The organism is Collimonas sp. OK307 (genome assembly GCF_900113705.1).
Classification (GTDB): domain Bacteria; phylum Pseudomonadota; class Gammaproteobacteria; order Burkholderiales; family Burkholderiaceae_D; genus Collimonas.
This window is the reverse complement of record NZ_FOQI01000001.1, coordinates 56,392-112,990: the sequence shown is the minus strand read 5'-3', so window position 1 is coordinate 112,990 and position 56,599 is coordinate 56,392. Positions and strand designations below refer to the sequence as shown.

Here is a 56,599-nt window from a genome sequence, read left to right as displayed (position 1 = left end):
TTAATAGCACGTGGATTAGGAAAAAACAATCATGCTAAAGTTCAAATTTTTACTGTGGGTCCTAACGAAGTTACTGCAGAGAGCTGTCAGAAATAACCCGGCGTGCGCCAAGTATGTACAGGGCAAGAAGCTGATATTCCAGATAAGAACTCTTGGAGGGATTGGTCGTTATTTCATCATAGAGAACGGCGCAGTGAGTTCTGTCGCCGGAATTACCAAGGCACCAAATTTCACCATGTCCTTCAGAGATGCTGCCAGGGGTTTTGCGACACTTTCCGCAAAGGATAGCAAAGAAGCCTTTTTGGCAGCGTTGCATAAAGAAGACCTCACAATCAGCGGCGACTTTGTTGAGGTGATGTGGTTCCAAGGATTGACGGAATACTTGCAGCCTAGCAAAAAGCAAGAGCACTAAAGAGATCATCGAAGATGATTTCTCGACTTGGGATATAAGTATCTGTTCTGATGGTGCCGGAAGCTGCAGGGCAGACCATGCCGGTTATCCTTGCCGCTGAGCGGTTCAATTTATTTTGGAAGAGTCAGATCGGCAAACCGCAGATCCCGACTAATTTGTCCAGTTGCTCGCTCAACAATTGAGAACACTCGCAAGCTCCACCAGATCCTTTGCATGAAGCGTGTTGCTGGCGTGCGGAGACACATCCTTGATTTGAGAAGGACCATATTCCAGCGGCCTTTCGATGTAGGCGGTCTTCAATCCGCACGCGCGGGCATGCGCCAAATCATCTTGATGGGCCGCGACCAACATCACCTCGCCTGGCTCGACATCGAATATATTCGCTACGCCCAGGTAAGTCGCCGGGTCTGGCTTGTACTTATGAAATACTTCGGCCGAAAGGATACAGTCCCATGGCAAGGAGGCATGTTTGGCCATATTGGCGAGTAATCCAATATTGCCGTTCGATAAGGTGCAAATCGTGTATTGCGATTTCAGCCGCCGCAGTCCCGTCACCGTGTCCGGCCAGGCCTCAAGTCGATGCCAGGCCTTATTCAAATGTCGCTTTTGATCCTCCCTTAAGTGCGTTACGTTGAATTTCGCAAGAAGATCATCCAGTATCATTCTGTGAAGATCGTCGATCGACGTCCAACCAAGCTCTCCGGACATCACCTGTTGCATGGCCGGCATATAGCCGGCCCGCCACGCCAGTGCGAATTTGTCGGGGTCGACATCCAGATTCATCAGGCAAATTTCCCGCATGATGCTCTTATGCCAATCAACCACCGTTCCAAATACATCGAAGGCGATGACCTTAATGTCTTCAGGCGTTTTTAGCTGCCCATTCTCTTGCATGAATCTGTTCCCCATAATGCGGTTGCCCGTAACGTTACTGCGCTCTTCGATGCAGCCTCCTGCTAAGCACACACCTTGATCACGACCTTGCCTTTGGCACGGCCCGTCTCAACATAGTCCAGCGCTTCCGGGGTGGAGGCGAACGGAAAGATCTTGTCCACCACGGCGCGGATGGTCCCGGCATCTATCAGTTCAGCGATTTGCTGCAGTTGCTCGCCATTGGCGCTCATAAACAAAAAGACATAGCTGACTTGATGGCGTTTTGCCAGTTTTCTGATCCGATAACTGAGCATGCCCATGGCCACTCTGACGAACCATGGCGCGCCGCTCGCTCTGGCAAAATCTGGATCCGGAGGGCCGGAAATCGAAATCAACTTACCACCAGGCTTGAGCACACTGATTGATTTCATCAGGGTTGCACCGCCCTGCGTGTCCAGCACGACGTCGTAGTCATGGAGCACGGCCTCAAAATCTGTATGTTTGTAGTCGATGACGACATCGGCGCCCAAGCGCTTGACCCAATCGCGGTTCGCGGCACTGGTAGTGGTAGCGATGTACGCCCCCAGATGTTTCGCTAGCTGAATGGCAAAAGTGCCGACGCCACCGGAGCCCGCGTGGATCAGCACTTTCTGCCCCTTCTTCAGGTTCGCCTTCTCGATCAGCGCCTGCCATCCCGTCAAGCCGACCAGCGGAATGGATGCGGCGTCTTCCATATTGAGTGTCGCCGGCTTGAGCGCCAGCGTATCCTCGCGAACTGCAATGTATTCGGCGAAAGCGCCGATTCGGTCCTGCCCCGGTCGCGTATACACTTCGTCACCCGGCTTGAAACTTCGCACGCGCGCGCCCACACGGACAACGACCCCGGCCAGATCATTCCCGAGTATCAGCGGCAAGCGGTAAGGCAGTACTAATTTGAGCGCGCCGCTGCGTATTTTCAGATCCAGCGGATTGACGCTGGCGGCATGAATTTGGACCAGCACATCATCGTCGCGCAGTTCCGGCTCCGGCATCTCGCTCGCGCGAACTACGTTGCTGCTGCCATATCGGTCAATTACGAATGCCTTCATTCTATTCTCCAGTGTTCGATTTCCATAGATGCGGATGTTGTCGAGCGCGGCGCCATGCTCCCAGTGTACTCGTACGCCGGGACGGGCCGTGATCTGTTCCCTAAAATGTCCCCTGCCCCACAGTCGGAATCTGCGCCATTGCATACTCTGCCAACGCGGTGATAGTCAGCGCCGGATTGACACCGGGGTTGGCCGGCATCGCGGCACCGTCGCAGACCAGCATGTTCTGGTAGCCAAATACCCGCAAATGCCGATCAATCACGCCGGCTGAGGCATCGAGCCCAATAACGGCACCGCCCAGCACATGGGCGGTGGTCGGAATGTCGGCCAGCGCCTCCAGCACGTTGCTTTGGGCAATACCACCTGTATGTCGGGCCAGCCACTGAGCAGCTTTGTTAGCCACTTCGATGTAAGTCGGGGTTGGTTTGTCGCGATTCTGCTGGGTAACGAGGCGGTAGCCCCGCCCCAACCAACGCTTCCTGGGACGCAGCGCGATCGCGTTGTCTAGCGTCTGCATCACCAGCAGTGTCACCATATGCCGACTCCAGCCCACCGGCCATACTGTCTTGAGCCAGTTCACAGGGTGCAATGCAATGTTGGTCAACCATTTTAATGGCCGGGTCAAGCGCCCTCCGTTGCCAACCAACACCGTGTACATCAGGCTCATGAAGTCGGCGTTGCGACCGTAGGTGAGAAACTCTATATGGGTGTTCTGATCGACATGCACACTGCTGCTGGCAGTGACATCGTTCCACGTCTTGATATCCTTGGGTAAACGCACGTTCAGAACCGACTCGCTGTTGGTACGCACCAATTCGCCGAGACGGTCACTGACGCGGGGTAGCGAGCCGCCCAGTTTGCAGTTGGCCAGCAATTCGTTGGTACCCAGCGCCCCACCCGCGAAAACCAATCCGTGCGCAGTATGGGTCTGGCGATTCCGGGCGAACCAAGCGCCGGGACGCTGCGTGGTCACGTGATAGCCTTCACTGCCATCGGGAGCTCCCAAGGGACGTACATCAACGACCTCACGCTCAGCCAGGATCCGTGCTCCGCGTTTTTCTGCAAACCACAGGTAGTTCTTCAACAGTGAATTCACAGCACCTACACGACAACCGACCATGCAGGCGCCACACCGCGTGCATCCGGTACGGTCAGGACCTTCACCTCCAAAATAGGGATCCTTGACCGTCTTGCCGGGCTCTCCGAAAAACACCCCGGTTGGAGAGCGGGAAAATCTCTCTTCGCTCCCGAAATGTCGCGCCATATCCCGCGCCAGTTGTTGATTGGTTGAGTCGAATGGGACAGTCTTGACGCCAAGCATGCGTTCGGCCGTATCGTAGTGCGGCTGCAATAACCCGTCCCAGTTACCGAGTTCACGCCATTGCGCGTTTGCGAAAAACTCTGGGCGGGCACGGTACAGTACACCGCCGTACACAGTGCTCCCACCGCCGACACCGGATTGACTTGGAAAAAAGACATGCCGGAAGACTTTCATGCGCATGACACCCCTTAAGCCTATAGCGGGAGCCCACAAAAACTTGTGCAGTTGCCACGTCGACTTAGGCAGATCTTCGTCTTGAAAGCGTCGGCCGCGCTCGAACACGCCGACGCGATAGCCCTTTTCCGCCAAACGCAACGCCGACACGCTACCGCCGAAGCCCGAGCCGATCACCAGCCAATCGAAGTCGAATGCAATCTTGGTCATGCTACTGTCCGGTTGAAGGTTTAAAAAAATAAACTGGCTATACGTCAGAATTTATAACCGATGGTTAAGCCGAATATGTGCGGAGAGTCCTTGATAGCGACTTGCCGGGCGATCGCACCAATACCCGGCGTCTGTGTGACAACAGTCGCCGAGGTTTTTAGGCGAAACGTGGAGTACTCCATATTGATGCACCATTGCTGGTCAATCGGATACTCAAAACCTACCCTTGCATAAGGTCCTAAAGCACTTTTCAAGTTGATAGCGCTGCTGCTACCTTGAAATGCGTTTGTATAGGCGGGGCTTGACCGCTGATCAGTGAAAAAAGTGTAGGTCATGCCCATCCCCACGTACGGTCGGATGACGGGAAAGTCGACGAAGGTGTAGCGCACCATAGCGGTCGGAAACCAGATACGCGCCTTCGCGACTGTTCCCACGGGCGTCGCAACTCCTGCACCAACGGCTGTAAGAATAGGAGGAATCCCTACCTGTAATTGAGCCGCCCAGTTACTGGACAGACGCCGCTCATAGCTAATAGCCAAGATGTCTAAGTCCTTAGCTCCGATCTTAAGACCAGGTGGCGTCGTTCCCGGTGGTCCAGTCAGATCCCCAGATTGAATATTGAACCGAACCTTGGCATATCCAATCCTGACCGAATTATTGTCAATATCGTCGGCATACGCTGCGCCACACAACGTCGAGGCAATTGGCAACACTGCGACAACAGAGGTAATGAGTTTTTTCGCTTGCATTTTATTTTGTCTCCTGATGTATCTGATGAATTTTTTTTATATTCAAAACGACCGGCAACCGATATCAACCATCAATGAATTGCTCATTGGTGTGCTGTTGAAAATCCTTTTCCCGGATGAATTGGTGGGTCACAGCGCCAATTTCTGGACGATCCATCGCGTGAGTGCAGTCGGCGCGAAACGCGTCCCGAGCGACAGCAATCCGGCCTGAAGACCGACTGTCCAATGGGTCTTATGAATGAGTCTCCGGGTCGTCGCACATCTCCATACAGTGGCGGCGACGTCGGCAGGCGTCAGCCGGATGCCTAGCGATTTAGCGCTGCCGATGTGATCGAAGCCATCAGCCATCGCTGTCCGGACAAAACTGGGCCAGATATCGCTGACCCGGATGCCGATCCGGCTCCATTCAAGGTCCAGTCCTTCGGTAAATCCGCGCACGGCGAATTTGCACGCCGAGTAGGTCACCAACTCCGGCTGGCCATAGATTGCCGTGGCGGAGGCCATGTTGATCACTCGCGCACTAGGGGTCTGCCGCAGATAGCCAAAGGCGCGGTGGCAGCCGGCGATCATGCCCTCCACGTTCACACCCAGCATGGCACGGTGCTTGGCCAGCGGCACGCTTGCGAACGCACCGACGGTCAAGATGCCGGCATTATTGAGCAATACGTCGAGTCGCTGGCCGCTGTGCGCCCAGAAATGGGCCAGCGCCCGCTCCCACGCATCGGAATCACTCACATCGAGTGCACCGTGGACGGTGTTGCCCAGCCCCAGCGTTGCGGCGACTGCGGCCGCGCCATCCACGTTCAGATCGTACAAGCCGACAAACCAGCCGCGCCGGGCGAACAGTTCGGCGCAGGCGCGACCTATCCCGGACGCGGCGCCCGTTACGAAGATTGTTGGGCGCTGTCCCGGAGCGATTGCGGCCAACGGCACAGCCGGAATCGCTCCGGACATCGCAGTGATGTGAGGTTTCATGTCAATGGTCTTCGGAGCGTGTCATGCGTTTTGCTGTTTCAACATGGCGCGCAATTGCCGCTTGTCGATCTTGCCCACCGCGTTTTTAGGCAGGCTAGCTATCACGTGAATGGCCGCGGGCAGCTTGTAGCGCGTGAGCCGCGCGGCGCAATGCTCGTTCAATTCCGCAAGCGTGCCGCCCTGTCCGGCACGATAAGAGACATAGGCCACCACGATTTCGCCCAGCGTTTCGTGGGGTGCACCGATCACCGCCGTTTCCATTACACCGGGGAAGGAGGACAGCACATCCTCGATTTCCTTGGGGTAGATATTCTCGCCTCCGCGGATGATCATTTCCTTTATGCGCCCGACGATGGACAGGTAGCCGTCGGCATCGATGCGTCCGAGGTCGCCGGTGTGCAGCCAACCGTCAATGATGGTCTTTGCCGTTTCCTCCGGCTTACCCAAGTATCCGCGCATGACGTTCGGACCTTGCACCAGCACCTCCCCCGTCTCACCCGGCGGCAGATGGTGGCCGCTGGCATCTGCAATCGCGATGCGTTGGCCGATGAACGGCAGGCCCACAGTGCCAGCTTTGCGTGTGCCGTTAAAAGGATTGATGGTGGATGCACAGGTGCCTTCGGACAGGCCATAGCCTTCGACCACCGGGAAACCGTAACGCGCTTCGAAGTTGGGGAGCAATTCGGCCGGCGCCGGCGCCGCGCCGCAAATACCGTAGCGCAAGCTGGACGTATCTGGTTTCACTTGCTCCGGCAAAGCATTGAGCAGCGCATAGATGGTAGGCACGGCGGAAAAATACGTCGGTCGCAGCAGCTCGACATCGGAGAAGAACGTCTCGATGTCGAAGCGGCTGCGGATCGTTACCCGGCCGCCGGCCAGGAGTGGCGTCAGGATACTGGCCACGATGCCGTTGACGTGAAATAACGGCAGTACCAGCAGACAGTGATCGGCCGCTCCGATCTGCATCTCTTGACACGACATGTCCGCCATTGCTGCAATATTTGTCTGATCTAACATCACTCCCTTTGGCAGGCCGGTGGTGCCGCTGGTATAAATCAGCAACGCCAGGGCAGCGGGATCATCAACAGGCGCGTCGGCACAATGTCCCCCGTCATGAAGCGCGGCCGATGGAATGGATTGCACATGACTGACCACTGCAGCGCCACTGACGTTGATCAGTAGTTTGGCGCCGGAATCGTTCATTTGATGGGTTGCCTCCTGGGTCGTGAGGTTCGGATTGATCGGGGTTATTGCTGCACCCAGCCGCCAGGCAGCAAACATAGCCACGACAAATTCGATCTGATTGGGCAGCATGACGGCCACCACGTCCCCTGCGCCTACGCCGACGTCCGCGAAGACGCCAGCTGCCACCAACACCTTGGAATAGAACTCACTGTTGGACAAGCTGATCGTGGCATCCGCTATGCACGTCCCCTCTGGCGCCTGCGCCGCGCGTAGGTCTGGAAGTTTGGAAAATCGCATAATTACTCTCTCAAAAAAATATTGAACAGTCGCGTCGCTCAAGGTGCCGACGGCGTAAACAGGTGTCGCGCCAAAAATTCCGTCTGATCCGACACGGCCCGTTCAAAGTGCTCGCCCAGATAGAAGTCGAAGTGGCCACAGTCATAGAGTTTGATTTCGCCGCGCGGCGCGCGCCCAGCCATGGCAACAGTGCGCTCCGGTGGAGTCACGGTGTCGGTTCGGCTGACGCAAAACAAAATAGGCAGCTTGACTCTTGCCGCACGACGCCCTGGACGGTAACTGGCGATTTCCGGTATCACCCGAGCCGCCACACGGTTGATGAATGCCATCCCCTTGGGCATCAGGGCCAGATAACCCGGCAAGGCGTCATGAGCGTTCATCAACGCCGGCTGGCCAGGCAAGGCCGCGATCGGAACCATCACTGGCGGTCGCCCAAACAGTCGCGCCGCGAAGTCGCGCATGACCACTGGCGTGATCTGCAGCGAGGCCCGTACCCCCAGCGCCGCAGCCGATTCAAGTCCGTCGGTGAACGGACACTGGCTGACGGCTGCCAACAGTTCCGGGTGGCGACTGGCCACCTGGATTGCATGGCCACCGCCGAAGGAACTGCCCCAGATCGCAACGCGGCTGCCATCGATCTCTGGGCAAGCCTTGACGAAATCGAGCGCAGCATCCCAGTCCGCCAACTGGCGCCGGACCGACATCAACTGGCGCGGCGTACCGCCACTGTCGCCGAAATATCGATAGGTGAATGCCAGCGTGGCGATGCCCGCCGCGGCGAACCGTTCGGAATAAGCATCCAGCCGCATTTCACGCACGGCACCGAGGCCGTGCCCAAGCACCACTACAGGCGGCCGCTTGACCCCGACCGGCAGATACAGCCACGCGGAGCAGAACGCTTCGCCGGAACTGAAACGAATGTCGCGGCGGGTGAATTTATAAGGAGTCTGTGCCATGACGGTTATTTGATCGTACGGTGGCTTGTGAAGGGAAAATGTCCACTCTTCAGGGCATCGTCGTAGATGGCCGGGTCGTACAACGGCAAGTCGCCATCGCGCTCGGTGCGCTCCATGTATTCGATCATCAGCGCTTGCGCGTTTTCGCCCGGGAGTATGGTAAGGAACTCGGTGCGCTCAACGTGCAGCCCCTCTTCCAGCGACATCGAGCCACCCAGATACACACTACGCTTAATGGTGCCGACCGCATCACGCGGCCGCGCACCCAGGTAAAGGCCCATCTCCACGGCGCGCTCCAGCAGTGCATCTGGTGCCACCACCTCGTCGACCAGTCCAATATCCAGCGCCTTGGCGGGCGATACCGGCCGCCCTTCAAGCATCATCATTAGCGCACGATGGGCGCCAACCAGCCGCGTCAGGCGCTGTGTGCCCCCACCGCCCGGATGGATGCCAAGTAAGACTTCAGGCTGGCCAATGAAGAAATCGCCATCGGCCATCAGCCGCACGTCGCAGGCCTGCGCCAATTCACTGCCCAGCCCCAGCGCTGAGCCATTCAGGGCAGCGATGAAGATCACGCCGCATCGATTCATCCGCAAGAAGGTATCGTGCAGCTTGTCGAGCTCCATGGCGCCGCCCAACGGCGTGACGGATGCCACTTGGGCCACACCCGGCACGCGACGCACAACGGCGGCAGTGCGGGCCACCGCCGAAGCAATGCCGTGACCAATGGGCGGTATCGTGGTTCCCCCTTCTTGCAACCAGCGCACGTCGGCATGACCGATGAAGCGGCCCGGATGGGTCCCGGTCAGCACTACTGCCCTGACCGCGCGATCGGATTCCACTTCGTCCACCAGCGCCGCCAGTGCATCTGCCATCGCCAGTCCCATCAGCCCGTGCGGACCACCGTCCAGCCGCACGATCAAAACCGGGCCGCGAACCTCCACGTTCAGCCCGCCGGAACGGATCTGCTTGTTCTTCATGCTGTGTCTCCTCTTGGTACCTAATTACCGTTATAAATAACATCGTTATGCTAAAGCATAACACTGTTATTTTCCAATTTCAAGGCTGGATCTGCGTTATTTCAACGCGGTAGTTGCTTATTGGGTGAGGGCTTTACTGGTCTTGCTACGTTGGGTGCTTGCCCACATTGCCTTGGCGTCAGCTGCGGAGATGTCGGCCCGGCCGCGTTTCGTGCCCAAGCCGACAACCAAATTGATGCACATCGGCAATAAGATGTCGGAAGAAGGATCGGCCACATTGTCAAAGTGGCCGGCAAGATCGAGCATGATGAAGCCGTGTAAGGTGCTCCAGAACTGCAAGGCAATAAGATCGGGATCAGCCTGGCGCACGCACCTGGTATTCACTAACCGCACACAGCCATCATGCAAATAGGCATAGGCCTCTTGAAACGACGCCGACTGCCCACTCAATATGGGTCCCGCCTCGCCGCGTGAAGGACTGTATCGACCGTGGATCGACAGCCCGAACATCAGGTCATACAAATGCGGATTACTTCGCGCAAAGTCGTGGCAGGCCAGTGCCATTGCGCACAGATCGGCCATGGGATCAGCAGTCTCCGGCAGCCTGCCGAAAACGGCGGCCTGCCGACTGAAACCTTCGTCGGCCACCGCTTGCAGCAATTCGGGCACGCCGCCGAAATGGGTGTAGACGCCCATGGTGGATAGTTCTGCCTCGCTCGACACCGAACGCGCCTTTACTTCAGACGGGCCGCTCCTCGTGAGCAAACGAATGGCGGCTTCGACAAGGCGCCTGCGGGGGTCTGGGAGTGAACTATCAATGGTCATCAGGATTTAGAGTAATGCTATAACACTGTTATCATAACATGCCTCCCCCTGGTCAACGTGGTCCACACCCTAAAGATATTGTGCCGCTGCGACCGATCAGGGTGCCTCGATATGGGTTCAGCTCAACCACCCTGGCAAGCAGTCGGCCAAAGGTCTGAATTAGAGCGTCCGGAATTCGTTTACCTCCTCGTGGCGCCGTTGCACACCGGCAAAAAAACGACGACTTACGTTGTCGTAATCTTCCTTGAGTTTTCGAGCTGGCTCCGCTTCGAGGTTCTCTTTGATAATTGCCCGCTTCTATCAAGTCCCTCTTCGCGCTGGCAGCACGAACCGCGGCTTGCCTAGCACTTGAGTCGCAACCCGCGACGCGAACCGCCGCGTCAAGAAGCGCACACCGAAGCACGACAGCTTATTGAACAGGCCGGGCACAACCGTACGCGATCCGCGCAGCATCGCGCGGATCGCGGCGTGCGCCACGAACTCCGCGCTTTTCGTCGACGCGTTCGCAATCCACGAGTAGTCGCCCCCGCCGGACGCGGCGTGGAACGCGGTTTCGGTGCCGCCAGGGCAGATGCAGGTCACCGATAGCGGCGTGCTGCGGTGCTCGTCATGGAGGCCCTCGCTGAAGTTGCGGACGAACGCCTTCGACGCGGCGTACAGCGCCATGTTCGGCACTGACTGGTACGCGCCGGTCGACGCGATGTTCACCATGTGCGCAGGCTCGGTGCTTGCCTTGCGCGCGTCGACGAAGTACCGCGCGAGCTGGACGAGCGAGGTCATGTTGAGTTGGACGAGCTCTGCGTCGCGCGCCCAGTCAACCTCGTCGAACCGGCGGAAATAGCCGAATCCGGCGTTATTGATCAGGATGTCGATCGGGCCACCGGCGATCGCGGCGTCCCACAGCGCGCGCGCCGCATCGGGCCTGCCGAGATCTGCGGTGACAATCTCGACTTTCACTCCCTTGCAGGTCGCGGCGACCGCATCAAGTGCGTCGCGGCGCCGCGCCGTCAGCACGAGATCAACGCCGAGCGCCGCGAGCTCACGCGCGATTGCCGCGCCAATGCCGCTGGATGCTCCGGTCACCAGCGCGCGTTTGCCAATGTTGGCGGTTGTGTATGTACTCAAATCGTTCTCCTTATCGTGTAAAAAATGACGCTAGCTAGGTTATTCGGGGACTTTGCGGTTGCTGATCGCCTCTATCACATCTTGATGACGACCTTGCCCCTGGAACGCCCCTGGGCAAGGTATCCAAGGGCGTCCTTTGCTTGCTCGAATGGAAACACCTTGTCGATCACCGGCCGGATGCTCTCTCTCTCGAGGAGTTCGCCGATTTTGGCGAGTTGATCGCCATCGGGACGCACGAACAAAAATGAGTAAGTGACTTCCCGCTTTTTCGCCAGGCGCATGATCTTGCGGCTCATCAAGCCGAACACGAACGTCAGGAAGAAGTTCAGCCGTCGAGCGCGAGCGAATGCCGCGTCCAGTGGCCCGACCAGAGATACTATCGTGCCCCGCGGCTTGAGGATATTGATGGCTTTCTCTAACGCGTCACCCCTGACCGTGCCAAGCACCGCGTCGTAGCCTCGTAGCACTTTCTCGAACTCCTGCTTCTTGTAGTCGACCACCTCGTCTGCGCCAAGGCTGCTCACCAGTTCGACGTTGCCCGTGCTGGTGGTCGTTCCCACCTTGGCGCCCAGGTGTTTTGCCAGCTGAATCGCAAACGTGCCAATACCGCCGGAGCCTGCCGGGATGAACACTTTTTGACCGGCCCGAAGATTGGCGCGTTCCTTCAGCGCTTGCCACGAGGTGAGCCCAACCATCGGGATCGATGCCGCCTGCACGAAGTCCAGGTTGGCCGGCTTCATCGCGGCAGCGCTCTCCGGTACCACCGCGAACTCGGCGATCGAGCCCGTACCCAGGTCGAAGATGCTGGCGAAGACTGCATCGCCGGGTCTGAAGCGAGTCACGCTGCTGCCGACCTCCGTCACCACGCCGGCCAGATCGCTGCCCAGCGTAGCCGGAAGCTGGAACCGAACGACGGGTTTGAAGACGCCGGTGGGGATTATGTTGTCGATCGGGTTCACGCCCGCAGCGTGGACCTGAACCAGCAGTTCGTTGGGCTTGAGCGTTGGGCGGGGAACGTCCGAGATCCCGATGCCGGGCGACTTGCCATAGCGTTTGAAGGTGAGTGCTTTCATGGTTTTCCTTGTTACTGACGTAGTTAGGTTTGTGAATAGCGTGGCATGGCACGCCGGTAGGTGCAGTCTTTTCTCAATGGCTGGATTGCCTGATATGCGTAACATGCAAGAGCGCCAGGGCAAAGAAAACAAGTGCGGACAGCCTCGCCACGCTGCGAATGCTCATGTTCACAGGAAGAGACCTCTGCGTACTCATGCGTTGACGTCAACAACGGTACGGCCCTGGACTTTTCCTGCGAACAATCGCTCAATGACTGCGTGCACCTCGGTAAGGCCGACCACATGTGTCGTTCGCGCGAGCTTGTCCAAATCCAGGTCCCGCGCCAACCGTGACCAAGCCTCGATGCGCACCTGTTGGGGTGCATTGACCGAATCGATGCCGGCCAGCGTCACATTGCGCAGGATGAAAGGCAGCACCGAGGCCGGAAGATCCATGCCCTGGGCCAGACCGCAAGCGGTGACCACGCCTCGATACTTTGTCTGTGCCAACACGTTGGCCAGCGTGTGGCTGCCGACCGAGTCGACGGCGCCGGCCCACCTTTCATTGGCGATCGGCGCCCCTGACTTCGAAAGCGTCCGGCGATCAATGATGTCGGCTGCCCCCAGGCTGCGCAGATAGTCGCTTTCCTCCATTCGCCCTGTGGAGGCAACGACCCGGTAACCGAGACCGGACAGGAGGGCGATGGCGATGGAACCGACGCCGCCATTGGCGCCCGTCACGAGAACGTCGCCATGCTGGGGCGTGAGCCCGCCATGCTCAAGCGCCAGCACCGACAGCATCGCCGTGTACCCCGCCGTTCCGATGGCCATCGCGTCTTTGGTGGACAAGGCTGCAGGGAGCTTGACCAGCCACTCACCTTTCACGCGCGCCTGCTGCGCATAGCCACCGTGATGGGTTTGGCTTAAGCCCCAGCCATTGGCGACGACGCGGTCGCCAGCAGCTATGCCGGGGTAGGAAGAAGTCTTGACTGTGCCGGCGAAGTCGATACCGGGAATCAACGGGAACTGGCGAATTACCTCCGCGCGGCCGGTGATGGCTATCGCGTCCTTGTAGTTCACTGTGGAGTAATCGACGTCGACCACGACGTCCCCGGGCATGAGGTCCGGTTCACTCAGCGAAACCACGCTGGTGGTGATCTTGTCACCTGTCTTGCTGGCGAGCAGTGCTTGGAATGTCATCGTCTTCTTTCAGATAGAGTGTTATTTAAAACGGAGTGCGAAACGGCTAGCCGCCTATGCGTCGAGCCGAAGGTCTTTGCGCACTCCGGCGTCCAGCACGCTGGCGGGCGCAAACCTGCGCAGCAGGCGCAGGCGGCTGGCCATGCCGGGGGCGTAGCGGGTCTTGGGCTGCGCGGCGGTGGCCGCCTTCAACACGATGTCGGCCACCACCTGAGGTCCGTCTGCGCCCGCGATTCCTTCCTTGAGCCGCTGCTCCATGCCCGCGCGAATTTCGCGGTACATGTCCAGCGGTGTATCGGGCTGCATTAGATTCGCTTCGAACGGCGTGTTGATATAGGGCGGCTCCACCACCGAGACGCGAATGCCCTGCGTGCGCAACTCATGGTCTAGCGATTCCGAATAGCCGGCGACGGCGTGCTTGGTGGCGGAGTACAGCGCCATATAAGGTGCGGGTAAGAACCCCACCACGGAGCCGATGTTGATGATGCGACCACTCCCCTGGCGACGCATATGCGGTACGAAGGACCGGATCATCCGTACCATGCCGAAGAAGTTGGTGTCGAAGATAGCCTGGGCCTGCGCAATCGAACTATCTTCCGCGCCGGCTGGAGCGACTCCGAAGCCGGCGTTGTTGACCAGCAGATCGATGCGGCCTTCCAGCTGCATCAGCTGCCGGACTACGGCGTCGACCGATTCGTCGCTGGTTACATCCAAGGCCAGCATTTGAAACGGTCGCTGGCCCGCCTGCCCGCCGCGCCGGCTGGTGCCGTATACCTTGTAGCCAGCGTTCGCCAGCCGTTGCGCAGTGGCTTCGCCTATGCCCGAGGAGGCCCCAGTTACGAGGGCCACTTTATTCTTGATGCTCATACTGTTTTTCCTTCAGTGCTTGACATTTGCATGATGATCATCATATTTTTGTGGGAGCGAAAAATCAATGGATTTAAGTGGCGTCAGGCGATGGGCAGGTGCTTCAAGGCAGCCGCGCGCAGGCTGTCGGATAACGCAGGCTCGTCGGCGACACGGGCCAACAGCAAGGTGCCGACCATGGTGGCGACGGTCACGAGGGAGCGTTCGTGGACATCTGGCCGCCCCCAATCTGGCAACTGGCGGGCAACAAGATCGACCATTTCCTTGATGTACCGGGTGTTCACGCGCCGGACTTCGGACGCTTGGCGCGCGGTTTCCGAGCCCAGCGCAACCAGGGGACATCCCCGCTCCACCTGCTCCAGATTTTCTCGCGAGAGGTAGGCGTGGAACATGTAGGTCAAAGCCTGTTCTGGGGGCACGCTGGCAACCCCGTCTGCCGCTGCGGCCGCCGACTCCGTACAGGCCCGCCCCGCTGCTTCCGCCAGCATGGCTTCGCGCGAGGCAAAGTGGGCGTAGAAGGCGCCATGGGTCAGGCCGGCCTCCTTCATGATGTCGGCGACTCCGGTTCCATCGTAGCCGCTGCGACGGATCGCCCGCGCAGCAGCGGACACGATACGCTCGTGTGAGGCTTCCTTGGCTGCCGTTCTGGTGGTGGGTTTCGTATTTCGCATGATGGTCATCATACACTGTTTCAAAAAAATGTGCAGTGATGTTTTGGGCGAAACCATCCGCTTGGGTGCGATTTTTTTGGTCAGATGCTTTGCGGATCATGCTCCGGCTCGCGTTAACCAGAAGTCCACGACTCGCTTAGGCTTGATATCAGGAATGATGAGGGGGCGTTCACAATACGAAATAACGGCGGGGTTGACCGGTACAGGGTTCATGTTGGACATCGCGCAAGGGGACAACTTGGAATTCGTCCAGCAGGGAGAAAAGCAATGAACACGCCCGAACCGACAGTTCGCAATGCCGCGCGCCTGGCCTACAAGGCGTTGCACACCTCGCTGCTCCCATTAACGATAGCGAGTAGCAACTTTATTGGCCTGTTAGCATCCACGGGTGTTCACAAGCCATATTCCTTCTCAGCTACCCCCCCTAAAGATGCTAACTGCGGCGACTTCCTTCTACTAACTCGGACTCTCGTAACAACAAACTTGCCAACCAAAACGCAGTGGCCGATTCCACCACACATAATGTCCGAAAGTGGATATTTATTATCGGTTCACCGTCGAATATTCGACTGCGATGGAGACGTCGCCGGGCATGAGTTCTTGCTCATTCATTTCGACCACGCTGGCCGAAGTCATTGCGCCGGACTTTGATGCCAGCAGTGCTTTGAATGACATTTTTGTTTCTCCTTATTCGCCTACCCGAACTATTTCTCAAGATAATGTTCTTATTTTTTGCTAGGCTGCAAGTACTCCGTCAATCCTTGGAACCACAGCACCTCAACAAAATCGCCACTGATTGCGAGATCTTTTTTATGCAAAGCTGCCAGAAAGGCATCTTTGCTATTTTCCGTGAAAATCAGCACCGTGGATCAAATTCGAGTCAGCGCCAACATGCTCGGATTTGATTTCTTCTGAGCGACGGGAATCGACAGATAAATTTTCCCGATCAGTAATTATGAAGGGTTAACTATGGATCCCAAGTCTCGAGCATCTGAACAGGTGTCTTCGGTATTCATGTGCCTCCAACTGCTTAGCGTGCAACTCGCGCAAGAAATCGACTTCGGCCTTACGATGCTTCCATCCGACCAGTGTTCCGCAAGGGAATAAGGCATGATGAGCATCGATCGGAATGAAGTCGGGAAATTCTTTCCCTTGTCGGTGCTGGTTCTCGCTCTTTGTCATGAGGACAGTTTCCTCTCGTTTGAGGAAGAATTCAAAAAACTCATCTAATGGCATCGGTTCAGCGCGCTCGAAAAACAGCGCCCGTACGGTGCTGGCACGATTGTCTCTGCGTCCGCGTTGTATTTGTCCCGTCGGACGTTTAAATTCATTCTTGGAAAAGACGTCGAGCGCATCGCTTGTGATACCTATAACGCGCCAGGACCATGGTTGCGAACCCATTAAACCCGTGAGCATTCGTGTCGCATCAGCTTTGGTAAACGCCTTTGGAAATTTCTTGAACGTATCGAACTGGGCAGCGTAAATCGAATGGAGAGCTTTTCGTAGCTCCTGGTCGTTATGTATGCTTTCCATATTTCCTCTATCTTCCGGCGCCCAACCAGTACAGCACAAATTTTGTACGTACCCTTTTGGCTATATGCTAACGATGCCTGTGACCGTTATAGCTGCCAATTTCACCGCCTCCCTACGCGCGGCGGCTCTTCTTGCCTGATCGAGCAGGCTGTACCCCTTGGACGAATCCTTGACTCGAGCAATAAATTCGACTCTGCCGGCGGACTCAATTCCATTTATCAAGCATGTGTATGAGCCACTCGCCGCTACTCGTTCCATTGCGTTTTCCGCTCCAGCTACTTATCAACGGCAACAATGGCGCCATCCGGTCCACGCCGAGCGGCGTGGCATTCGGTTCACATGATGGGGTATATGAAGATGCGGTCACGTGCTGACCATCTGTACGACGACCTTCCCCTTGGCTCGACCCGTTTCGAGATACGCAAGCCCCTCCTTCACCTGAACAAACGGAAATACCTTATCAATTACCGGACGGATATGCGATGCGTCGAGAAGCTCACCGATTTTTGCAAGTTGGCGGCCGTCTGGGCGCATAAACAGGAATGAATAGCTGGCATCATGCTTTTTCGCGAGGCGAATGATCTTACTGCTCAGCAGACCGAACACGAACCTCATCAAGAAATTCATTCCACGCGCGCGCGCGAAGGCAGCATCCGGCGGACCGATGAGCGAGACGACATTGCTTCCGGGCTTCACAGTCTGCAGTGCCTTTTTGAGCCCATCTCCCCTGATCGTGCCCAGCACGGCGTCATAACCGCGCAGCACATCCTCAAATTCCTGTTTCTTGTAATCGACCACCTCATCAGCGCCAAGGCTACGTACCAGATCCACGTTACCCGTACTGGTGGTCGTCCCTACCTTGGCGCCGAGGTGTTTCGCCAACTGGATAGCGAAGGTGCCGATGCCGCCCGCCCCCGCCGGAACAAACACCTTTTGTCCCGGCTTAATCCGCGCACGCTCATTGAATGCCTGCCATGATGTGAGTCCGACCATCGGGATCGAGGCAGCCTGCACAAAGTCCAGATTTGCTGGTTTATGGGCAGCTGCATGCTCAGGTACCGCGGCAAATTCAGCGAGGCTGCCGGTACCCAGATCGAAGATACTGGCGAAAACGGCATCACCCACCCTAAAACGGCTGACGCGGCTTCCCACTTCCACTACGACACCGGCCAGATCACTCCCCATCGTGGCCGGCAGTTGAAACTTGAGGATAGGCTTAAACGTTCCTTTTGGAATCATGTAATCAATAGGATTGAGGCCGACGGCGTGAACCTGGACCAGAATTTCGTCCGGCTTGATCGCAGGCCGAGGAATGTCGGCGAACACAACCTGATCGGCCCCACCGTAACGTTTCAAGATCAGTGCATTCATGTGTACCTTCTTTGTTTTCGTTAAATACGTCTGCTGTTCGAGTACTCGCGGAGAGATTATCCAATTCCTCAAAGCAGGCAGTTATTGCTGATTTAGGCTTTCCTGCGCCGATGGCTGGTATCCGACACCGCGGGGTGGCTGCACCCCACATACAGGAACGCGAGTGTGAGTGCGGCTTCGATGAAAACCGCTATCAGGATTCTGGGGGTGGCGTTCCCCACTTCAAACTCCAGCAACCCCAATACCGCGAGCATGAAGCAGGCAACCACAACACCTTTGATCAATGCTGATCGGGCCGTTGACGGCTCAGTATTTCTGGCTGAGAAGAACATGACGGCGACGCCCGCATACAACGCGGCCGCACGCCGGCTGACCAGCCCGGCTGAAGGTGTGAATTCAACGCCCCAATCTGACAACAGAAGATCGGGCGCCAACATCCAGGTGAGCGCCAACGCTGAGAAAACCAGCGCAGACAAGATCGCGAGACCACGGAAGCTGAGTTTCATAGGCTTAGCCTGCGAGCGCCGGATAGTCGGTATAGCCCTGCGGTCCTGGCGTATAGAACGTGCTGGGGTCGGGAGTGTTCAGCGGCGCGTTTTGGCGCAGGCGCTCAACCAGGTCGGGGTTAGCCAAAAAGGCCCGGCCCATCGCTATCAGATCCGCGTGGCCCTCATTCAGCGCTTGCTGCGCGCTATCTTTGTCGAATCCGCCGGCAAGGATGAACGGGCCGCTGAACGCGGCTCGCAGGTCGGCCTTCAGCTTGGCTGGAACCTGCGGCGCGCCTATCGCCGAGTGATCCAGGACGTGGACGTACATGAGACCTAGTGTGGACAGCTCCTGCACCAGCGCCATATACTGCTCATACACATCCGCGAACGGTCCGGTGGCGTTGAAAACCCCATACGGCGACAGGCGGATGCCGACTCGTTCGGCGCCGATCTCCTTGGTGGTAGCGCGGACGACTTCCAGCACGAACCGGTTACGTTCTTCTGGGGTGCCGCCGTAACCATCGGTTCGACGGTTGACATTGGGATTCAGGAATTGCTCGAGCAAATAGCCGTTAGCGGCATGCAGTTCGATGCCGTCGAAACCGGCAACGATGGCCAGGCGAGCGGCGCTTGCAAACTCGTGGATCGCAGCCGCAATGTCGGCATCGGTCATCTCGCGTGGCGCCGTGTGCAGCTGGCTGCCGTGGCCATCGGTCCACATCTCGCCAGGGCATGTGTCGGATGACGGGCCCAGTACCTCGGCCCCGTCCGGCAGGTTTGCCTGATGGCTCACGCGCCCGGTATGCATCAGCTGCACGACGATCTTGCCGCCCTTGGCGTGGACGGCATCCGTCACCAGTTTCCAGCCTTGTACGTGCGCGTCATTGAATAAACCCGGTATGCGCGCGTAGCCCAAACCGTTTGGCGATGGCGAGGTGCCTTCGGTAATGATGAGGCCGGCGCCGGCGCGCTGGGAGTAATAGGTGGCCATCAGACTGTTCGGCGTGTTGTTGTCGACGGCACGACTGCGAGTGAGCGGAGACATCACAGCCCGATTGCTGAGATTGGCGGCACCCAGAGAGAAGGCTTCAAATATCATTTTTGGTAATCCTTTAAAAGGGCATTTGGTTTACAAAATCAGGCCGGTAGAAGGCGCGGCGCGACCTTGCCGGTTTGTGAAGTAGCGAAGAGCGCAAGGCGGGCAGATTCAAAGCGCTCGATCACTTCCGTGTCAGCCACCGACGGCCAGCTAATGTTTTCGCCTTTATCGAGCGCGGACAAGGCCGCGTCCACCAGGTCCTCCGTCGACATGACGGACTCTGGAGCAAGAGCTGCCAGGGGCACGCCGGACCTATCCCAAACCTCTGTGGCCGTGGCTGCGGGGAGCACGACCTGCACCCTCACACCGGTATTGGCTAGTTCTTGCTGAAGTCCGCGGCTGAACGCCAGAACGAACGCTTTGCTTCCGCTGTACACGGAACTGATTGGCAAGGAGTTCACCGCCAATACAGAGGAAACATTGATGATCAGTCCTTCATTGCGCGACTTCAGCCCAGGTAGGACTGCATGTGTCAAGCGCGTCAGGGCTGTGATGTTCAGCGCGATCTGAGACAAAGAGTCCTGTAAGGGGCCGTCTGAGATTGGAGCGAGTCGTGCGATGCCAGCATTGTTCACCAAGACACTGACCGCCGAATTATTGGAGAGAAATTGCTCGATGCTAGCCTGACCAGCCTCCGTTTCAAGGTCGGCGATCATTGGCGCTACCTTCACGCCGTGCGTCCTTGCGATCTTGGCCGCTAGCGATTGCAAGCGCTCCGTACGTCGCGCAATAAGCACTAGGTCATAGCCCCGTTTAGCCAAGCGATCGGCATAGACCGCGCCGATACCCGACGACGCACCGGTTACAACTGCAATTTTTTGAGAAGAAGTAGACATCATTAATCCTTTATGTTGAAGTTTATATGACGATCATCATATTAAAGTGCAAAAAAAAACTGCCGACAGACTCAAGCGGCAGCCGGTGTAAATTGTTTCAGTGCAGCTGCGCACAGCGCTGCGGATAACTTAGGGTCATCGACGGCACGGGCGATTATGGTTGTGCCTACCAAGGCGCAGACCAGCGCCATCGCTTGCTCGTGCGCATGCGCCTGACCCCAATTGGGCATCTGGCGGGCGAATAGATCAATCATTTCCTTGATGTGAACAGTCGCGGCACGCCGCACTTCCGGTGCCTGGCGCGGCATTTCCGAGCCCAGCGCCGAGACCGGACAACCAGTCTCGATGGCCTCTATATGCTCCGACGACAAATAAGCCTGCATCATGACATGCAGCGCTTGCCCGGGAGGCGCTGCCGCCGCCACGCGCGCGGCCAACGCGACTGATTCAGCCCCAGCACGGTCCCCTGCCTCGGCCAGCAAAGCGTCGCGCGATTCGAAATGGGCATAGAAGCCACCGTGTGTCAGGCCCGCTTCCTTCATGATGTCGGCTACGCCAGTACCGCCGTAGCCGCTGCGGCGGATGGCGCGCGCAGCCACCTCCACGATACGTTCGTGCGTGGCTTCTTTGCGGCCGACGGCGGTGTGCTTTGTAGATTTCGTTTTCATTATGGTCATCATATACCATTTTGAATTAATGTGCACGCACACCGATTCGGAAAGGACAGTCGCCGCAGCGTCGACATCGTTCTGCTGGATCATACCCACGCTGACTAGCGGCAATACCAACGCACCGACTATCATGATTGCAGAAAAAGCATCTGATATGATCCTTGCAGATAGTATTTGATTCCTCACATTCTTTCTCCACCTTCCGGAGGCAATTTGTTCAAGCTCAATATTAACGGCGACGACAAGGTAGTCGATGTAGAACCTGACACCCCCCTGCTCTGGGTGCTGCGCGACACGCTCGGTATGACCGGCACCAAATTCGGCTGCGGCATTGCCGCCTGCGGCGCCTGCACCGTGCACATCGACGGTCAGGCCACGCGTTCCTGTGTCATGCCTGTCGCCGCGCTGGAAGGCAAACGTGTCACCACCATCGAGGCGCTGGCAGGGAAAGAATTGCACCCGGTGCAACAGGCGTGGATTGCGCACCAGGTGCCGCAATGCGGTTATTGTCAAAGCGGCATGATCATGGCGGTCGAGGCTATGCTGCGGCAGAATCCACTTCCCAGCGATACCGACATCGACGCCACTATGACCAACATTTGCCGTTGCGGCACCTATCCACGCGTGCGCCAGGCGATCCACGCACTCATCGCCGGCGAAGGAACTAAATCATGACGCTCGCCAATCCTGGACGTCGCCGTTTGCTGATAGCCGGCGCCGTTGTCGGCGGCGGCCTGCTCATCGGCTACGGCCTGCGCGATCGTAACCGGCTCACGCCACCTTCTGGCCTTACTCATGGCGACCATGAGTTTGTGCTCAATGGCTGGATCAAGATCGGCGTCGATGGCATCGTCACGGTCATCGTGCCGAATCAAGAGATGGGGCAAGGCATCTACACTGCGCTGCCGATGCTCGCTGCGGAGGAACTCGACGCCGACTGGAGCCTGGTCCGTGCCGAACAGGCTTCTGTCGACAAGATCTACGGCAACTACGTCATACTCGGCGACGCTTTGCCGGCCAAACCGGAAGACCACGGAGCAATGGCAACGACGCTGCGCTGGGTCGGATTCAAGCTCGGCGAAGGCATCGGCTATGTGATGACCGGTGGCTCGAGTTCGGTGCGCTCTGCCTGGGATCCGATGCGGCTGGCCGGTGCTTCGGCACGCGAAATGCTGGTGGCAACGGCAGCCAAGCGTTGGGCGGTGGACGTTGCGCAATGCAGCACGCACGCCGGCCGTGTGATGCATGCGGCCAGCGGCCGCAGTTTCGGTTACGGCGAACTGGCGAGCGAGGCGGCTCAGATAACGCCTCCCACTCATCCGCGCCTCAAGACACGTCAGGAATATACGCTGATCGGCAAGCCGACACCGCGCCTGGACGTACGCGCCAAGGTCGACGGCAGCGCAGTGTTCGGTATCGACGTACGTTTGCCAAACATGCTCTATGCCGCCGTTGCGCAGTGTCCGGCAATCGGAGGCACGGTCAAGAGCTTTGATACGGCAGCTATTGCAAAGCTGCCAGGCTTCAAAGCCGTGGTGGCGATTCCGCATGGCGTTGCGGTGGTGGCGGACAGTTACTGGCGCGCGAAATCGGCGTTGCAACAGCTGCCTATCGTCTGGGACGAAGGCGCTAACGCAACGCTCGATTCGAACACGATTCTGGCGCGATATGCGCAGGAACTGGAACATGGCAAAGCCAATGTTTACCACGCCAGCGGCGACGTCGACGCCGGGTTGCAGCAAGCCGCCAAGGTGGTTGAAGCAAGCTACCAGGTGCCGTTCCTCGCGCACGCGACAATGGAACCCATGAACTGCACCGCGCTCGTCAAGGATGGCGCCTGTGAAGTCTGGGCGCCGAACCAGGCGCCGTCGATCATGCGCATGATCGCAGCGCGTATCACCGGCATCGCCAGTGAGCTTGTCACGGTGCACACACCTTTCCTTGGCGGCGGTTTCGGTCGCCGCGCCGAATTCGACTATGTGATCCAGGCCGTCACCGTCGCCCACGCCATGCCGGGCGTACCGGTGAAAGTGGTCTGGTCGCGCGAGGAAGACATCCAGCACGACATGTATCGCCCCGCCGTCATGGCGAAATTCCGCGCCGGACTCGATACGGCAGGCAAGCCCGTGGCCTGGTTCAATCGGATTGTTGGAGCCTCGGTGACCCGCTCGCTGATGGACCGCCTGCTGCCATGGGGCGGCATGGACTTCCCCCCGGACAAAACCAACGCCGAGGGCGCTGCGGATTTGCCCTACGCATTTCCACATCAGCGGGTCGAGCATGTGCTAGCCAATACACCGGTACCGGTCGGCTTCTGGCGCAGCGTCGGCCATTCCTATAACGCTTTTTTCACGGAAAGCTTTATCGACGAGTTAGCCGTTGCAGCCGGGCAGGATCCGTACAGTTTCCGCCGCACCTTGCTGACAGATTCGCCACGTCATCTCAAGGTACTCGATACAGCGGCAACGCGTGCCGGCTGGGGCACGGCGTTACCGCCCGGCCGGAGTCGCGGCATTGCGCTGCATGAGTCGTTTCATACAGTGGTGGCCCAGGTTGCGGAGATTTCCGTCTCGCCAAGCGGCGAGATTACCGTGCATCGCGTCGTCTGCGCCGTCGACTGCGGCATGGCGATCAACCCGGACACGGTCGCCGCGCAAATGGAGGGCGCGATAATTTTCGGGCTTACCGCAGCACTTTACGGCGAAATCACGTTCGCCAAAGGACGTGTCGAACAAAGTAATTTCCCCAGCTACGACATGCTGCGCCTGGCGCAGACGCCGCTAATCGAAACGCACATCGTGGATAGTGACGCGGCCTTGGGCGGCGTGGGGGAACCAGGTACGCCGCCAATTGCGCCCGCGGTGGCTAACGCGGTGTTTGCTGCAACCGGAAAGCGTTTGAGGAAACTACCGTTACGTCTGATTTAAAACGGTCTTTGGAAAGGCGGGGTAATACGTGATGCACTTCTACCCTGCCCGCCCACCCACCTGCGACCGGCTCAAGACAATTTTCGGTATCACGGGCCTCAAGTACCAGACGCCGGGATTAACCCTCAAATTCCTTCGAGGCTAAGCGCACGCACCGCGGCGCGCAGCTGTGCGTGCAACTGTGCACGCTCCTCATCGCGCAGGTCCGGGAACATGAACTGCTCCACCTCCCTCACCTTGGCATCGCATTCCCGCAGGATCGCCTGGCCTTCATCGGTCAGGCTAATCTGGATGACGCGTCCGTGCGAAGGGTCCGGCCTGCGTTCTATCCAGCCTTTCGCCTCCATCGCCTTCACCATTTCATTGGCCGACTGTGGCGAAATCATGGTGCGCACGGCCAGTTGCGCGTTCGACAGCGAGCCCAGCGTGCGGAACACCGACAGCGCCGTGTACTGGGGCACAGTCAGTCCGGTCGGCGCCAGGCTGTCGCGCAAGCGCTTGTTCAATACGTGGTCCAGGCGGCCCACCAGATAGGCCAGTCCTAACGGCTTTTGAGCATCGGAAACAGGCTGTAATAAATTTTTCTTAATCATAAAAAATCATCTTGTAAAGCGTGGCAGTTAGGCTTAGTATAAGGCTTGTATCAGGTAACCTGATAACAAATTTACTTTTACTTTCAGGGAGACATTGTATGTCCAAATACGAAGCGCGCTGGCAAACTGTCAAGGTCGATGTAGAAAACGGTATCGGCTGGATCACCCTCAACCGCCCCGAAAAACGCAACGCGATGAGTCCCACCCTCAACCGCGAAATGATCGATGTGCTGGAAACGCTGGAACTCGACAGCGATGCTCAGGTCATCGTGCTGACCGGCGCCGGCGAAGCCTGGTCCGCCGGCATGGATTTGAAAGAATACTTCCGCGAAACCGACGGCCAGCCGGAGATCACGCAAGAGCGCATTCGCCGCGACTGCTCGCAGTGGCAATGGAAGCTGCTGCGCATGTACAGCAAGGCCACCATAGCGATGGTTAACGGCTGGTGCTTCGGCGGTGCGTTCTCGCCACTGGTCGCCTGCGATCTGGCCATCGCCGCCGACGACGCGGTGTTTGGGCTGTCCGAGATCAACTGGGGCATCCCGCCAGGCAACCTGGTCAGCAAGGCGGTCGCCGATACCATGGGCCACCGCGAGGCACTTTACTACGTCATGACCGGCGAAACCTTCACCGGCGTGCAAGCAGCGCAAATGGGACTGATCAACAAGAGCGTGCCGAAAGAGCAGTTGCGCAGCGCCGTCGTGGCGCTGGCCAAGACGCTGCTGGAAAAGAATCCCGTGGTGCTGCGCTATGCGAAGCAGGGATTCAAGCGCGCCCGCGAATTGACCTGGGAACAGGGCGAAGACTACCTGTACGCCAAGACCGACCAGTCCAACTACCGCGATCCGGAAAAAGGCCGCAAGGAAGGCCTGAAGCAATTCCTCGATGACAAAACCATCAAACCAGGCCTCCAGACTTACAAGCGCAGTTGAAGCACCCTCTACAATAAGAATTGTGACAGCAGCGGCTGCCGCCATCCCCCGATGGCGACAGCCATTATCCAATCAACAGACGAGACCTCTGATGTTTATTACCGATCTGCTCAGTGACGGGGCATCGCACCCCGCATCCAATAACGCCGTATTCGAGCGCTGCAATCCTGCCACCGGCGAGGTGGCTACGCGCGCCGCCGCGGCCCAGCCGGACGACGTCGACAAGGCGATCCTGGCGGCCCGACTGGCCTTCCCGGCCTGGGCCGCGATGTCGCCCGGCGCCCGCCGAGCGCTGCTGCAAAAGGCGGCCGACGTGATGGAGAAATATCGTGGCGAATTCGTCGCGCGCGGCATCGCCGAAGCGGGCGGTAGCCCGGCCTGGTACCAATTCAACGTGACCCTGGCCGCCAACATGCTGCGCGAAGCCGCCTCAATGACGACCCAGATCAGCGGCGAACTCATTCCATCCGATATGCCGGGCTCACTGGCGATGGGCGTGCGCCAGCCATGCGGCGTGGTGGTCGGCATCGCGCCGTGGAATGCACCGGTGATCCTCGGCACCCGCGCGCTGGCGATGCCGCTCGCTTGCGGCAATACCGTCATCCTGAAGGCATCGGAAATATGTCCTGCGCTGCACCGGCTGATCGGTAGCGTATTCGAAGAAGCCGGCTTCCCGCCGGGCGTGGTCAACGTCATCACCAACGCGCCACAGGACGCGGCGCAAATAGTCGAACGCCTGATCGCGCATCCGGCTGTGCGGCGCGTCAATTTCACCGGCTCGACCCATGTCGGGCGCATCATCGCCCAGCAGTGCGCCAAGCACCTCAAGCCAGTGCTGCTTGAGCTCGGCGGCAAGAATCCCATCGTGGTACTCGACGATGCCGACCTCGACGCCGCCGTCGAAGGCGCCGCCTTCAGCGCCTTCTTCAACCAAGGGCAGATTTGCATGTCGGCCGACCGCATCCTGCTCGACCGCAAGATCGCGCCAGCCTTCCTCGAAAAATTCGCCGCCAAGACCGCAACCTTGAGAGCGGCGGCATCGGATGCCCCGCTGTCCGGCATGGTGGATCCGGCCGCGGCGGCGCGCGTGGCCAAGCTGGTGTCCGATGCCCAGGAGCATGGCGCGAGCGTAATGCAATCCTCCGCCGTCGTGACGGGCAACATCATGCAGCCGGCGATCGTCGACGGCATCACGCCCGACATGGCGATCTACCGGGAAGAGTCGTTCGGCCCGGTCGTCTCGATACTGCGCTTCGATACCGACGAGGAAGCGATCCGGCTGGCTAACGACAGCGAATACGGGCTGTCGTCGGCGGTGTTCAGCCGCGACATCGGCCGCGCGATGGCGGTGGCGCAGCGCATCGAATCGGGCATCTGCCATATCAACGGGCCGACCGTGCATGACGAGGCGCAGATGCCGTTCGGCGGCGTCAAGGGCAGCGGTTACGGGCGCTTCGGCGGCAAGGCGGCGATCGCCGAATTCACCGATCTGCGCTGGATCACGATCCAGACCACGCCGCGCCACTACCCCATCTGAACGGAAATTGAGATGAATGAACCGCAGACAACAGCCCCTCCGGGCGAGGTGTTAATAAAGCGCCGTCCGGTCAATCTCGGTAATCCCGAGGTTGCCGCGTATCAGGTCGACGGAGTCTGGCATGTGGACGCCATCACGCCGCTGGGCGCCTTTCCACCGCGTTTCACCGACCGCCTGGTGCAAGGCGCGCATGCGCATCCGGAGCGTACCCTGGTGGCGTGTCGCGGCGCCGACGGTGGCTGGATACGGCTCTCCTACGCCGATATGCTCGGTCGGGCCCGGCGCATAGGCCAGGCGCTGCTCGATCGCGGGCTGTCGGCAGAGCGCCCGCTGGTCATCTTGTCGGGCAACGACCTGCAGCATTTCCAGCTCGTGCTCGGCGCCATGTATGCCGGCATTCCGTATGCGCCACTCTCCCCCGCCTACTCGCTGATTGCCACCGATTATGGCAAGCTGCAGGAACTGATCGCCAGGCTCACTCCCGGCGCCGTCTATGCCTCAGACGGCACCGCGTTCAGCCGTGCGCTGGCCGCCGTGCTGCCGGACGACGCGGAGCTCATCCTTGACCAGGGCGACGTTGCCGACCGCCACGCCAGCCGCTTTGCCAGCTTGCTTGAAACGGCGCCGGCCGGCGTCGACCAGGCCAATGCCTGCGTCGGTCCGGATACCATCGCCAAATTTCTGTTTACCTCCGGCTCGACCAAAAACCCGAAGGCGGTCGTCACGACCCATCGCATGTTGTGCAGCAATCAGCAGATGCTGCTGCAGACCTTCCCCTTCATGGCGGACGAAGCGCCGGTGCTGCTCGACTGGCTACCATGGAACCATACCTTCGGCGGCAGCCACAACGTCGGCATCGCGCTCTACAACGGCGGCACGCTCTACCTCGACGACGGCAAGCCGACGCCGGGTGACTTCGCACTCACCCTGCGCAACCTGGCCGAGATCGCCCCTACCGTCTACTTCAACATTCCGAAAGGTTGGGAGATGCTCACCGAGGCGCTGGAACTGGATGCGTCGCTGCGCGCCACCTTCTTTTCGCGCGTCAAGCTATTCTTCTGTGCAGGCGCCGGCCTGTCGCAGGCGGCCTGGGACAAGCTCGATGCGATAGCGGTGGAGCATTGCGGCGAGTCGATACGGATCATGACCGGGCTGGGCATGACCGAGACTTCGCCGTCCTGCACCTTCGGCACTGGTTCCATCGTGAAGGCGGGCTATGTCGGCGTACCGGCGCCCGGCTGCCGGGTCAAGCTGGTTCCCCTCGGTGAGAAGATGGAAGCGCGCTTTCATGGCCCGCATGTGATGCCCGGATACTGGCGCGCGCCCGACCTGACGGCGCAAGCGTTCGACCGAGATGGCTATTACCGCACCGGCGACGCGCTGCGCTTCGTCGATGCCAGCCGTCCCGAACTGGGTTTCATGTTCGACGGACGCATCGCCGAAGACTTTAAGCTCAGCACCGGTACCTTCGTCAGCGTCGGCCCCTTGCGCGCCAGGGTGATCAGCCAGGGCGCCCCCTACGTGCTGGAAGCCGTGGTGACCGGCATCAATCGCAATGCCATCGGCCTGCTGCTGTTTCCACGCCTGGAAAACTGCCATGCGCTATCTGGCCTGCCGGCCGGCGCCAGTGCCGCACAAGTGCTGGCCAGCATGCCCGTGCGCGCCTTCTTCCAGCGCCTGCTCACCGGCTTGAATGCTGACGCCAGCGGGTCCTCGACCCGCATCGAACGGCTTTTGCTGCTTGAAGAGCCGCCATCGATCGACCAGCGCGAGCTGACCGACAAAGGCTCCGTCAACCAGGCCGCCGTGCTGACGCGGCGCGCCGCAGTAGTCGAGGCGCTGCACGACGGCACGCAGGCGCAAACAATTTTTGCAACACAGCTGGAATAGGTACCGAAGTACCCAGGCACCATAACTATAAAGGAGACCGTATGAAAATGAAGACATTGGCCGGTATCGCTATGGTCGCTGCCCTGCCTCTGGCAAGCAGCTACGTCCAGGCGCAAGAGACGATACGCATCGGCGTCATCGCTGCCCTCACCGGTCCGTTTGCCAACACCGGCAAGCCCTTCGAGGATGGCATCAAGACCTACTTGCAACAGTACGGCGACCGCGTGGCCGGCAAGAAGATTGAAGTCATTTACCGCGACGACGGCGGCACCAACGCCGATATGTCCAAGCGCGCGGCGCAGGAACTGATCGGGCGCGACAAGGTGAGCTTCCTGATCGGCTTTTCGCTGACGCCTAGCGCGCTGGCCGTCGCCCCCATCGCCACCCAGGCCAAGATCCCGATGATCGTGATGAACGCTGTCACCACCGGTATCACCGCGAAATCACCGTACATGCTACGCACCGGCATGACGATGCAGCAGATGACCGAGCCCTTCGGTACCTGGACGGCAAAAAACAAGGTCAGCAAGGTCTACACCCTGGTCAGCGACTACAGTACCGGCATAGATGCCGAAGCGCGCTTCATCAAGGGCTTTACCGCGGGTGGCGGCAAGATCGTGGGCTCGTCCCGCGTGCCGCTGGCCAATCCGGACTATTCGCCCTTCGTGCAGCGCGTCAAGGATGAAAAGCCGGATGCGCTGTTCTTCTTCGCGCCCGGCGCGGAAGACGGCATCGGCGTGCTCAAGGCCTTCAGCGACAAGGGCCTGGACAAGGCGGGCATCAAGTTCCTGGGTGTCGGCGATATGACCAGCGACTCCCCTACCCTGGACTCGCTGGGCGATCGCGCACTCGGCGCTATCACGGTGCTGAACTACTCGACCGCGCTCGACAACGAGGCGAACAAGACCTTCCTGAAGGCCTACGCTGCCGCCAACCCCAACCGTCCGCCGGCCACCTTCGTCGCCGTGACCGCCTATGACACCATGGGCATGATCGCCGAGACCATCCGCAAGCTGAATGGCAACATGAGCGGCGACGCAGCGATCCAGGTGCTGTCGAACATGAAGTGGGCTAGTCCGCGCGGCCCTATAAGCATCGATCCCGCAAGCCGCGACATCGTGCAGAATATGTACATCCGCGAAGTCAAGAGAGTCAACGGCAAGCTGGTCAATCAGCCTGTCGGCGTCCTCAAGGATGTCATGCCGAACTAAATCCCCCGCAGGCCGCAGGTCCGGACGCAGCCCCAGGACGCTGCGCGGTCCTGCACACCTGCAGCTTTGTAGTTCATTTCAGCAGTCAGCCGCGTTGCACGACAAGCAGATGTTCGATATGGTCGGCATTCGCTTTGCAGGTAGATCTAAACCTTTCACTGATGCGCTCATCTCGCGCCGCGCGATGCCAGAACACTACTGCTGCTTCTGCTGCCTGGACCCAGGCGCCATGTTCTCTTGGCACAGGTAAGGCTGGGGTGAATTTGCGTTCGACTAACTCGACCCCCCGCTGTGGCGCATACTGCATAGGCAGCATGTCATAGGCTGGCGTCAGGGTAAGTCCAGGCAGGAATGCAAGATTGCCGTCATGCATATCCGTGTTTGCAATCAATCGACCGAAATGCTCCAGGAGGGTTATCTGGCGGGCAGTCTCTGCCGAAATGTAACCTTCCTTGAGCAAGGCTTGTGCACCGTCCGACCATGGGCCTGCCAAGCCCAATAAGGCAGCATTCAATTCGTGCCAGGTACATACGCCAGAGCGACCGAATTCGCCATGCCGGTCGAAACGGTCGACCTCATAGAAAGTGCGGCCGGCCAGTTGATAAATGCGGCTTTGTGCGGCGCTGAGCTGAAGCGTATCGGCAATAGTGGTCAAGGCCAGGTGCTCGCAGACCAGCAAGTCAGACCAGCGTTGTTCCTGCGGCGAACCATCAGCACCCGAAAACTTGACGATGACGTGGGTCGGCTGCTCATTTAGCAACCGACGCGCAGTGAATTTAGGAAATTCACCAGCGGCCGAAGAATCCGCCGCCCCGAAGTTCAGGGCCTGCAGGGCGCGCGAAGGATACTCTGTATCGACCGCATCATCGGTAAGGAAGTAGCTGACCCGTTGCTGCTCGTCCAGGAAACGACGCAGGGCATGTTCGCCCAGAATGTAATCGCCAGGCTGGTCCCATCCAAGCACGCTCAATGCATGCAGTACATCATCCTCACCCCAGCGCGTCACGTCTTCGTCCACCTGCAGGATAGCTGCGAACTGATGTGCGAAGTTACGTCCCAGGAAACCTTGGGGCCGCATGTCGCCCAGAGGATATGGCACCCCGCGAAACCAGCCATCCGCCATCTCATCATCGAGCGGCCAAGGGCATGCTTCCGCAAAACTCATCGCGCATCCTTCTGGATAAATGGGCTCAAGCAGTCCTGCCTCGTGTGCGCGCCCCGACTCATCAATGCGGTAAAGAACCAATGGAGTTGGATTTCCCCGAATCGACCGGCGTGCTGCATACGCAGTCCGCCGCGCGCGACCGCGCGAGACAACCTGGCCATCCAGCTCGGCAATCGCCCGCATCAAAGACGGACGACTTACGTCGAGGCGCCGCAAAAGCTCTCCAGCTTGCTGTCGGCTCCAGGTGCGAAGTGTTTCGAGAACACTTTTAGCAATTGTCATGTAACGATTCTTTACTCATTTTGTATAAGTCTATGATACACAAAATAGAAAAATTGTGTGATATGTGTGTAACGATTAATGTAACGATTTATTGAGGTATTTCGAATTTCTCGAAATAAATCGAAAATAATGAGATGAGGGGATATCTGATGTTAGTTGCGAGTAAGCGACTCAATGAGTTCGTCGTGACGTTCTTTATCGCTCTTGTGAAGATATGTTGCTGTGGTCGATATATTGGCATGACCGGCCGTATCCTGCAGTGCCTTAAGGGACACGTCATTGTTGGCATGGGTTGTTAGCATGGTATGTCGCAGCCAGTGAGTGGACGCCTGGCGTAAAGTTGAGGCGCTATCCATGTCGCCATCTGCCTCAGCCATGGCTCCTGCGGCCGCGAATAAGGACTTCATCGCATTTGATGCAGCCTCGTCTGTGATCGAAACGAGCGCCCGCCCGCGAGTTGAGAGCACCAATGGTGTAGATTCATCGCGTTGTGCGTAAGCTAATAGTCCAAACGCCATACGGTAATCGCGGAAGGCGGCCAGCATTGCCGGTGCTACCGGCAGTCTGCGTGGTTTCGATCCTTTACCCAGCACGTCGAGCCACCACCGCCCGTCCCCTTCTGTATACATCGAGCCCATTTTAGCCCCTGTCAACTCGGATAATCGGGCGCCGGTGGTGATGTAGCTGATTAACAAAAAACGGTCGCGCGCCTTGGCTTTTCTCTTTACGGGTGTTGTTGCGGATAGCTGGACAATGGCGGCGTACATATAGTCGACGGCCTGCGTGCTCAAATAGCGGGTGATGCGCGCGTCACGGGCTGTTTTGACATTTTTGACGAGAGCGCCGGCATTGCGCTGCAGATATCCCGCATTCTTGGCAAATTCCAGCAAGGCTTTCACCACGCGGAAAGCCTGCCGCATGCTGGGGTCGGAAAGAGGCCCGGAAAATGGTCGCCAGCGCGCATCCTCACGTGGCCACTTGGTTGTCGAAATCCACGCTTCCTCTGGTTGCGGGTCTTTCAGGAAGGTCTTGTAAGCGATCAAGTCTTCAATATGTAACTGGTACAGCATTTTGCCGTGATGCTGACACCACAGCAGAAAGCGTCCAAGGTCTTTCTTTGTGCTCTTGATCGAGTTTTCGGAGAGTTCGCTGCTGTAAAGGAAGGCGCGCGCCAACTCGGAGTCCGAGCGCGCGGCTATCAGCGGGCCCGGCTCGCTGCCGCCGGCAAACAGATCCAGGAGCGGCGCCGGGGTTTTGACGGTCCTGTCAGGTCGTTCCAGATCTATCAATGCAAAATGGTCCATCTGCGGTTTTGAAGTCAGATAAAAGAGATGAAAACAGGCGTATTTCCATGAGATTGGTCAGAATACCATAGCATTCAATTTAATCGAGATTATTAACGTAATCTCGATTAAATAAACTTATACGTAATTATAAATACTGATAAATTACGTAATTATCATTACATAATTTGCGTAATTCAGTAAAATTCCAGTACTGAAAGCCATTTGAAGGAAAAATCATGTCCGAACGCCAGAATCTCAGCTGGACCGCCTGCGATACCCTTGCCGCCCAAGGCAAAAAGCCCTCCATCGGCCTGGTGCGAGAGTGGACGATTGCGACCACTGGCGCCAAGAAAGGATCTGACGGCGACGTGCAAAAGGATATCAATGAGTGGTATGCCGATCTGCTCAAGCTGAAACGGGACAAGAGCGTCGCGGAACTCCCCGATGCCGTGGCCGCCCTCACCCGCGACCTCTGGCGCTTTGCAGTGGAGTCGGCCAACGATGCGCTCGCAGCCGAACGCATTGCGCTCGCGGGCGAAAAAGCGGAAGCGGAGAAACTGATCGACCTGGCGCAGGAAGACACGTTGGCTGCGATCGAAATCGCCAACGAATTGAAGGGAAAACTAACGATCGCTAACGCCACCCTCCTCGGCCGGGACGAACAGATCAAACGCCTGGAGGAGGCATTGGCGGAGCAGCGTGCCACGTTACAGGCGAAAGACGAGCGCATCGGCGGCTTGGCAGCCGACCTGAGTCGCAAGGCCGAGGAGCATGCGGCCGGTCTGGCTGAACTGGACGGGCTCCGCAAGCACAGTTTGCTCGAAATCGACAGAGCCCGCAGCGAGTCCAGGCACTGGAAAGCCGAATTCGCGCGTGCGGAGACCGAAAGCAAATCAGCCGCACACGCCTATCGTGAAAAGATCGCCGTGCTCGATAACGAATTATCCCGCGTGCGCGGGCGACTAGGGGCTGTTGAAGAGTCGCTTGCGGAATCAAGCCGACGTGTGGAAACATTGACGACTGAGTTAGCTGCTTCAAACACAGTAGCTCCGGTGACTAAGCAACGATTCGGCAGCGGCAAAAGTCGCGGTGCAGGCACGGTTCGACGACGCAAGCTCTAATTCCCCGCTATATTTATGTAAATTTTTCAAGGCTTGATGCGGCGCGCAGGAACAGAAGTATTTTTTTGTAGCGATGCCGAAATGAGGTCAGATAACAGTCTCAAGATGCTCACGAAGTCTCGCAATATTTCCTTCGACATCAGCCTGCTTCATGACGTCGTGGGAGGAAAATGCCGGAAGGATTTCCGCGCCACAAAATTTGTAGTTGGCGGTATTGCTTACGAACACATCATCGACTGTTTTACCTCGAAATAGAACTTGTTCCGCATCGCCGAATGCCTCTTCGGGGGCGTTCCAAGTTAAGGAAAGCATATATTTCTTGCCTTGCATCTTGCCACCAGTACCGTACTGCTTGTCCGGATCCTGCCGAGTGCGCCCGTCATCGACCAGTAAACTCTGTTGAACGAGGCCGGCTGTGAACACCTCGTCGACGTATTTCTTGTATATCCAGGGCATCCCAAACCAGTAAACCGGTGATTGCAGAATGATGATGTCCGCCCTGACGTGCTTTTGAACTTCACCATCGATGTCGTAGCCCTCTTCGATGTTCGTTTGTATGACTTCGTAGTCCCTCTTAACCATTTCCTCCCTGATGATTCCAGCCATTGTCTGGTTCAGTTTGCCGGTGGAAATCCCCTGGTAGAACTGGTGTGCGTTGATTATAAGTACTTTTTTCATCGTTGATCCTATGCGATTTGCACGGTAAATGCGGCGTTGAATAGTTTGTTTAGTGACTGCTATTGTGAGCCCGGTAAATGCAAACCGGTTTGCCAGATTTGATCTTGTTATTGCCTAATATGATGAATTGACAGCGAATCCGAAAAGCAGGCCAGCCGATGGTGCTAGACTGGGTTCTGAAATTTTTTTGTGGCGACAATATGAAACCGGGGCAAACAACGACTTTGGCGAGCGCAGATAATCTTGCTCAACTGGTCGGTGACATTGCACAAACCGATGGGGATTACACTACGCAAATCCCGGCATTGACGATTTATCGTCGGAGTGCGGCGACCGACCCGATGCCATGCATCTATGGTCTGGGGTTGGGTATAACGGTACAAGGCGGCAAACGTGTCACGCTTGGCGATGAGATTTTTGACTATGGGCCGGGACAATCGCTCGTTACGTCAGTTGACCTGCCTGTGGCGTCCTACGTCACGCGCGCGGATTCGGCCGAACCTTATCTGGGCGTGCGTCTTGAATTGGATGGCCGCGTCATTGCCCAGGTGGCCGCAGAGATGGATTTTGCGGTGCCGCTCAAGGTGGCGACCTCGCGTGCGATGTCCGTTGAGACATTGGATGGTGGCCTGCTCGATGCACTGATCCGGCTGATTCGCCTCTTGGACGAGCCGCACCTGATTCCTCTCGTAGTTCCGCTGATCCAGCAGGAAATTATTGTCAGGCTGTTGAATGGCGGACATGGACAGACGTTGCGCCACCTGGTCACGGTCGGTGCGCCTGGTCAGCAGATTGCCAAGGTAATCGCTTGGCTGAAGCAAAATTTTACGGCGGATATTCCCATAGATGACTTGGCTACCAGAGCCCACATGAGTCCTTCCACCTTCCGACAGCATTTTCGTGCGGTGGCTGGCATGAGTCCCTTGCAATATTTGAAGCATCTACGCTTGCAGGACGCCCGCCAACTGATGCTTAACGAAGACCTGGATGCCAGCAGTGCTGCGCTACGCGTGGGATATGAGAGCGCCTCCCAGTTCAGTCGAGAATACACCCGCTTGTTCGGAGCACCTCCATTAAGGGACATCAAACGGTTGCGGGAATCTGCCTGACATAAAGTTTTGTCTTAGCCTTTTTGACGATAAAACATAGAAATAGGCAAGATACTCGTCAGAACCGGCAAGCCCGTCTCTTTGGCAAAGGCCCATAATTTACCCATTGGCCAGTGTCTATTTCCAATGCCGTCAAAGTTGTTGGCGCCCTGCCCCTCATGCCCGCTTCCGGGCATGTAGCCAAGGAAAATCCGCCATGCCCCGCCCCACTCACACTATGGAGAACCGCCACCCATGAGCACGCTCAACGTCAACGGCCGTCAGTATTCAGTCGACGCCGACCCCGGCACTCCCATCCTCTGGGCCTTGCGCGATACGCTGGGCATGACCGGCACCAAGTTCGGTTGCGGTGCTGCACTGTGCGGCGCCTGCACCGTGCATCTGGACGGCCAGGCCACCAGGTCGTGCATTACACCTATCTCTGCCGCTGAAGGCAGGAAGATCATTACCATCGAGGCCACAACCGATGGCAGCGACCCGGTCGGCGCCGCCGTCCATGCCGCATGGGTCAAACACGACGTAGCGCAGTGCGGCTACTGCCAGAGCGGCCAGATCATGAGCGCCACGGGTTTTCTCAGGTCGCTGCCGCGCGGCAAGCAGCCGACCACCGCCGAGATCGACTCCGCGATGGCAGGCAACATCTGCCGCTGTGGCACCTACGTCCGCATCCGCGCTGCGGTGGCCGATGCCGCCAAAACCCTCGCCTGAAGGAACTGCCATGTTGCCCAATCTAGATTACAGCGAAATGCCGCGCGCTCTGCGGCACCTGCTGACCCGCGGACAAACCGGAGAAGCTGCAACGCTTCCGCGCCGCCAGTTCCTGAAGCTGGCTGGTTCTGTCGGCCTGGCGCTCGGCGCTTTCCCCCATCTGGCCATAGGACAAGCCACTAGTAACGGCCAAGCTGCCAGCGCCCTCAAGCCGACCCAACAGCCGTCGGCCTTCGTGCAGATCGCTCCCAATGGAGAGGTCACGGTAGCCGTCAACCGGCTAGAGTTCGGTCAGGGTGTCCAGACCGGTTTGTCGATGATTCTGGCCGAGGAGCTGGACGCCGACTGGAGCCTGATCCGCAGCAGGCACGGCTCGAACGACCCTGCCTACGTTGACCCGCTTTTCGGCATTCACCTCACCGGCGGTTCCAATTCGGTCAAGAATAGCTTCACGCAGTATCGCGAGCTCGGCGCGCGTGCCCGTGCCATGCTGATGGGTGCCGCCGCGGCACGCTGGAATGTTGACATAGCTACCCTGCGCACGGACGCTGGTTCGGTACTGGGACCCGGAGGGCGCAAGCTGAGTTATGGCGAACTGGCGGAAGCTGCGACGACCTTCCCCGTGCCAGAGAAAGTCACGCTGAAAGATCCCAAAGATTTCCGCATCATCGGTCGTCCCACCACACGTCTGGACGCGCGCGCCAAGAGCAGCGGTCGACAGCAGTTCGGGATTGACGTCCACCTGCCAGGTCAATTGACGGCTGTGGTGGCGCGCCCGCCGATGTTCGGCGCCCGCCTGGCGTCGGTGGACGATAGCGCGGCGCGCGCCGTGAAAGGCGTCAAGGCAGTGCTGCGCGTGCCGCTGGATCGTGGCGCCGAAGGCGTAGCCGTGATCGCCGATGGCTACTGGCCGGCCAAACAGGGACGCGACGCGCTGAAGCTGGAGTGGAATACCGCCGCCGTCGAAAAAGTGGACAGCGAACAGCAGCTGGCCCAGTACCGCGCCCTTGCCGCTCAGCCTGGAGCACGCCAGTTCGACGCAGACATGGCGCCTTTGGCAACCGCTCCCCGTCAATTGGAAGTCGAGTACGTATTTCCCTACCTGGCCCACGCAGCCATGGAGCCGCTCAACTGTACCGTCGTGCTCACCAATGATCGCGCAGAAATATGGACAGGTTCTCAGTGCCCCGGCCTGGACGGCGCCGCAGTCGCACGCGTCCTGGGCATCAAGCCGGAGCAGGTGGAGGTGCATGTGCAGATGGCGGGCGGCGGGTTCGGCCGGCGCTTTTCCAGCGGCAGCGATTTCGTGGTCGAGGCTTGCGAGATCGCCAAGGCCGCCCGCGCCGCCGGATGGAAGGTTCCGGTGCGCACGCTCTGGAGTCGCGAAGATGACATGCGCGGTGGCTACTATCGTCCGATGCATTTGCACCGCGCTCGCATCGGTTTCGACGAGCACGGCAAGGTGCTGGCCTGGGACCATGTCATCGTCGGCCAGTCCATCACCACGGGTTCTGTGTTTGAACAGTTCCAGGTGAAGAACGGTATCGACGCTACCGCAACGGAAGGCGTGCGTGAACCTTATCCGCTGCCGATGCGCCTGACGGTTCATCATCCCAAGCTCAACGTGCCGGTACTGTGGTGGCGCAGCGTAGGCTCGACACACACTGCCTTCGTGATGGAGACCCTGATCGACGAGATCGCTCGCAGCACGAAGCAAGACCCGGTAGCTTATCGGATGCAACTGTTCGGCGACAAGAATGCTCGCCACCGGGCGGCCCTGCAATTGGCGGTGGACAAGAGCGGGTATGGCACGCAGCAATTACCGGCCGGACGCGCCTGGGGCGTGGCGGTCCATGAATCCTTCCAATCAGTGGTGGCTTACGTGGTGGAAGCCTCGGTACGAGACGGCCAGCCGATACTGCATCGCGTGACCGCCGGCGTACACTGCAATCTTGCGGTCAACCCGCGCAGCGTGGAAGCGCAAATACAGGGCGCGGCGATCATGGGGCTGTCGATGTGTCTGCCGGGTTCGGCCATCACGCTCAAGGATGGCGTTGTCGAACAAAGCAACTTCGGCGACTTCACAGTGGCGCGCATGACAGACATACCGACGTTAGATGTACACATCGTACCCAGTGCCGAGCCGCCGACCGGCATGGGCGAGCCGGGGCTGCCGCCACTGGCTCCTGCCTTCGCCAACGCCATTGCGCAGCTGACCGGCAAGCCGCTGCGCCAGCTGCCATTCAAACTGACGTAAGCCGGCGCCATGGAAGATCTCGATACCCTGGTCTTGCGCACCGCACTGGACTGGCAGACGGCGGGCCTGCCGGTAGTGCTGGTTACCGTCGCGCGGACCTGGGGCTCATCGCCTCGGCCGCCCGGCTCGCTCATGGCCATCAACGTGAAGGGCGAGACGGCCGGTTCGGTGTCGGGTGGTTGCATTGAGGATGATCTTATTCTCCGCATCCGGAAAGACGGAATACAGGCCGTCTGCTCAAGTGGCCTGCCCGCCGTGCTGCGCTACGGCATCTCAGCCGCCGAAGCGCACCGCTTCGGCCTGCCTTGCGGAGGTACCGTGGAACTGGTGCTGGAGCCGGTATCTTCGCATAGCAGGCTGGGCGAACTCCTGCTGGCCTGTGAGCAGCGGAGTAGCACCGAGCGGGTGCTAGACCTGCACACCGGTCGAGTGGAGCTACGCGACGGCAGGCGCGATGGCATCCCCCGGCTGGACGACAAACAGCTGACCACCTACCTGGGGCCACAGGCACGTCTCATCGTTATCGGGGCTGGAGACCTATCGCGTTACCTTTGCCAGATGGCGTTAAGCCTGGGTTTCGAGGTGATTGTCTGTGACCCGCGAGAGGAATACCGAGCCAGCTGGCAGCTGGATGGCGTGGTGGTCAGCCACGAAATGCCGGACGATCTGGTTCTGCGGCTGCAGCCCGACACGCGCACTGCCGTCGTAGCTCTGACGCACGACCCCAAACTGGATGACCTGGCCCTGATCGATGCCCTACAGTCCAAGGCCTTCTATGTCGGCGCGATCGGTTCGCGTCGCAACAGCGCGCAACGCCGCGACCGGCTACGTATTTACTTCGACATCGCGGAGCCCACGCTACAGGGTCTACATGGACCCGCTGGCCTGTACATCGGCAGCAAGACTCCCGCCGAGATCGCGCTATCTATCATGGCCGAGGTTGTGGCCGTGAAGAACGGGATTCTCATGCCTTCACCGACGCCAGTCCCGCTTTCAGCAACCATGCTGCCCGGCTGATATGTCCAACATGTTATCCCTTCAATGATCTACATGAATCTGGCCGAGTTTCATTTCTTACTCTAATCCGCGCGCCATTTTAGCCCCGGCAATGCGCATCCTGAATATTCCCCGGCACCAGCATACGTGAGCACGCTTCATTTTATTCCCCGCAATGGGGGAGCAGGCAAAAAATATCGCGAGAATAATTTCCGGGCACCCGCAGTTATACAAGTGACGACACGCGCCACTGTTTCCAGAACAGGAAACATGGACAGGCGCTACAGCGCAGTGCCGCCCCGGTTGGCACCTGATAACACTCAGGTGTTCATTTGATTGGCAAACCAACGCTTTCCCCGGTTTGTCATGTATCACTATCTTTCGCGATCTTATAGGAGATCATCATGAAATCCGCAAAAATCATTCTCGCCATTTGCGTCACGCTCTTCACTCTTGCCGCTGCCGGATGTGCACAGCTTGATCCCATGAATGCAGCCTCGGGCATGTCGCCAGATCAGGGCAACATGTATTCCGGCCAGTGACGCGAGCTGCAACAGCCCGTTGGTCAGGTCTGACGACGGCTGCCAGGTTATTTTTCCTGGCAGCCGCGATTTCATTCATATGCTTATCCACTGGAGGCAAATCATGAGCCCCATCCACGCCATGAAGTACGGTCGCGCCCGCTGCGCGCCCATCGCCGTCGCCTTGTTGGTAGTCGGTTGTGCCACGCCGGCATCCATTCCGCCGGGCGCCAGCCAGAACGACGTTCAGGCTCGGTTCGGCGTTCCGCGCGAGGTCTATCACCTGCCGGATGACACCACACGCTGGCTCTATCCCACGCAACCTTTCGGCGAATACACGTGGGCGGCCGACATCGACTCGCATGGGCGAGTTGTCAGCTTCAGGCAAGTATTGACCATCGAGGAATTCGGCCGGGCCAGGATCGGCCAGTGGACCAAGCAGGATGTGCTGGTGCATTTCGGCCGACCGGTCGAAACCGCCTATTTCCCGCTCATGCGGCGCCATGTCTGGAGTTACCGTTTCCTGCAAGACGGCGTGTGGTATTCGATGATGCATTTTTACTTCGATCCGAACGGCGTATTGCGCCTTACCCAAGCCGGCCCGGATCCGGAGGAGCAGAACTGAGTTTCCACGAGACAAGTGGCATGAGGATCTCCGCGTATTTTCACGTATACCGCCGCGCTCTTCGTTTTATTCCCGGATTTGTCGCGCCAATCAAAAAATATCGCGGGAATAAATCCCGGCCACTGACGGTTATGGGGGTATGAGCGTCGGCATTTCGGGCGCCCGGATGCTGCGAGCATCTCTCGACCGGACAGGCAATGGAGCAACTCATGAGAAACGATCGCAAGACACGCCCATATGGTTGGCGTAATCGGAAGATAGACCAGATGCAAATCAGTGAAAGCGGGAGATCACCGTGATCGCGGCCGACAACTCAGGCCGGTCACGCCGATTCGAAGAACTGGCGTTGCCGCATCTGGACGCTGCCTACAACCTGGCACGCTGGCTGACCGGCAGCGCGAGCGATGCCGACGATGTCGTGCAGGATGCGTACCTGCGCGCCTTCCGGTTCTTCGACGGCTTCCATGGCGACAACCCGCGCGCATGGCTACTCGCGATCGTTCGGAACACCTGGTTTACCGAGTGGCGCAGGCGGAACGATGCAGCTGACGACACGCCCTATGACGACGCACTGCATGACGACGAACGACTCCCGGGATGGGTCGACGAGATCGGCAGCGATCCCGAAACACTCGCCGTGCGGCGCGACGATGTGGACATGATTCATCGCGCGCTCGGCGTATTGCCGGTCGAATATCGCGAGGTGCTGGTCCTGCGCGAGTTGGAAGACATGAGCTACCGCGACATTGCGACCGTCGCCGGGGTTCCGATCGGCACCGTGATGTCACGGCTGGCGCGCGGCCGTAGCCTGCTTTGTGCGGCAGTGCGCAAGGCGCAGGGGGCGATGCCTTCGGAGCTTGCGCCGGTGCGCGGCAAGACAGACGGCAACTTGGTCAGGATGCCTGCGCCGGGCTCACCAAAAGGAGTTAAATAATGGATAAGAAAGAAACATTAAGCTCGCTTGGCAGTGTGCTGCGTGACGGATCACTCTATCATCGCGCCCCACCCCATCTGCGTGCACGTATACTCGCCGAGTTGCCTCGCGAATTACCAAGCGAGTCTCCCCGCCGGCCCCTCTTCGCATGGGGCGGCTTCACTACCGACGGCGTGCGGGCATGGCTTAACGGCGGTGTTACAGGGATCGCGGTCTGTGCGCTGGCATTGAGCGCGGCCACCTTGATCCAGCGGCCGGCGCCAGCCGGCTCGATCGACCAGGAGATTGTGTCGAGCCATGTGCGCGCGTTGTTGTCGCAGCACCCGATCGACGTGGTGTCGACCGACCAGCACACCGTCAAGCCGTGGTTCAACGGCAGGCTCGACTATACGCCGCCAGTCGTCGATCTCGCCGCGCAAGGTTTTCCGCTCGTCGGCGGGAGAGTCGACTACGTGGGTCACCGCACCGTCGCGGTGCTGGTCTATCGCTATCAAAAGCACCCCATCGACCTGTACATCTTTCCCGATACCGGCGGTACGCCGGCTCCCGCCGCTCGGGCCTCGGATGGCTATGCGATGGCTCGCTGGCAGCGCAACGGAATGACTTACTGGGCCATCACCGATGCCCAATCCATCCACCTGCAAGCGTTTGAACAAGCGGCGCAGGCCGAGGAAGATCACGAAGAAAATCCGTCGCTGGAAAAGGAATAAATGGGAATAAATAGGAATAAATGGAGATTGACGGGAATATTTTCCACGCGGTCCGGGTTATACCGTTTACAGGAAAGGATTACATCGATCGGCCGCCAACAAACTTGCAAATCGAAAGGATTTCGACATGAAACAAGATCACATATTCCTTGGCCTGGGCTTGGTCGTGCTTATGGGCTTCAGCGGTATCGCAACCGCTGCCGGCGATGCGATACGCGGTCAGCAGCTCTACCAAACCATGTGCATGTCCTGCCACTCGATTGACTATAACGGCGTTGGGCCTGCACACAAGGGATTGTTTGGCAGGAAGGCCGGTGGTCGCGCCGATTACCAATATTCACCAGCGGTGAAGTCCTCCAACATTGTCTGGGCCGACAAAACGCTGGATAAATGGTTGTCAAATCCCGAGAAACTGATCCCGGGGCAAAAAATGGGTTTCATGGTCCCCGACGCAAAAGATCGCGCCGACTTGATTGCCTATTTGAAGAAAGAGGCGGGACGAGAAGATAAGCCATGACCACTCGACCGACCTGTTAAACGCTTGTTCCGTAACAGCCTGCCCTACAGCTATTCCAACCATCTCAAGGAGAAAAATCATGATTGATCGCAGAAGTTTTATGAAACTGACCGCTGTCGGCGGCGGTGCGGTATTTATTTCCGGGTTATACGGCCACACACATGCTGCAACTACCGACAAAACGGCGGCGGCTTCCGCTTACGACGACTTCTATTTCGTTCAGTTGTCCGACGTTCATTGGGGGTATAGCGGTGCGGCCAATCCGGACGCACTCAACACATTCAAGAAGACGGTTGCAACTGTCAATGCGCTTGAAGTGCAGCCGGACTTCATTATCTTTACCGGGGATCTGACCCACACGACGGACGACCCGAAGGAACGTCGGCAGCGTATGGCCGGGTTCAAAGAGATTGCTGCCGGATTAAAAGTGAAAACGGTGCGTTTCATCCCGGGAGAGCATGACGCTTCGCTCGATAACGGCGCGGCGTTCAAGGAAAACTTTGGCCCGACGAATTACGTGTTCGATCATAAGGGTGTGCATTTCATCGCTTTGGATAACGTGTCCGATCCCGGCGCAAGTATTGGCGACGCTCAACTGGATTGGCTTAAAAACGATCTTGCCAAACAAGCAAAAGATGCGCGGATTGTTGTCTTCACCCATCGCCCCCTGTTCGATCTGGTACCCAAATGGGATTGGGCCACCCGCGATGGCGACAAAGCGATTGCGTTATTGACGCCATACAGCAATGTAACGGTGTTCTATGGCCACATTCACCAGGAACATCACCACATGACGGGACAGATCGCGCACCACGCAGCCAAGTCGCTCATTTTCCCGTTGCCGGCGCCGGGCTCGCAAGATAAGCGCACTCCCTTGCCGTGGGATGCTGCTGCGCCGAATAAAGGACTCGGTTTTCGCGAGGTGGAAGCTGAACGCAAAGATAGCGATTACAAACTCACTGAGTTTCCTGTGATAAGGACGTAAGCCATGGATCACTCAAGAAGGCAGCTATGTTTAAGAGCCGTCTACGGCATCGGGGCGGTTCTGTCGGGGGCGGTCATTAACGGCCAGGCCCGGGGGCAGACAAAGAATGTTGCGAAAAAAAGGGTAATAAAAGTTCAAGCCAAAAAATTCGTCTATACGCCGAACCAGATCGTCCTGAAAATGGGTGAGCCGGTAGTGCTGGAGTTTACCTCCGTGGATTTCGTGCATGGGTTTAAGATACCCGATATGAATATCCGCGCTGACCTGCCGCCAGGCAAGGTCACCCTTGTCAGGCTGACACCTGACAAGGCTGGTGAATACGATTTTTTATGTGACAATTTCTGTGGCAGCGGCCATGAGGAAATGAGTGGAAAAATAACAGTCATAGCCTGATGCATTTTCTGTTCTTGCGGGGGGAACAATGCGGTGCGGATATTCAACCTACCCTACCCAATCGGAGGCCTCAGATGAACCAGCAGAAACCCGTAGGCGCGAAAGTTAAAATTTCGAAGAACGGCCCGTATATCGTCTCGGGCCAGGTCCCCCTAAGCAAGGAGATCATCGGCGCGAACGAAGATGGCGAGTCGGTAAAGTGGGAGCAGGAACAGAAATATCCGTCTCAGGGCCAATACGCGTTGTGTCGCTGCGGGCACAGCGCGAACAAGCCATTTTGCGATGGCACGCATACGAAAGCCGGTTTTGACGGCACCGAAACCGCGAGCCGCCAGCCGTATCTCGATCAGGCCAAAGTAATACAAGGTCCGACGATGTCATTGACAGACGTCGATAGCTTGTGCGCGTTCGCGCGCTTTTGCGATCCGCGTGGAGGGGTGTGGAATCTCGTCAGCGCAACGGACAACCCTTCAGCGAGCAAACATTTCATCAGTCAGGCCTGCGACTGCCCGTCGGGGCGGCTGGTGGCTTGGGACAACCAGACCGGTAAACCGATCGAGCCGATGTATGAACCTTCCATCTGCTTGATCGAAGACCCCGCCAAGGATTGCTCCGGGCCGCTATGGTTGCGTGGTGGCGTGCGGCTGATCGGGAGCGACGGTTTCGAATACGAAGTGCGGAATCGCGTGACCTTATGCCGCTGCGGTGCGTCGCAGAACAAGCCTTTCTGCGACGGCACGCATGCGTCGATCAGGTTTAGCGACAAGAGCTGAGTCGGAAAATCAGATAAGGGGTGGATCATGTTTAACAGATCAATGAGCGATAATGCCGGCCCCGCCAGGCGAATCGTTCTCAGTCGAGTGATCCTTGTACTTCCTCTGGTGCTGGTCGCATTCGTTGCAATCACCGTCGGTTTTGTGGCAAGCAAGACCGTCAGGCAGCCCTACGAAACCCCTTTTTTTCACCTGTTCTTCAGCGACACCCTGCATATGAAGGCATGGCTGATAACGGCTGCATTGCTGCTGGCATTGGGGCAGTTGCTGACGGCGTCGTGTATCTATGAAGTGCTACGCTTCCCGCCGAAGGGGCGCTTCTACCATGTGGTGCATCGCTGGTCGGGGCGCATAGCCATCCTGCTGACACTGCCAGTGGCCTACCACTGCATCTTCCTGCTCGGCTTCGGGACATATGATAGCCGCACCTACATTCACTCATTGCTGGGGTCGCTTCTCTACGGGACAGTTCTCGCAAAGGTTCTCATTGTCCGTTCAAACGGCTTTCGAGGCTGGGTGCTGCCACTCGCGGGAAGTGTGCTGTTCTCCATTCTCCTGGGATTGTGGCTTACATCTGCATTCTGGTACTTCAGTACCTTTGGCGTTGGCATATAGCATGCCCGGCGTAAGCGTCTCCAGAATCCATCTATCGTGGTGACACGACTTGAGTAATATGAATTTGTCATAACCAAACATATATAAGGGAGTTCCGTAGAATGATGCTAACCCTCTATGCCCACCCGTTCGCCTCATACTGCTGGGAGGTGATAATCGCGCTTTACGAGAATGACACACCGTTTAAGCTCCATGTGGTCGACCTTGGCGATGTGGCCTCGACGGTTGAGCTGGAACGGCTATGGCCGTTCAAGAATTATCATTTTTAGTCCGGATCCGCAGGCGAAATATTCATTTTCGACAACGCATTCAAACTGGGCACAAAATAGATCGCTGAGGAAAGTGGCGTAGAAAAATCCAGCAGCCTGTCCGTTTTGGAGACTCCGTCGGAGCCAACGCCGTACATCTGTTTAAGCATCCCCATCGTGACCGTGATGTCGTTGCAAAACCCGACAAACATGATTCCCGCGTCTTTCGCACTGCCGTAATTGGCGTTTCTGCGAACAATATCGATTTCTTCGCCGTTTCTTCTAAATTGATTCCTGCCGACGTGAGAATCTTCGGGCAAAGGCGATAGCTGGTGACTTCCAGCTTTGGTCCTGCCCCAAACGTTTTCAGCCTCGTGAACAGACAAGCTCTTTAATTTTTCAACATCCATCCGCCATTTCTGGAGCAGCACGGTTGATCCGCCCTCGCCTTTTTCACCGTCAGGAATGATGGCCACGCTGTTGGCACGAAACGGGTTAGGATTTGCAACGCCATCCGCAAAACCGTCGAATGTCACGTTATTGTGATACGGAAAGCAAATCTGTTCGCTGGCAAGGTCGGCAAAAGGGCTCAGCAACGACACAGCTTTCCTCATGCTGTCATAGAGTGTTGCAGCGTTTGACTGCGTGATCCAGATCCAAAGATCCAGTTGGGTAGCTGGGGCGATCATGCCGTTGGCGGCTACGACATCCTTATCGAAAGAGTGAAGATTGTCCGGAACGTCCGCGGGATAAACCTTTCGCCATAGTTCCGGCTTAAATCCCAATACAATATTTGCGGTGCCCCCGGTTAATTGATGATGTCGATTTAGTGTTGGATCTGCGATGCCGGTTATTTCCGACTCCCAGAGCTTGCCGAGCGCTTTGAAAAGACGCCCGATGTCGACGTCCTCTTTCAACGTAAACTGTAAATGAACCTCGTCGCGCGCTACTACCGAAAGCATTGTTTGTGGAATAGGCATATTTATTTGATCCTGTCTCTGTTCATCTTTAGGTAAATTGATATGGACGCACAGGTGCGATTTCGGCCGGAATTTCACGACCACAAAGCTCCAGGATGGAGCGTTCAATTGTTCGGGTAATCGCGTCGAGCGCCAGGGCGTTTGGCGCAAGGCTGAACGGCTCGGCAACTTCGTTCGCAATCGCCTCCAGCGCGATCAGCGTATAGGAGATGAAAACGCAAATAAGCGGCGTAAAAATTTCTATCGAGTCAACGAGCCCAAACGGAAGCAGCATGCAATAGGCGTATGCCGTGCGATGCAGTAACACACTGTACGCAAAAGGGATAGGTGTTGAAACAATTCGCTCACAGCCGCCGACACTTCTCTCTAGCTCGTTGATTTGCGTGTCCAGCATCCAGCGGGTCATATCGGATTCCGATGGCAAGCCCTTGGAGGCGGCCAGGCGGCTGCGTATGTCGTTAAGAATCGCTACGGGTTTATAGTGCTTGTGCCTGAGATCATCCGTCCGTTTCTTTCCGAGAAGGTGCATCAGATCGTCGGTTGCATCTGTCTTGCGCAATTGATGCTTTAGTGCGTAGATGAAAGCAATCAGCGTATTCGCCACGTAAGTCCGCTCCGCCTCATCGACACTCTCAGGCTGATAGCACAGGATCTGCGACATCAGCGTGCGCGAAGAACAACAGGTTTCCCCACAGAAGCCGCGCCTCTGTAAACCGGGCATAGCTGGCATTGTTTCGGAATACCAGGAAAATGGCCAGCGTCAGACCGAATAACGTGAATGGCACCGTACTCAGCGGGATTTTTTCGCCAAAAACGACACCATGCGTCAGCACCGCCAGGCTGCTCAAGATTCCGATGACAATCAGTTGAGGAATGATCGATTGCAGCACTGATCCATTCCATACAAAAAGCATACGGAACCAGCTTTGCATTGGTCTTACAATCATAACTGTCCAATACCTAAAGTTATATCGCGGCTGGAGATAGCCATCGCGCTCTCGCACTTTACCTCGGAATGCTCGGTATTGCATAACGAGGTGAACCTCGTTATGGAGATGCTCGATCTAGATTGATTTTTTCCGGCATAAGCGATAGCGCAACCTTGGACGCGCGCCAACCTACGCGCCTAAGCCAACCCTAATTTTGGGCTGGTATAAGGTCTGGGGACGCGGACAGTTTCTGCTGTTTTCCAGATCATATTGAACAACATACATTTAACTGGAATGGGGTCATCCTGCCATGTACGTAAAACACAACAACGGTGCCGACAAATATAGTTCGCTCGCCATAGGACTTCACTGGCTGACCTTGCTGCTGCTCATTGCCATCTATGCAACCATGGAGTTGCGCGGCATTTTCCCCAAAGGCAGCGATGGCCGTAATGGCATGATGATGTGGCATTACATGCTTGGCCTGACGATTCTGGCTATCGTCGCGCTACGCCTGGCGGTGCGGTTTTCTAGTACGCCGCCGCCGATTCAACCGACGCCGCCACGCTGGCAAATGCTGTTCGCCGGCGCCATGCATGTCGCGCTGTACGCTTTGATGACAGGTATGCCAATCCTCGGCTGGTTGACGCTGAGCGCTGCCGGCAAGCCGATTCCCTTTTTCGGCCTGCATCTTCCCGCGTTACTCAGTCAAAACAAAGAGTTGGCGTCGCAAATAAAAGAGGTGCATGAAACCTGCGCCGCCATAGGTTACTACCTGATAGGCTTGCACGCTGCGGCGGGCCTGTTCCATCACTATGTGGTGCGCGATACGACATTGCGACGCATGCTGCCGTTTAAGTCGTAAATTTATTCATGGTGCGTTCACATAGGACTAACTTTTGATAAACTTCGATGAAATTGCTGATGATCCGGAAGACGCGCGACACAGCCCGACAGAGCGTGCGGCGGCGGCGTCTCGGAGCACTTGTCTGGTGCTTCCGATGTCTTCATAGGAGACCAAGAGCCAAGAGTTATTGGGGTATGCGGTCCAATCAATTCTGACATTTTCATGCGTTACGCTGTAGTCGCGACGTCAGTCAAAACAGACGCGGCTTGAGCTATCTCATCGGCGTTGCCGTGCACGATCAGCAAGTATTTATCCACCTTCAAGGCTGTTTCATATTCGATCACCCGATCCCCCGTTACGCCGATATCGGTTAACGCAGCACCCAAAGCTGAAGCACCGCCCACAAACAGCGCACCTTCAAATGCTCCCACCAGTGCAGATACTAAAGGCCCGGCCGTCGCCATCAGACCCAATCCCGGCAAGAAGAAAAAAACGGTCGGGGCCAGCAATAAGCCCCACACACCACCAAACAAGGCCCCTACCCCACCCCAAGACCTGATTCTTTCGCCCACCGTGCGAAACCCGACAGGATGCTCTTCACTGTGATAGCCCCTGCCGAGCAACGACAATTTCCTTACATCAAAGCCGGCCTGGCCCAATGATCGGATCGCCTTCTCGGCGGCATCGTGTGTGCCGAATATATAGGCTGGCGAATGTTCTTTTTTCATGATCTGTCCTTGGAAAATATTAAACGGAAGAGTGTTGTGCGGATTTGACAAGCAGCACCGGTATAGGCGAAGTGCGAGCCACCAGTTCTGCATCGCTGCCCATCATCAATCGCTCCAGACCGCGCCGGCCATGTGTTCCCATCACGATTACGTCGGCACCCCAAGCCGTTGCGCGTTCAACGATTACGGTGGCCACGCGTCCACCGATGTTTTCCCGTAGCTCGGTGTCACCCGCAACTTTGGCCGCTTCCAAGGTGGCTCGTCCACGGGCGAGCAACTCTTCGGCTGCTGTCAGCGCAAGAGGTCGAATCTGGCTGATATAGACTTCCGCTTGCTCGAAACCGCTGCTGTAGGCAGCCATATCAACCACATGCGCCGAACAGATTGCAGCAAGTTTTGCAGCTTCGGCTACCGCGCAGTCCGAATTCGCGCTGCCATCGACTGGAACCAAGATATTGGTGTACATAATCGCTGTCCTGAATGTCAACTGAGTAAACAAGCAAACTTGAAAAAGATGCAATTCCTCTTTCCGACAAGCATCCGAGGAAAGTACCTCGAATGGTATAGAAGCAAGCAGGGAACAATTTGACCTGAATCAAAAACAGGCCGATCCGTTTACCCCATGGGAATCGCTGTGTCTAAGCAGGGCAATGTGCCTGATCCGCTGTCTTCAGCGAAATAGCCCCCCTATCAGTCAATTGGGCTGATTCCATGCATTCGCGCGCGCATTGCGTCTCGCCATCTCTTTTTTCCTTAACGCTGTATCGAGTACTTTATCGTTGCCATAGATATCGTTAAAAAAATAGACTTTGCCATCCTTTTTCACAATCACGGTAGCGTATGCAATGACGACCGGCAACGGATGCCTGAGCCGGAGAGTAGCTGTTTTTCCGCTGCCCATTGCGCTTCGTATGCGTTGCACCGTCCATTCCGACTGATCTTGCAAGACGAACTTTGCCAGCGCTACGGGATCTTCCACTCGAATACAACCATGACTGAAATCACGCCGTTCACGCTCGAATAGAGCGGCTGCGGGAGTGTGATGCAGGTAAATGTCGTCGTTGTTGGGAAAGATGAATTTGATATCGCCCAGCGCATTGGCCGGGCCGGGCCGCTGGCGGATCCGTATTGTTCCTCGCATCGCCGCATCGAGATTTGCCGCGGACAAATCAGCGATGACCTGTCCCGCTTTATTCACGAATTCGAGGCCTTGCTGATCGAAATAAGCTGGATCGCGCCGCAAGCGCGGCACTACTTCAGCCTTGGCGATCGACGCCGGGATGTTCCAGTATGGACTGAATTCAATATACTGCATGTTTTCGACGATCAGCGGCGTTTGCCTGTTTAATGCCTTCCCGACAATGACATTCATGCTGATCCTGAGATCGCCCTCCCTGGTTCCATAGGCACGCAAGACAAACTCTGGGATGTTAACCACGATCACGCGATTGCTCATCAGAAGCGGCGTCCATCGCAGGCGCTCGAGAGTCAGTTCAATTTGATGTATGCGCTCCGCAAGCGGCGTATTCAGTTCAACAAAGGTGTTCTTGCCGACTATGCCATCTCCGCCCAGGCCGTGCCGAAGCTGAAACGCCTTGACACCTTCGACCACAGCTCCTTTATAGACGGTGCCAACCGGTGCCGCGCCAGCCATGTCGCCCAATGCCGACAATCTTTAAGCAAGCAGATTGACGCCTGCATACGATTGGCCGGGAGCGAGCCTGTTTGCGGGGAGTTGTGGCAATCGCTGTTGCAAGGCCGGAATTTTAGCCAGTTCGCGATACTCGGCTAGCGTTTGCCGCAGATGCGCATAGAGTGGTAGCTGCGGCGCGGCGGAACGAACGGCGACTGCCAGGGTATGGTCGGCCAGGGCCTGGCGCAGATATGCGGCGGGATCCAGCTGCTTGGGCGGCGTCTTGAGAGACCGGTAGATATCGCGCGGCTCCACCCGTCCGAAATGCAGGTCAAAGATGAGCTGCTCCATTGCCCGCGTCATTAACGCCGAATGTTCGATGTCGCTTTCACTTGACGAATGCGCTCCGCGCTTGGCATCGCCGACGATGTGCGCCAAGGCGTTTGCGTGATAATCGTCCGGGTCAAGTCCATCCTGGCCTGCAGACTGAAGGATCTGGACCGCCTGTATAGCATCGACGGTTGGATGGCCATTCTCAAACCAGGTTGGCAGGTCATCCGCAATGGCATTCCAGCTATACCCCGATAAAAGAAAGATCACCAAAAAAATCGAACGTCTGGCACGCCATGTGCGACGATTCATTATTCCTGCCGCCTCCTTGTTATCGCACGTCATCGCAGCGCTTTAATCAACGCCTCGAATTGGACCACAAGCGATTTATCATGCGGCTTGATGGCAGGTACCCGACGATCGATGCCGAGTAATTGATAGACCGCCGCTTGCGCCGCGCGCACCGAATATTCGACGGTGAAAACAACATCATCCGCGATTTCGACGAACTGGCTGATGAAAGCCAGGTTCTTTGAGCTCTGTGGGACCGGTAATGGCCGGTCGCCAGGCGCGCGTGGCATAAACATGCTGGTGATGTAGGGCATGCGGCATGGGATGCAGATCGCCTGGGCGAGGGAATCTCGATCGAAGCGCAGGTGCCCGCACAACTCGCGCAGAATTTCTTCGCCATTGCAATCGGCCATCGGCTTGGCGACAAAATTTCCCACTCTGTCTGGAAACAGGGCATAACCCCAGAATACCTGTACATCGTCGGGCTGGCCCGGAAAATGCGGTTGATGCGGCAGCACCACCGACATCAGCCAGCTGGAATCCTTGAATGTCACCAGGCCGCCAGTTCCTGCCTCATTTCCGCTGAAGTTCTTCATATCCCTGAAGAATGCTGGATTCTTCGAGGTTACCGTGAACGATTCCCATGACGACTGCGCAATACAGCTGTTGAAGACCGCGGGACTCCCAAACTCCGGCCTGCCCTGCGCCAGCTTTTCCCACAGCTGCCATCCGCCGCTGTCAAGCTTGGATAAGCGGGCAGGTGCCGCCGTCATGGAACCCAGGCTGGAGGCATCGGTCATTGAGCCATTTTGAAAGAAAACCAGGTCGCCCTGCCTGACTTCGATAACCTCGTTCATGCCTTGCCGCAGGTAGTGGATGACGCTGACCACGAACATGCCGTCAACTGTCTCGTGTTCAAAATCCGTCACCCTGCAATCCATGACGAAGTTGACGCCTTCCGCTACCAGCCAGCTGTGCAGCGGGCGAACCAGGGAATCGTATTGATTGAAAATGGTGCGCTTGACGCCCCCAAGCGTTTCAATGCGAGTGAATTCCAACATGAAGCGATGTAGATACCGCTTGAACTCTACCGCGCTGTGCCAGGGCAGGAAAGCGAAAGTGGTGGACCACATGGACCAGAATGCAGTCTCAAAGAAAGTGGGCGACAGCCAATCGGTGATACTGCTGTTGCTTAGGACGTCTTCGTCCGTATTGCAGAGTTTTAGCAGTTCGGCGCGGTCCTGCATCGAAAAACCCATCGACGTCACAGGGATTTTGCCGCGCCAGCGGTCGATCAGGCGCGCCTTTGAATCAGACCTGTACAGCTCGTTGAATTCAATGGTTTCTTCAAGCACAGACTTGTTCTTTGCAGTAAGCGACGGAATCGTCTTGAACAGATCCCAGGTGCATTCGTAGTTATCGAAGGTCAGCATACGGCCACCGCGCATGGAGTAGCCCTGTTCCGGACTGCCGCATCCGTCCAGGCTTCCGCCCGGAACGGCAGCAGCCTCGATGATGGTGATATCGCTTCCCTGCATCTTGCCGTCGCGGATCATAAATGCAGCAGCAGCCATGGAGCCGACGCCGCCGCCCACCAAATATGCTTTCTTGTTCATTGTCACCGATTCTCCTGAAAATTCATTGCGCGTCTACGCTCTTGCTTGATCCGTCTTCATCAATTCTTGCGAAAATCGATTACCACGCGAGACGCAACGTCGCCATGCTCAAGTCGTTCGAAAACACGATTGATGGCAGATAACGGCTGCAATTCGATATGCGCCTTGACCTTGCCTTCGGCGGCAAAGGCAAGCGCTTCAGCCATGTCCTGGCGCGTGCCCACGAACGAGCCGCGCACCGTGATGCAATTTGCCACCACGTCGAACAATGGAAACGGAAATTCACCTGGCGGCAGACCAACCAGGACGCAGGTCCCACACTTGCGAGTCATCGCAACACCTTGCTGGAATGCGCTAAGCGAAGGTGCTGTGATCAAGACGCCGTGGGCACCGCCGCCCGTCGCCTCTCTCATGACAGCTATCGCGTCGCCGGCCCGGGCATTGATCGTCAGATCAGCGCCCAGGGATTTGGCGGTGGCCAGTTTGCCGTCGTCGATATCAACCGCGCAGACGTGCAAGCCCATCACTTTCGCGTACTGGATGGCCAAATTTCCCAAGCCTCCGATACCTGAAATCACTATCCAATCGCCAGGCTTTGTGTCTGTCTCCTTGATTCCCTTATACGAAGTGACCCCGGCGCAGATAATCGGAGCCGCATCGACTGCCGCCAGACCTGCTGGTATATGGGCGACATAGTTGGGATCGGCCAGGATGTACTCGGCAAAGCCGCCATTTTTCGTGTAGCCGCCAAACTGCGCCGCCGCGCATACCGTTTCGTGCGCCGAAAGACAATACTCGCAATGACCGCAAGCCGAATAGAGCCACGGCACCCCCACGCGATCACCCTCCTTCACCGATGTCACGCCGGCCCCTATCGCTACGACCAGACCAATGCCTTCATGGCCTGGGATGAATGGCAACGCCGGTTTTAGCGGCCAATCGCCATGGGCAGCGTGCAGGTCGGTGTGGCATACGCCGCAGGCTTCGGTTTTGACCAGGATCTGCCCGGGACCGGCAGCGGGAATATCCCATTCCCGGATCACTAGTGGCTTGCCGAACTGTTCGACAACGGCGGCTTGCATTTTATTTGTCATGACACATCCTTCTCTTGGATAGGTAATTGGCGCTAGCGTAACCGTGCCCGCTAACTGCGTTATTGATGTGAATCAAATTTCCCCCAGCAAACAACGGTGCAGATATTTTTGGCGATCGGAGAAAACAGCATTTCTTGACAGTGATCATCAGCAACTAGTGAAACCGGGACTGAGCTCGGCCTGCGGGTCCGCAAGACGTCTGTTTTTTTTTGGGGCAACTGGCAATGACTGTTCAACGGCAGAATTGGGGGAGCGTCGGGCTCGTTGCCTGGCTGATTGACCGCCGGCGTGACAGGCAACGCAATTTTGTCCGGTTTGCCTGGCGAAAACCGGTAACGCGTGCGCCACCAGTGGACTCAACAGGCCTTGTACTATAAGAATGGCGGCCAGGAGATGGGACTACCTGATTCCCTGATATCGGGATATGAACGAGTCCATCTTGAGCAAGTCCCCTTTTCATAGTTTTTGAAACTATTATTGCAAGGTGCCGAATGAGATTCGGATATATTGACAATAAGCAACTTTTTTGCACTTGTCAACCTAGCTGCTGCGTCACGACATTAACCAAAAACAATGATGCTTTTCAATCTATTGCCCCTCGTCGCATCCAGAGCGCTCACCACCTCATGGGACGATCCGTTCAATCTAGATCGCAGGCCTCAGACTGGCTGGTGCAGGGATAATATTCACAATCAGCAAAAACAGTTGCTCGAGATCATCCTTCAGGTTGGCTCCGGAAAACGGATCGAGATTGCCAACGAATGCGGCGTCAACCACAGCCCAGTTCTCTGGCGTCAACAGACGCTTGGCAGCAGGTAAAACCACTTCCTCCTCCAAACGCATGTGGCTGAAATAAAACGTCGCATACTTCTCCACAAGGTCACGAAACATCGGAAATACAGGACTGCCCTCCAACTCATAGCGAGCGAGCACGTGTTCTAATTCTCGCACCAGCGATTCACCCAGCGTATGTTGGTACTCCAATTCAACGAGCGTATCGTCAAGTTCATTCGTCCGCTCTCGCAATAGCTTAAACAAGTACTGGTCTTCCTTTGGATGGTGCACATGCTCGGGATACTCTCGAATGTAATAGAGCATCGCGCGAAACACCATTAGTCCTGGCGCTTTTTCACCTTTATCAATAAGGCGCACAAAATGCAGCATGCCGTGAATCACCATCGACAATTGCTCGTGCTCGTCCATGATTGTACGTAATGCATTTCGTTGCCGCGGCGATTCCATGATCAGCTCCTTTAATTTTCACGATAACACTAATGAGGTTGCACTATTTATAGTGCGTGAAGAAAAGTGTAAAAGCAAAAAATTGCCGGCCCGCCAACGAGCAATTTTCACAAATCATGCGTCAACGACATGCAAGACAATTTCGAATGGTCAGGCTGGGTATTCATTTGATGTTCCACAGCACGGTCGCAAGAGATTGGCATGCTTACTCATATGCTGGCGCCCAGCTGAAATCGTTATATTGACTGATTTGGCAGGCAAAAAAAACGCTGGATCCGGGTTAATTGATATGGAACAAATTCCGTTCGATTATTGCTGCTGGCAGCAACGTCACATCTTGACGATCATCAAGCCAGGGCATACGGTGAAAGACATGGCAAACATCCATTTTCCAAGCCAATCGCTCGTTAACGCAAGAACAGGAGTATCAACATGTCTTATAAAACTATCGTAGTGCATGTGGATGCATCCAGGAACGTTGATAGACGCATCAAAGCCGCTGCGTTTATCGCCGTAGCTGAAAATGCGCATCTGATAGGCGTCGCCACCACCGGCGTCTCGCAATTCCTGCAAGAGACCGTGAGTATGAACCGCAACGACCCGGCTATCGCCCCCTTGCTCGATACCCTGCGCAAACGCGCCAGCGTGCCCCTCGAAACGTTCGACAAAATTGTCCGTCAGGTCGGCGTACTGTCGTTTGAAAATCGCTTGGTAGATGACGATGTGACCGGAGGCATCAGCTTGCATGGCGCTTATTCCGACCTGCTGGTGCTGGGGCAAGGTGACCTCAGTGACCCTTCGGACGTTAATGTCGATATCGTCCCCTATGTCGTTATCAACTCCGGCTGCCCGGTTCTTGTAGTGCCAAATACAGGCTCTCACGCGAAAATCGGCTCTAAGGTGTTGATCGCCTGGAATGGCAGCTTGGAAGCTAGGCG

The 56,599-nt window shown here is 57.2% G+C and carries 57 protein-coding genes and 1 pseudogene (1 of these 58 cut by a window edge); 24 read left to right on the top strand and 34 right to left on the bottom strand.

The features are described 5' to 3' along the window. Positions 1-31 precede the first annotated feature (31 nt). On the top strand, positions 32-412 hold the full coding sequence (locus tag BM205_RS00575) for a helicase (protein ID WP_092411740.1): 381 nt from the start codon (positions 32-34) through the stop codon (positions 410-412). 171 nt (positions 413-583) lie between these two features. On the opposite strand, the gene BM205_RS00570 is transcribed toward BM205_RS00575, so the two are convergent. The 21 genes from BM205_RS00570 to BM205_RS00465 form a co-directional block, all read right to left on the bottom strand. Further along, positions 584-1,306, bottom strand: a complete 723-nt coding sequence (locus BM205_RS00570) for a haloacid dehalogenase type II (protein ID WP_092412596.1) — start codon at positions 1,304-1,306, stop codon at positions 584-586. 62 nt (positions 1,307-1,368) lie between these two features. After that, positions 1,369-2,373 (bottom strand): NADP-dependent oxidoreductase, encoded by a 1,005-nt coding sequence (locus BM205_RS00565; protein WP_092411739.1) that lies wholly within the window; start codon positions 2,371-2,373, stop codon positions 1,369-1,371. Positions 2,374-2,473: 100 nt separating this feature from the next. Beyond that, positions 2,474-4,078 (bottom strand): FAD-dependent oxidoreductase, encoded by a 1,605-nt coding sequence (locus BM205_RS00560; protein ID WP_092411738.1) that lies wholly within the window; start codon positions 4,076-4,078, stop codon positions 2,474-2,476. Positions 4,079-4,122: 44 nt separating this feature from the next. Beyond that, positions 4,123-4,827, bottom strand: a complete 705-nt coding sequence (locus BM205_RS00555; RefSeq protein ID WP_092411737.1) for an OmpW/AlkL family protein — start codon at positions 4,825-4,827, stop codon at positions 4,123-4,125. A 129-nt stretch (positions 4,828-4,956) separates the two neighbouring features. Next, positions 4,957-5,802 (bottom strand): SDR family oxidoreductase, encoded by an 846-nt coding sequence (locus BM205_RS00550; RefSeq protein ID WP_254783674.1) that lies wholly within the window; start codon positions 5,800-5,802, stop codon positions 4,957-4,959. 21 nt (positions 5,803-5,823) lie between these two features. Further along, entirely contained in the window at positions 5,824-7,284 is a 1,461-nt protein-coding gene (locus BM205_RS00545; RefSeq protein ID WP_092411736.1) for a class I adenylate-forming enzyme family protein, read from the bottom strand. Between the two features lie 38 nt (positions 7,285-7,322). Beyond that, positions 7,323-8,240 (bottom strand): alpha/beta hydrolase, encoded by a 918-nt coding sequence (locus BM205_RS00540; protein ID WP_092411735.1) that lies wholly within the window; start codon positions 8,238-8,240, stop codon positions 7,323-7,325. 5 nt (positions 8,241-8,245) lie between these two features. After that, positions 8,246-9,184 (bottom strand): enoyl-CoA hydratase/isomerase family protein, encoded by a 939-nt coding sequence (locus BM205_RS00535; RefSeq protein WP_254783673.1) that lies wholly within the window; start codon positions 9,182-9,184, stop codon positions 8,246-8,248. Positions 9,185-9,337: 153 nt separating this feature from the next. Further along, a complete protein-coding gene (locus BM205_RS00530; RefSeq protein ID WP_254783672.1) occupies positions 9,338-9,916 on the bottom strand; it encodes a TetR-like C-terminal domain-containing protein in 579 nt (192 codons plus the stop codon). Between the two features lie 429 nt (positions 9,917-10,345). Further along, positions 10,346-11,170: an SDR family NAD(P)-dependent oxidoreductase gene (locus tag BM205_RS00525; RefSeq protein WP_092411732.1), complete on the bottom strand. Its 825-nt coding sequence runs from the start codon at positions 11,168-11,170 to the stop codon at positions 10,346-10,348. 74 nt (positions 11,171-11,244) lie between these two features. Beyond that, positions 11,245-12,243 (bottom strand): NADP-dependent oxidoreductase, encoded by a 999-nt coding sequence (locus BM205_RS00520; RefSeq protein ID WP_092411731.1) that lies wholly within the window; start codon positions 12,241-12,243, stop codon positions 11,245-11,247. Positions 12,244-12,435: 192 nt separating this feature from the next. Continuing rightward, positions 12,436-13,422 (bottom strand): acrylyl-CoA reductase (NADPH), encoded by a 987-nt coding sequence (locus tag BM205_RS00515; RefSeq protein WP_092411730.1) that lies wholly within the window; start codon positions 13,420-13,422, stop codon positions 12,436-12,438. Between the two features lie 54 nt (positions 13,423-13,476). After that, positions 13,477-14,289, bottom strand: coding sequence for an oxidoreductase (locus tag BM205_RS00510; protein ID WP_092411729.1), 813 nt, complete (start codon positions 14,287-14,289; stop codon positions 13,477-13,479). 83 nt (positions 14,290-14,372) lie between these two features. Next, the gene (locus tag BM205_RS00505; RefSeq protein ID WP_092411728.1) at positions 14,373-14,972 is read right to left on the bottom strand and encodes a TetR/AcrR family transcriptional regulator; all 600 of its coding nucleotides are present in this window, start codon (positions 14,970-14,972) and stop codon (positions 14,373-14,375) included. 531 nt (positions 14,973-15,503) lie between these two features. Further along, positions 15,504-15,635: a hypothetical protein gene (locus tag BM205_RS24630; protein WP_256381738.1), complete on the bottom strand. Its 132-nt coding sequence runs from the start codon at positions 15,633-15,635 to the stop codon at positions 15,504-15,506. Between the two features lie 288 nt (positions 15,636-15,923). Next, entirely contained in the window at positions 15,924-16,493 is a 570-nt protein-coding gene (locus BM205_RS00495) for a hypothetical protein (RefSeq protein WP_092411726.1), read from the bottom strand. 363 nt (positions 16,494-16,856) lie between these two features. Next, positions 16,857-17,864: an NADP-dependent oxidoreductase gene (locus BM205_RS00485; protein ID WP_092411724.1), complete on the bottom strand. Its 1,008-nt coding sequence runs from the start codon at positions 17,862-17,864 to the stop codon at positions 16,857-16,859. A gap of 92 nt (positions 17,865-17,956) precedes the next feature. Beyond that, positions 17,957-18,370 (bottom strand): hypothetical protein, encoded by a 414-nt coding sequence (locus BM205_RS00480; RefSeq protein WP_092411723.1) that lies wholly within the window; start codon positions 18,368-18,370, stop codon positions 17,957-17,959. Positions 18,371-18,374: 4 nt separating this feature from the next. After that, on the bottom strand, positions 18,375-19,451 hold the full coding sequence (locus tag BM205_RS00475) for an alkene reductase (protein WP_092411722.1): 1,077 nt from the start codon (positions 19,449-19,451) through the stop codon (positions 18,375-18,377). Between the two features lie 38 nt (positions 19,452-19,489). Then, a complete protein-coding gene (locus BM205_RS00470) occupies positions 19,490-20,290 on the bottom strand; it encodes an SDR family NAD(P)-dependent oxidoreductase (RefSeq protein WP_092411721.1) in 801 nt (266 codons plus the stop codon). Between the two features lie 68 nt (positions 20,291-20,358). Then, positions 20,359-20,967 (bottom strand): TetR/AcrR family transcriptional regulator, encoded by a 609-nt coding sequence (locus tag BM205_RS00465; RefSeq protein WP_092411720.1) that lies wholly within the window; start codon positions 20,965-20,967, stop codon positions 20,359-20,361. A gap of 204 nt (positions 20,968-21,171) precedes the next feature. Here BM205_RS00465 and BM205_RS00460 point away from each other — a divergent pair, with 204 nt between their 5' ends. Further along, positions 21,172-21,633 (top strand): (2Fe-2S)-binding protein, encoded by a 462-nt coding sequence (locus BM205_RS00460; RefSeq protein ID WP_092411719.1) that lies wholly within the window; start codon positions 21,172-21,174, stop codon positions 21,631-21,633. Beyond that, positions 21,630-23,885, top strand: a complete 2,256-nt coding sequence (locus BM205_RS00455; protein ID WP_092411718.1) for a xanthine dehydrogenase family protein molybdopterin-binding subunit — start codon at positions 21,630-21,632, stop codon at positions 23,883-23,885. The genes BM205_RS00460 and BM205_RS00455 overlap by 4 nt, the downstream gene beginning before the upstream one ends. A gap of 125 nt (positions 23,886-24,010) precedes the next feature. Here BM205_RS00455 and BM205_RS00450 read toward each other — a convergent pair whose 3' ends face one another. After that, entirely contained in the window at positions 24,011-24,478 is a 468-nt protein-coding gene (locus tag BM205_RS00450) for a MarR family winged helix-turn-helix transcriptional regulator (RefSeq protein ID WP_092411717.1), read from the bottom strand. A gap of 98 nt (positions 24,479-24,576) precedes the next feature. Here BM205_RS00450 and BM205_RS00445 point away from each other — a divergent pair, with 98 nt between their 5' ends. The 4 genes from BM205_RS00445 (at position 24,577) to BM205_RS00430 (ending at position 30,048) form a co-directional block, all read left to right on the top strand. Next, positions 24,577-25,410: a p-hydroxycinnamoyl CoA hydratase/lyase gene (locus tag BM205_RS00445; RefSeq protein WP_092411716.1), complete on the top strand. Its 834-nt coding sequence runs from the start codon at positions 24,577-24,579 to the stop codon at positions 25,408-25,410. Positions 25,411-25,501: 91 nt separating this feature from the next. Beyond that, complete coding sequence (locus tag BM205_RS00440) at positions 25,502-26,947, top strand: aldehyde dehydrogenase (RefSeq protein ID WP_092411715.1); 1,446 nt, start codon at positions 25,502-25,504, stop codon at positions 26,945-26,947. 12 nt (positions 26,948-26,959) lie between these two features. Next, complete coding sequence (locus tag BM205_RS00435; protein WP_092411714.1) at positions 26,960-28,837, top strand: feruloyl-CoA synthase; 1,878 nt, start codon at positions 26,960-26,962, stop codon at positions 28,835-28,837. A gap of 41 nt (positions 28,838-28,878) precedes the next feature. Next, positions 28,879-30,048: an ABC transporter substrate-binding protein gene (locus BM205_RS00430; protein ID WP_092411713.1), complete on the top strand. Its 1,170-nt coding sequence runs from the start codon at positions 28,879-28,881 to the stop codon at positions 30,046-30,048. Between the two features lie 85 nt (positions 30,049-30,133). On the opposite strand, the gene yjjJ is transcribed toward BM205_RS00430, so the two are convergent. Both yjjJ and BM205_RS00420 read right to left on the bottom strand, forming a co-directional pair. Then, positions 30,134-31,495 (bottom strand): type II toxin-antitoxin system HipA family toxin YjjJ, encoded by a 1,362-nt coding sequence (gene yjjJ / locus BM205_RS00425; protein ID WP_092411712.1) that lies wholly within the window; start codon positions 31,493-31,495, stop codon positions 30,134-30,136. Between the two features lie 152 nt (positions 31,496-31,647). Further along, positions 31,648-32,799 (bottom strand): tyrosine-type recombinase/integrase, encoded by a 1,152-nt coding sequence (locus tag BM205_RS00420; RefSeq protein ID WP_092411711.1) that lies wholly within the window; start codon positions 32,797-32,799, stop codon positions 31,648-31,650. Between the two features lie 218 nt (positions 32,800-33,017). Between BM205_RS00420 and BM205_RS00415 the strand changes: the two genes are divergently transcribed. Beyond that, entirely contained in the window at positions 33,018-33,902 is an 885-nt protein-coding gene (locus BM205_RS00415) for a DNA-binding protein (protein WP_092411710.1), read from the top strand. A gap of 87 nt (positions 33,903-33,989) precedes the next feature. Here the strand turns inward: BM205_RS00415 and BM205_RS00410 are convergent, their stop codons facing one another. Continuing rightward, positions 33,990-34,580, bottom strand: coding sequence for an NAD(P)H-dependent oxidoreductase (locus BM205_RS00410; protein WP_092411709.1), 591 nt, complete (start codon positions 34,578-34,580; stop codon positions 33,990-33,992). A gap of 158 nt (positions 34,581-34,738) precedes the next feature. On the opposite strand from BM205_RS00410, the gene BM205_RS00405 reads away from it, so the two are divergent. From BM205_RS00405 to BM205_RS00350, 13 genes are all read left to right on the top strand, one after another. Continuing rightward, positions 34,739-35,689, top strand: coding sequence for an AraC family transcriptional regulator (locus BM205_RS00405; RefSeq protein WP_254783671.1), 951 nt, complete (start codon positions 34,739-34,741; stop codon positions 35,687-35,689). 234 nt (positions 35,690-35,923) lie between these two features. Beyond that, positions 35,924-36,397, top strand: a complete 474-nt coding sequence (locus BM205_RS00400) for a (2Fe-2S)-binding protein (RefSeq protein WP_092411707.1) — start codon at positions 35,924-35,926, stop codon at positions 36,395-36,397. 10 nt (positions 36,398-36,407) lie between these two features. Then, positions 36,408-38,654 carry a xanthine dehydrogenase family protein molybdopterin-binding subunit gene (locus BM205_RS00395; protein ID WP_092411706.1) on the top strand — a complete coding sequence of 749 codons (2,247 nt, stop codon included), beginning with the start codon at positions 36,408-36,410 and terminating at the stop codon, positions 38,652-38,654. 9 nt (positions 38,655-38,663) lie between these two features. After that, positions 38,664-39,671 (top strand): XdhC family protein, encoded by a 1,008-nt coding sequence (locus BM205_RS00390; RefSeq protein ID WP_092411705.1) that lies wholly within the window; start codon positions 38,664-38,666, stop codon positions 39,669-39,671. Positions 39,672-40,054: 383 nt separating this feature from the next. Continuing rightward, positions 40,055-40,192 carry a hypothetical protein gene (locus BM205_RS24180; protein ID WP_175511102.1) on the top strand — a complete coding sequence of 46 codons (138 nt, stop codon included), beginning with the start codon at positions 40,055-40,057 and terminating at the stop codon, positions 40,190-40,192. 103 nt (positions 40,193-40,295) lie between these two features. Then, on the top strand, positions 40,296-40,796 hold the full coding sequence (locus tag BM205_RS00385; RefSeq protein WP_092411704.1) for a dethiobiotin synthetase: 501 nt from the start codon (positions 40,296-40,298) through the stop codon (positions 40,794-40,796). A gap of 289 nt (positions 40,797-41,085) precedes the next feature. Next, positions 41,086-41,730 (top strand): RNA polymerase sigma factor, encoded by a 645-nt coding sequence (locus BM205_RS00380; protein WP_371326450.1) that lies wholly within the window; start codon positions 41,086-41,088, stop codon positions 41,728-41,730. Further along, positions 41,730-42,440: an anti-sigma factor family protein gene (locus tag BM205_RS00375; protein WP_092411702.1), complete on the top strand. Its 711-nt coding sequence runs from the start codon at positions 41,730-41,732 to the stop codon at positions 42,438-42,440. Before BM205_RS00380 ends, BM205_RS00375 begins: the two co-directional genes overlap by 1 nt. Positions 42,441-42,567: 127 nt before the next feature. Continuing rightward, positions 42,568-42,957: a c-type cytochrome gene (locus tag BM205_RS00370; protein ID WP_092411701.1), complete on the top strand. Its 390-nt coding sequence runs from the start codon at positions 42,568-42,570 to the stop codon at positions 42,955-42,957. A 79-nt stretch (positions 42,958-43,036) separates the two neighbouring features. Continuing rightward, positions 43,037-43,942 (top strand): metallophosphoesterase family protein, encoded by a 906-nt coding sequence (locus BM205_RS00365; RefSeq protein WP_092411700.1) that lies wholly within the window; start codon positions 43,037-43,039, stop codon positions 43,940-43,942. A gap of 3 nt (positions 43,943-43,945) precedes the next feature. Beyond that, entirely contained in the window at positions 43,946-44,335 is a 390-nt protein-coding gene (locus BM205_RS00360) for a cupredoxin domain-containing protein (RefSeq protein WP_092411699.1), read from the top strand. 74 nt (positions 44,336-44,409) lie between these two features. After that, the gene (locus tag BM205_RS24495; RefSeq protein WP_092411698.1) at positions 44,410-45,108 is read left to right on the top strand and encodes a CDGSH iron-sulfur domain-containing protein; all 699 of its coding nucleotides are present in this window, start codon (positions 44,410-44,412) and stop codon (positions 45,106-45,108) included. 42 nt (positions 45,109-45,150) lie between these two features. After that, on the top strand, positions 45,151-45,723 hold the full coding sequence (locus BM205_RS00350) for a DUF6529 family protein (protein WP_092411697.1): 573 nt from the start codon (positions 45,151-45,153) through the stop codon (positions 45,721-45,723). 265 nt (positions 45,724-45,988) lie between these two features. On the opposite strand, the gene BM205_RS00345 is transcribed toward BM205_RS00350, so the two are convergent. Then, entirely contained in the window at positions 45,989-46,951 is a 963-nt protein-coding gene (locus tag BM205_RS00345) for a Dyp-type peroxidase (protein WP_092411696.1), read from the bottom strand. Positions 46,952-46,979: 28 nt separating this feature from the next. Continuing rightward, positions 46,980-47,898, bottom strand: a pseudogene (locus BM205_RS00340) (bestrophin family protein). A gap of 292 nt (positions 47,899-48,190) precedes the next feature. On the opposite strand from BM205_RS00340, the gene BM205_RS00335 reads away from it, so the two are divergent. After that, positions 48,191-48,745, top strand: a complete 555-nt coding sequence (locus BM205_RS00335) for a cytochrome b (protein ID WP_092411695.1) — start codon at positions 48,191-48,193, stop codon at positions 48,743-48,745. Between the two features lie 209 nt (positions 48,746-48,954). On the opposite strand, the gene BM205_RS00330 is transcribed toward BM205_RS00335, so the two are convergent. The 7 genes from BM205_RS00330 to BM205_RS00305 form a co-directional block, all read right to left on the bottom strand. After that, positions 48,955-49,455, bottom strand: a complete 501-nt coding sequence (locus tag BM205_RS00330) for a DUF1269 domain-containing family protein (protein ID WP_092411694.1) — start codon at positions 49,453-49,455, stop codon at positions 48,955-48,957. 19 nt (positions 49,456-49,474) lie between these two features. Next, positions 49,475-49,921, bottom strand: a complete 447-nt coding sequence (locus BM205_RS00325; RefSeq protein WP_092411693.1) for a universal stress protein — start codon at positions 49,919-49,921, stop codon at positions 49,475-49,477. A 228-nt stretch (positions 49,922-50,149) separates the two neighbouring features. Then, positions 50,150-51,118: a L,D-transpeptidase family protein gene (locus tag BM205_RS24490; protein WP_305763949.1), complete on the bottom strand. Its 969-nt coding sequence runs from the start codon at positions 51,116-51,118 to the stop codon at positions 50,150-50,152. A gap of 12 nt (positions 51,119-51,130) precedes the next feature. After that, positions 51,131-51,730: a L,D-transpeptidase scaffold domain-containing protein gene (locus BM205_RS24485; RefSeq protein ID WP_254783669.1), complete on the bottom strand. Its 600-nt coding sequence runs from the start codon at positions 51,728-51,730 to the stop codon at positions 51,131-51,133. A gap of 29 nt (positions 51,731-51,759) precedes the next feature. Further along, positions 51,760-53,325, bottom strand: a complete 1,566-nt coding sequence (locus BM205_RS00315) for an oleate hydratase (protein ID WP_092411692.1) — start codon at positions 53,323-53,325, stop codon at positions 51,760-51,762. Positions 53,326-53,384: 59 nt separating this feature from the next. Beyond that, positions 53,385-54,419 carry an alcohol dehydrogenase AdhP gene (gene adhP / locus BM205_RS00310; RefSeq protein ID WP_092411691.1) on the bottom strand — a complete coding sequence of 345 codons (1,035 nt, stop codon included), beginning with the start codon at positions 54,417-54,419 and terminating at the stop codon, positions 53,385-53,387. A gap of 645 nt (positions 54,420-55,064) precedes the next feature. Continuing rightward, entirely contained in the window at positions 55,065-55,661 is a 597-nt protein-coding gene (locus BM205_RS00305) for a hemerythrin domain-containing protein (protein ID WP_092411690.1), read from the bottom strand. Here BM205_RS00305 and BM205_RS24175 point away from each other — a divergent pair. Together BM205_RS24175 and BM205_RS00300 are read left to right on the top strand one after the other, a co-directional pair. Next, a complete protein-coding gene (locus BM205_RS24175; protein ID WP_175511101.1) occupies positions 55,660-56,115 on the top strand; it encodes a hypothetical protein in 456 nt (151 codons plus the stop codon). The genes BM205_RS00305 and BM205_RS24175 overlap by 2 nt on opposite strands. Beyond that, positions 56,094-56,599 carry the 5' portion of a universal stress protein gene (locus tag BM205_RS00300; protein WP_092411689.1) on the top strand. It continues 331 nt past the right edge of the window, so 506 of the gene's 837 nt are visible here — the first part of the coding sequence; its start codon is at positions 56,094-56,096; its stop codon lies off the right edge, out of view. Before BM205_RS24175 ends, BM205_RS00300 begins: the two co-directional genes overlap by 22 nt.

Excerpts from the sequence above, each read along its gene's own strand:
- BM205_RS00555 (WP_092411737.1), bottom strand. The coding sequence starts at position 4,827 with ATGCAAGCGAAAAAACTCATTACCTCTGTTGTCGCAGTGTTGCCAATT.
- BM205_RS00455 (WP_092411718.1), top strand. The coding sequence starts at position 21,630 with ATGACGCTCGCCAATCCTGGACGTCGCCGTTTGCTGATAGCCGGCGCC.
- BM205_RS00395 (WP_092411706.1), top strand. The coding sequence starts at position 36,408 with ATGTTGCCCAATCTAGATTACAGCGAAATGCCGCGCGCTCTGCGGCAC.
- BM205_RS00520 (WP_092411731.1), bottom strand. The coding sequence starts at position 12,243 with ATGAAAGCACTCACCTTCAAACGCTATGGCAAGTCGCCCGGCATCGGG.
- BM205_RS00315 (WP_092411692.1), bottom strand. The coding sequence starts at position 53,325 with ATGAACAAGAAAGCATATTTGGTGGGCGGCGGCGTCGGCTCCATGGCT.
- BM205_RS00305 (WP_092411690.1), bottom strand. The coding sequence starts at position 55,661 with ATGGAATCGCCGCGGCAACGAAATGCATTACGTACAATCATGGACGAG.
- BM205_RS00345 (WP_092411696.1), bottom strand. The coding sequence starts at position 46,951 with ATGCCTATTCCACAAACAATGCTTTCGGTAGTAGCGCGCGACGAGGTT.
- BM205_RS00485 (WP_092411724.1), bottom strand. The coding sequence starts at position 17,864 with ATGAATGCACTGATCTTGAAACGTTACGGTGGGGCCGATCAGGTTGTG.
- BM205_RS00370 (WP_092411701.1), top strand. The coding sequence starts at position 42,568 with ATGAAACAAGATCACATATTCCTTGGCCTGGGCTTGGTCGTGCTTATG.
- adhP (WP_092411691.1), bottom strand. The coding sequence starts at position 54,419 with ATGACAAATAAAATGCAAGCCGCCGTTGTCGAACAGTTCGGCAAGCCA.
- BM205_RS00350 (WP_092411697.1), top strand. The coding sequence starts at position 45,151 with ATGAGCGATAATGCCGGCCCCGCCAGGCGAATCGTTCTCAGTCGAGTG.
- BM205_RS00430 (WP_092411713.1), top strand. The coding sequence starts at position 28,879 with ATGAAAATGAAGACATTGGCCGGTATCGCTATGGTCGCTGCCCTGCCT.
- BM205_RS00475 (WP_092411722.1), bottom strand. The coding sequence starts at position 19,451 with ATGATATTTGAAGCCTTCTCTCTGGGTGCCGCCAATCTCAGCAATCGG.
- BM205_RS00400 (WP_092411707.1), top strand. The coding sequence starts at position 35,924 with ATGAGCACGCTCAACGTCAACGGCCGTCAGTATTCAGTCGACGCCGAC.
- yjjJ (WP_092411712.1), bottom strand. The coding sequence starts at position 31,495 with ATGACAATTGCTAAAAGTGTTCTCGAAACACTTCGCACCTGGAGCCGA.
- BM205_RS00510 (WP_092411729.1), bottom strand. The coding sequence starts at position 14,289 with ATGAGCATCAAGAATAAAGTGGCCCTCGTAACTGGGGCCTCCTCGGGC.
- BM205_RS24630 (WP_256381738.1), bottom strand. The coding sequence starts at position 15,635 with ATGTCATTCAAAGCACTGCTGGCATCAAAGTCCGGCGCAATGACTTCG.
- BM205_RS00405 (WP_254783671.1), top strand. The coding sequence starts at position 34,739 with ATGGTGCTAGACTGGGTTCTGAAATTTTTTTGTGGCGACAATATGAAA.
- BM205_RS00515 (WP_092411730.1), bottom strand. The coding sequence starts at position 13,422 with ATGACATTCCAAGCACTGCTCGCCAGCAAGACAGGTGACAAGATCACC.
- BM205_RS00480 (WP_092411723.1), bottom strand. The coding sequence starts at position 18,370 with ATGAAACTCAGCTTCCGTGGTCTCGCGATCTTGTCTGCGCTGGTTTTC.
- BM205_RS00470 (WP_092411721.1), bottom strand. The coding sequence starts at position 20,290 with ATGATGTCTACTTCTTCTCAAAAAATTGCAGTTGTAACCGGTGCGTCG.
- BM205_RS00565 (WP_092411739.1), bottom strand. The coding sequence starts at position 2,373 with ATGAAGGCATTCGTAATTGACCGATATGGCAGCAGCAACGTAGTTCGC.
- BM205_RS00540 (WP_092411735.1), bottom strand. The coding sequence starts at position 8,240 with ATGGCACAGACTCCTTATAAATTCACCCGCCGCGACATTCGTTTCAGT.
- BM205_RS00390 (WP_092411705.1), top strand. The coding sequence starts at position 38,664 with ATGGAAGATCTCGATACCCTGGTCTTGCGCACCGCACTGGACTGGCAG.
- BM205_RS00410 (WP_092411709.1), bottom strand. The coding sequence starts at position 34,580 with ATGAAAAAAGTACTTATAATCAACGCACACCAGTTCTACCAGGGGATT.
- BM205_RS00415 (WP_092411710.1), top strand. The coding sequence starts at position 33,018 with ATGTCCGAACGCCAGAATCTCAGCTGGACCGCCTGCGATACCCTTGCC.
- BM205_RS00530 (WP_254783672.1), bottom strand. The coding sequence starts at position 9,916 with ATGGGCGTCTACACCCATTTCGGCGGCGTGCCCGAATTGCTGCAAGCG.
- BM205_RS00440 (WP_092411715.1), top strand. The coding sequence starts at position 25,502 with ATGTTTATTACCGATCTGCTCAGTGACGGGGCATCGCACCCCGCATCC.
- BM205_RS00375 (WP_092411702.1), top strand. The coding sequence starts at position 41,730 with ATGGATAAGAAAGAAACATTAAGCTCGCTTGGCAGTGTGCTGCGTGAC.
- BM205_RS00575 (WP_092411740.1), top strand. The coding sequence starts at position 32 with ATGCTAAAGTTCAAATTTTTACTGTGGGTCCTAACGAAGTTACTGCAG.
- BM205_RS24485 (WP_254783669.1), bottom strand. The coding sequence starts at position 51,730 with ATGAATCGTCGCACATGGCGTGCCAGACGTTCGATTTTTTTGGTGATC.
- BM205_RS00445 (WP_092411716.1), top strand. The coding sequence starts at position 24,577 with ATGTCCAAATACGAAGCGCGCTGGCAAACTGTCAAGGTCGATGTAGAA.
- BM205_RS24495 (WP_092411698.1), top strand. The coding sequence starts at position 44,410 with ATGAACCAGCAGAAACCCGTAGGCGCGAAAGTTAAAATTTCGAAGAAC.
- BM205_RS00465 (WP_092411720.1), bottom strand. The coding sequence starts at position 20,967 with ATGATGACCATAATGAAAACGAAATCTACAAAGCACACCGCCGTCGGC.
- BM205_RS00365 (WP_092411700.1), top strand. The coding sequence starts at position 43,037 with ATGATTGATCGCAGAAGTTTTATGAAACTGACCGCTGTCGGCGGCGGT.
- BM205_RS00450 (WP_092411717.1), bottom strand. The coding sequence starts at position 24,478 with ATGATTAAGAAAAATTTATTACAGCCTGTTTCCGATGCTCAAAAGCCG.
- BM205_RS00330 (WP_092411694.1), bottom strand. The coding sequence starts at position 49,455 with ATGAAAAAAGAACATTCGCCAGCCTATATATTCGGCACACACGATGCC.
- BM205_RS00435 (WP_092411714.1), top strand. The coding sequence starts at position 26,960 with ATGAATGAACCGCAGACAACAGCCCCTCCGGGCGAGGTGTTAATAAAG.
- BM205_RS00325 (WP_092411693.1), bottom strand. The coding sequence starts at position 49,921 with ATGTACACCAATATCTTGGTTCCAGTCGATGGCAGCGCGAATTCGGAC.
- BM205_RS00560 (WP_092411738.1), bottom strand. The coding sequence starts at position 4,078 with ATGACCAAGATTGCATTCGACTTCGATTGGCTGGTGATCGGCTCGGGC.
- BM205_RS00505 (WP_092411728.1), bottom strand. The coding sequence starts at position 14,972 with ATGATGACCATCATGCGAAATACGAAACCCACCACCAGAACGGCAGCC.
- BM205_RS00550 (WP_254783674.1), bottom strand. The coding sequence starts at position 5,802 with ATGAAACCTCACATCACTGCGATGTCCGGAGCGATTCCGGCTGTGCCG.
- BM205_RS00360 (WP_092411699.1), top strand. The coding sequence starts at position 43,946 with ATGGATCACTCAAGAAGGCAGCTATGTTTAAGAGCCGTCTACGGCATC.
- BM205_RS24180 (WP_175511102.1), top strand. The coding sequence starts at position 40,055 with ATGAAATCCGCAAAAATCATTCTCGCCATTTGCGTCACGCTCTTCACT.
- BM205_RS00335 (WP_092411695.1), top strand. The coding sequence starts at position 48,191 with ATGTACGTAAAACACAACAACGGTGCCGACAAATATAGTTCGCTCGCC.
- BM205_RS00495 (WP_092411726.1), bottom strand. The coding sequence starts at position 16,493 with ATGGAAAGCATACATAACGACCAGGAGCTACGAAAAGCTCTCCATTCG.
- BM205_RS24175 (WP_175511101.1), top strand. The coding sequence starts at position 55,660 with ATGATCAGCTCCTTTAATTTTCACGATAACACTAATGAGGTTGCACTA.
- BM205_RS00385 (WP_092411704.1), top strand. The coding sequence starts at position 40,296 with ATGAGCCCCATCCACGCCATGAAGTACGGTCGCGCCCGCTGCGCGCCC.
- BM205_RS00420 (WP_092411711.1), bottom strand. The coding sequence starts at position 32,799 with ATGGACCATTTTGCATTGATAGATCTGGAACGACCTGACAGGACCGTC.
- BM205_RS00545 (WP_092411736.1), bottom strand. The coding sequence starts at position 7,284 with ATGCGATTTTCCAAACTTCCAGACCTACGCGCGGCGCAGGCGCCAGAG.
- BM205_RS00570 (WP_092412596.1), bottom strand. The coding sequence starts at position 1,306 with ATGCAAGAGAATGGGCAGCTAAAAACGCCTGAAGACATTAAGGTCATC.